At 61.9% G+C, this 42,453-nt stretch carries 43 protein-coding genes; 7 read left to right on the top strand and 36 right to left on the bottom strand.

All coding sequences use genetic code 11. The features are described 5' to 3' along the window. Positions 1-662: 662 nt before the first annotated feature. From OKA05_RS28710 to OKA05_RS28685, 6 genes are all read right to left on the bottom strand, one after another. Positions 663-1,124, bottom strand: coding sequence for a RidA family protein (locus tag OKA05_RS28710; protein WP_264490671.1), 462 nt, complete (start codon positions 1,122-1,124; stop codon positions 663-665). Positions 1,125-1,549: 425 nt separating this feature from the next. Then, on the bottom strand, positions 1,550-1,933 hold the full coding sequence (locus OKA05_RS28705; RefSeq protein WP_264490670.1) for a hypothetical protein: 384 nt from the start codon (positions 1,931-1,933) through the stop codon (positions 1,550-1,552). Between the two features lie 162 nt (positions 1,934-2,095). Continuing rightward, a complete protein-coding gene (locus OKA05_RS28700; RefSeq protein ID WP_264490669.1) occupies positions 2,096-2,530 on the bottom strand; it encodes a hypothetical protein in 435 nt (144 codons plus the stop codon). Positions 2,531-2,575: 45 nt separating this feature from the next. Then, positions 2,576-3,058, bottom strand: a complete 483-nt coding sequence (locus OKA05_RS28695) for a hypothetical protein (RefSeq protein ID WP_264490668.1) — start codon at positions 3,056-3,058, stop codon at positions 2,576-2,578. Between the two features lie 375 nt (positions 3,059-3,433). Beyond that, positions 3,434-3,991 (bottom strand): hypothetical protein, encoded by a 558-nt coding sequence (locus OKA05_RS28690; RefSeq protein ID WP_264490667.1) that lies wholly within the window; start codon positions 3,989-3,991, stop codon positions 3,434-3,436. Between the two features lie 1,045 nt (positions 3,992-5,036). Further along, positions 5,037-5,543 carry an SMI1/KNR4 family protein gene (locus OKA05_RS28685; RefSeq protein ID WP_264490666.1) on the bottom strand — a complete coding sequence of 169 codons (507 nt, stop codon included), beginning with the start codon at positions 5,541-5,543 and terminating at the stop codon, positions 5,037-5,039. Between the two features lie 494 nt (positions 5,544-6,037). Between OKA05_RS28685 and OKA05_RS28680 the strand changes: the two genes are divergently transcribed. Continuing rightward, entirely contained in the window at positions 6,038-6,583 is a 546-nt protein-coding gene (locus tag OKA05_RS28680; RefSeq protein WP_264490665.1) for a GNAT family N-acetyltransferase, read from the top strand. A gap of 764 nt (positions 6,584-7,347) precedes the next feature. Here the strand turns inward: OKA05_RS28680 and OKA05_RS28675 are convergent. The 8 genes from OKA05_RS28675 to OKA05_RS28640 all read right to left on the bottom strand — a co-directional run bounded on the left by OKA05_RS28675 (position 7,348) and on the right by OKA05_RS28640 (position 15,204). After that, the gene (locus OKA05_RS28675) at positions 7,348-7,920 is read right to left on the bottom strand and encodes an ankyrin repeat domain-containing protein (RefSeq protein WP_264490664.1); all 573 of its coding nucleotides are present in this window, start codon (positions 7,918-7,920) and stop codon (positions 7,348-7,350) included. A 226-nt stretch (positions 7,921-8,146) separates the two neighbouring features. Then, positions 8,147-8,584, bottom strand: coding sequence for a hypothetical protein (locus tag OKA05_RS28670; RefSeq protein ID WP_264490663.1), 438 nt, complete (start codon positions 8,582-8,584; stop codon positions 8,147-8,149). A gap of 434 nt (positions 8,585-9,018) precedes the next feature. Then, positions 9,019-9,582: a hypothetical protein gene (locus tag OKA05_RS28665; protein ID WP_264490662.1), complete on the bottom strand. Its 564-nt coding sequence runs from the start codon at positions 9,580-9,582 to the stop codon at positions 9,019-9,021. 184 nt (positions 9,583-9,766) lie between these two features. Next, positions 9,767-10,066, bottom strand: coding sequence for a hypothetical protein (locus tag OKA05_RS28660; protein WP_264490661.1), 300 nt, complete (start codon positions 10,064-10,066; stop codon positions 9,767-9,769). A gap of 102 nt (positions 10,067-10,168) precedes the next feature. Next, positions 10,169-12,844 (bottom strand): MBL fold metallo-hydrolase, encoded by a 2,676-nt coding sequence (locus tag OKA05_RS28655; RefSeq protein WP_264490660.1) that lies wholly within the window; start codon positions 12,842-12,844, stop codon positions 10,169-10,171. A 136-nt stretch (positions 12,845-12,980) separates the two neighbouring features. Then, positions 12,981-14,096 carry a hypothetical protein gene (locus tag OKA05_RS28650; RefSeq protein ID WP_264490659.1) on the bottom strand — a complete coding sequence of 372 codons (1,116 nt, stop codon included), beginning with the start codon at positions 14,094-14,096 and terminating at the stop codon, positions 12,981-12,983. Next, complete coding sequence (locus OKA05_RS28645) at positions 14,093-14,602, bottom strand: hypothetical protein (protein ID WP_264490658.1); 510 nt, start codon at positions 14,600-14,602, stop codon at positions 14,093-14,095. The genes OKA05_RS28650 and OKA05_RS28645 overlap by 4 nt, the downstream gene beginning before the upstream one ends. Positions 14,603-14,724: 122 nt before the next feature. Next, complete coding sequence (locus tag OKA05_RS28640) at positions 14,725-15,204, bottom strand: hypothetical protein (protein WP_264490657.1); 480 nt, start codon at positions 15,202-15,204, stop codon at positions 14,725-14,727. Between the two features lie 106 nt (positions 15,205-15,310). Here OKA05_RS28640 and OKA05_RS28635 point away from each other — a divergent pair, with 106 nt between their 5' ends. Beyond that, a complete protein-coding gene (locus OKA05_RS28635; RefSeq protein ID WP_264490656.1) occupies positions 15,311-15,625 on the top strand; it encodes a hypothetical protein in 315 nt (104 codons plus the stop codon). Between the two features lie 372 nt (positions 15,626-15,997). Here the strand turns inward: OKA05_RS28635 and OKA05_RS28630 are convergent, their stop codons facing one another. After that, positions 15,998-17,032 carry a metallophosphoesterase gene (locus tag OKA05_RS28630; protein WP_264490655.1) on the bottom strand — a complete coding sequence of 345 codons (1,035 nt, stop codon included), beginning with the start codon at positions 17,030-17,032 and terminating at the stop codon, positions 15,998-16,000. A gap of 318 nt (positions 17,033-17,350) precedes the next feature. Between OKA05_RS28630 and OKA05_RS29555 the strand changes: the two genes are divergently transcribed. After that, on the top strand, positions 17,351-17,494 hold the full coding sequence (locus OKA05_RS29555; protein ID WP_439331387.1) for a DarT1-associated NADAR antitoxin family protein: 144 nt from the start codon (positions 17,351-17,353) through the stop codon (positions 17,492-17,494). A 3-nt stretch (positions 17,495-17,497) separates the two neighbouring features. On the opposite strand, the gene OKA05_RS28625 is transcribed toward OKA05_RS29555, so the two are convergent. From OKA05_RS28625 to OKA05_RS28565, 13 genes are all read right to left on the bottom strand, one after another. After that, positions 17,498-18,208: a hypothetical protein gene (locus tag OKA05_RS28625; protein WP_264490654.1), complete on the bottom strand. Its 711-nt coding sequence runs from the start codon at positions 18,206-18,208 to the stop codon at positions 17,498-17,500. Beyond that, positions 18,208-18,873, bottom strand: a complete 666-nt coding sequence (locus OKA05_RS28620) for a hypothetical protein (RefSeq protein ID WP_264490653.1) — start codon at positions 18,871-18,873, stop codon at positions 18,208-18,210. The genes OKA05_RS28625 and OKA05_RS28620 overlap by 1 nt, the downstream gene beginning before the upstream one ends. Then, a complete protein-coding gene (locus tag OKA05_RS28615; RefSeq protein ID WP_264490652.1) occupies positions 18,870-21,170 on the bottom strand; it encodes an ATP-binding protein in 2,301 nt (766 codons plus the stop codon). Before OKA05_RS28615 ends, OKA05_RS28620 begins: the two co-directional genes overlap by 4 nt. Further along, positions 21,163-22,365: a DNA cytosine methyltransferase gene (locus OKA05_RS28610; RefSeq protein WP_264490651.1), complete on the bottom strand. Its 1,203-nt coding sequence runs from the start codon at positions 22,363-22,365 to the stop codon at positions 21,163-21,165. The genes OKA05_RS28615 and OKA05_RS28610 overlap by 8 nt, the downstream gene beginning before the upstream one ends. Before the next feature lie 141 nt (positions 22,366-22,506). Beyond that, the gene (locus tag OKA05_RS28605) at positions 22,507-22,890 is read right to left on the bottom strand and encodes a hypothetical protein (protein ID WP_264490650.1); all 384 of its coding nucleotides are present in this window, start codon (positions 22,888-22,890) and stop codon (positions 22,507-22,509) included. Then, positions 22,844-23,167: a hypothetical protein gene (locus tag OKA05_RS28600; RefSeq protein ID WP_264490649.1), complete on the bottom strand. Its 324-nt coding sequence runs from the start codon at positions 23,165-23,167 to the stop codon at positions 22,844-22,846. Before OKA05_RS28600 ends, OKA05_RS28605 begins: the two co-directional genes overlap by 47 nt. 335 nt (positions 23,168-23,502) lie before the next feature. Beyond that, positions 23,503-24,321 (bottom strand): ATP-binding protein, encoded by an 819-nt coding sequence (locus OKA05_RS28595; RefSeq protein WP_264490648.1) that lies wholly within the window; start codon positions 24,319-24,321, stop codon positions 23,503-23,505. A 288-nt stretch (positions 24,322-24,609) separates the two neighbouring features. After that, positions 24,610-25,680 (bottom strand): hypothetical protein, encoded by a 1,071-nt coding sequence (locus tag OKA05_RS28590; RefSeq protein ID WP_264490647.1) that lies wholly within the window; start codon positions 25,678-25,680, stop codon positions 24,610-24,612. A gap of 111 nt (positions 25,681-25,791) precedes the next feature. After that, positions 25,792-26,427 (bottom strand): hypothetical protein, encoded by a 636-nt coding sequence (locus tag OKA05_RS28585; RefSeq protein ID WP_264490646.1) that lies wholly within the window; start codon positions 26,425-26,427, stop codon positions 25,792-25,794. Between the two features lie 350 nt (positions 26,428-26,777). Further along, positions 26,778-27,059: a hypothetical protein gene (locus OKA05_RS28580; protein WP_264490645.1), complete on the bottom strand. Its 282-nt coding sequence runs from the start codon at positions 27,057-27,059 to the stop codon at positions 26,778-26,780. Between the two features lie 687 nt (positions 27,060-27,746). Continuing rightward, complete coding sequence (locus tag OKA05_RS28575) at positions 27,747-27,944, bottom strand: hypothetical protein (RefSeq protein WP_264490644.1); 198 nt, start codon at positions 27,942-27,944, stop codon at positions 27,747-27,749. Continuing rightward, positions 27,941-28,333 carry a hypothetical protein gene (locus OKA05_RS28570; RefSeq protein WP_264490643.1) on the bottom strand — a complete coding sequence of 131 codons (393 nt, stop codon included), beginning with the start codon at positions 28,331-28,333 and terminating at the stop codon, positions 27,941-27,943. Before OKA05_RS28570 ends, OKA05_RS28575 begins: the two co-directional genes overlap by 4 nt. Before the next feature lie 203 nt (positions 28,334-28,536). Further along, complete coding sequence (locus OKA05_RS28565; protein WP_264490642.1) at positions 28,537-28,953, bottom strand: hypothetical protein; 417 nt, start codon at positions 28,951-28,953, stop codon at positions 28,537-28,539. Between the two features lie 515 nt (positions 28,954-29,468). On the opposite strand from OKA05_RS28565, the gene OKA05_RS28560 reads away from it, so the two are divergent. After that, positions 29,469-30,614 carry a S24 family peptidase gene (locus OKA05_RS28560; RefSeq protein WP_264490641.1) on the top strand — a complete coding sequence of 382 codons (1,146 nt, stop codon included), beginning with the start codon at positions 29,469-29,471 and terminating at the stop codon, positions 30,612-30,614. 54 nt (positions 30,615-30,668) lie between these two features. Here OKA05_RS28560 and OKA05_RS28555 read toward each other — a convergent pair whose 3' ends face one another. Together OKA05_RS28555 and OKA05_RS28550 are read right to left on the bottom strand one after the other, a co-directional pair. Beyond that, positions 30,669-31,490 carry a DUF8758 domain-containing protein gene (locus OKA05_RS28555; RefSeq protein ID WP_264490640.1) on the bottom strand — a complete coding sequence of 274 codons (822 nt, stop codon included), beginning with the start codon at positions 31,488-31,490 and terminating at the stop codon, positions 30,669-30,671. 130 nt (positions 31,491-31,620) lie between these two features. Then, complete coding sequence (locus tag OKA05_RS28550; RefSeq protein ID WP_264490639.1) at positions 31,621-32,571, bottom strand: DUF488 domain-containing protein; 951 nt, start codon at positions 32,569-32,571, stop codon at positions 31,621-31,623. Positions 32,572-32,781: 210 nt separating this feature from the next. Here OKA05_RS28550 and OKA05_RS28545 point away from each other — a divergent pair, with 210 nt between their 5' ends. Further along, positions 32,782-33,369, top strand: coding sequence for a MarR family transcriptional regulator (locus OKA05_RS28545; protein WP_264490638.1), 588 nt, complete (start codon positions 32,782-32,784; stop codon positions 33,367-33,369). Then, complete coding sequence (locus tag OKA05_RS28540; protein WP_264490637.1) at positions 33,344-33,796, top strand: hypothetical protein; 453 nt, start codon at positions 33,344-33,346, stop codon at positions 33,794-33,796. Before OKA05_RS28545 ends, OKA05_RS28540 begins: the two co-directional genes overlap by 26 nt. Before the next feature lie 98 nt (positions 33,797-33,894). On the opposite strand, the gene OKA05_RS28535 is transcribed toward OKA05_RS28540, so the two are convergent. After that, entirely contained in the window at positions 33,895-36,894 is a 3,000-nt protein-coding gene (locus tag OKA05_RS28535) for a YesL family protein (protein ID WP_264490636.1), read from the bottom strand. A 203-nt stretch (positions 36,895-37,097) separates the two neighbouring features. Then, entirely contained in the window at positions 37,098-37,835 is a 738-nt protein-coding gene (locus OKA05_RS28530) for a hypothetical protein (protein WP_264490635.1), read from the bottom strand. Between the two features lie 225 nt (positions 37,836-38,060). On the opposite strand from OKA05_RS28530, the gene OKA05_RS28525 reads away from it, so the two are divergent. Further along, the gene (locus OKA05_RS28525; RefSeq protein WP_264490634.1) at positions 38,061-38,273 is read left to right on the top strand and encodes a hypothetical protein; all 213 of its coding nucleotides are present in this window, start codon (positions 38,061-38,063) and stop codon (positions 38,271-38,273) included. Between the two features lie 321 nt (positions 38,274-38,594). Here OKA05_RS28525 and OKA05_RS28520 read toward each other — a convergent pair whose 3' ends face one another. The 4 genes from OKA05_RS28520 to OKA05_RS28505 form a co-directional block, all read right to left on the bottom strand. Beyond that, positions 38,595-39,101: a YciE/YciF ferroxidase family protein gene (locus tag OKA05_RS28520; RefSeq protein WP_264490633.1), complete on the bottom strand. Its 507-nt coding sequence runs from the start codon at positions 39,099-39,101 to the stop codon at positions 38,595-38,597. Positions 39,102-39,552: 451 nt separating this feature from the next. Next, entirely contained in the window at positions 39,553-39,879 is a 327-nt protein-coding gene (locus tag OKA05_RS28515; protein ID WP_264490632.1) for a hypothetical protein, read from the bottom strand. A 485-nt stretch (positions 39,880-40,364) separates the two neighbouring features. Further along, positions 40,365-40,877: a glycine zipper domain-containing protein gene (locus OKA05_RS28510; protein ID WP_264490631.1), complete on the bottom strand. Its 513-nt coding sequence runs from the start codon at positions 40,875-40,877 to the stop codon at positions 40,365-40,367. A 398-nt stretch (positions 40,878-41,275) separates the two neighbouring features. After that, on the bottom strand, positions 41,276-41,962 hold the full coding sequence (locus OKA05_RS28505) for a hypothetical protein (RefSeq protein WP_264490630.1): 687 nt from the start codon (positions 41,960-41,962) through the stop codon (positions 41,276-41,278). Between the last annotated feature and the right edge of the window lie 491 nt (positions 41,963-42,453).

Raw genomic sequence — 42,453 nt, 5'->3', positions numbered from 1 at the left:
CACACTTTCAAACCCTGCCAGGACCGGCTTTCCGTCTCTAATTTTCAACGAAATCGGCCTTAAGTAAGTGCCATTCGAGCAGCGACCTTACTGTCGCTTTGGACAGACCGGCCTCCCACCTCGAAACCAACACCCAGAACCCCAAAGTCTGTTAGATCCAAAAACAAACAAGCCCATCTCCCCACCTTTCAACCTCCACGTCCATTCCCGGTTCACTCCACACCCCGCCGTTCCTCCACTCTCCTTGGCGACCTTCGCCTCTTGGCGGTTCAAAAACTCCCCATCCCCGACCTCCTCCGCGACCTCCGCGCCTCCGCGGTTCGTTCCATCCAAATCCCCGATGCCTTTCACTGATCACTGATCACCGATCACCCCGCACAATGTCTTCCCTTGGCGACCTTCGCGCCTTGGCGGTTCAACTTCCCCCCATCCCCGACCTCCTCCGCGATCTCTCCGCGCCTCCGCGGTTCGTTCCCTCCCCATCCCCGATGCCTTTCACTGATCACTGATCACCGATCACTGATCACCCGGCACAATGTCTTCCCTTCGCGCCCTCTCCGTCTTGGCGGTTCAACTTCCCCCCATCCCCGACCTCCTCCGCGACCTCCGCGCCTCCGCGGTTCGTTCCCTCCCCATCCCCGATGCCTTTCACCGATCACCGATCACTGATCACCCGGCACAATGTCTTCTCTCGACGACCTTTGCGTCTTGGCGGTCCAACTTCCCCCCATCCCCGCCACCCGCGCGATCACCTTGATCTCCACCTGAAACCCCGCCAACCAGTTCACCCCCACCGCCGTCACATTCGGCATCGGCTCCCGGGGAAACGCCTTCTTCATCCCCTCCAACAACAGCCCCACACTCGCCTCCGGATCGATCATGTAGAACGTCAGATCCACCACATCATCGAAGCTCCCGCCAGCCCCCGCCAGCACCCCCTCCAGATTCTCGAACGCCAGCTCCACCTGCGCCTTCAAGTCCGGCTCCGCCGTCCCATCCTCCCGCGCCCCCACCATCCCCGAAACAAACAACAGATCGCCCGAAGCGATCGCAGGTGAATACCCGTGCTCCCTGTAGAGCGCATGCGGCTTCGCCGGAAAGATAGCCTTGCGAGTAGTGCTCATAAGATCGTCGCCCTCAGTCGCACCGGATCCCCTCAAGTCAAGAAAGCTGACACGAAAGAGCACCCATCTCGCACCATCCCCCCAAGCCAACACCTCACCCACGCATCCCGCGCCAACCTCCCCAGCGCCAACGGCGCGACATCCCTCAGCCCGGGGCAAGCGCAGCGTCGCCCCGGGTAGCCCGCCTAACACACGGCGCCCTGTAGGGGCGCGATAAGATCGAGCCCGCAATACCTCTCGACCCACCCCGGAACAAACACCAATAATCACTAATTCTGTTAGATCTAAAAAGCGAGCGAGCCCTCTCTTGCCTCCTAAACTTCGCGTCCATTCGAGGTTCACTCTTCACCCCACCAACCAACTTCCCCCGCGATTCCCCCGCGACCTCTGCACCTCCGCGGTAGACTCCACCGGTCCGGAGCTGGTCAGACCACTTGCCGCCTCGCCGATTCCCACGCTGCTCCCGCCACCATCCCGCTCACCCACGCCGCTCCGAACGCAAGGAGCACGTAGGGCTGCTGATAACGCGCCGAAGTGAACGCCATCCATCCGCCGAGAAAGAAGGCCACCGCCGCCACCGCGGCAAACACCGCGATCCGTAAGGCGGCACGACTACCCCCAGGCAACCCTTCCCGCCTCACCCGCTCCATCGCCACCACCGAGCCAATTCCCGCCACCGCGAGTTGCCCTGCATACAGCCCCATCGAGATCCATCCGCCCGGCCGCCGCCCCCAGCAATCCCACCCATGCAAAAGGTGATTCACCACCAGAGCCACCGCGAGAAGAAGTGATGCACGAACGATCCACATCACCGCTACGGGATCACAGAATCGTCCCGTTGAAACAGGAAAGACACACGGCATTCAAAACAACGCGCGGCCCGGGTCACCACTACTCCCCCGCGTTTCCTCCGCAATCTCTGCGTCTCCGGCTCCTTCTCCTCCGGACCACGGAGAGAAACTACCAAATCCTCACCCTCTCAAGTAGGGTCCGGACTCGACCGGAATCATCTCCCCGAACTGCACGTCCAGCGGCTTCCCGCCCAGCCGCGCGAGCAGCCCCCGCTTCCCGAGCCGGTAGGGCAGATAGATGTTCCGCGCGTAGCCCTCGCACTCCAGCTTCACGCGAATCCCGTCCGGATACTCCGCCTCGTATTGCGCCGGGATATCCACATTCGCGGCCAGCGCCGCCGCAATGATCGAGGAGACAAGAATCTCGACCAGTTCACGGCCTCTCGGTTGCTCCTCTCCATTCCACGCACCCACCGCAGTCACCTTGCCATCGGGGGAAAGCGTCGCCCCGAAAGGATGGAACTCCCCATGGCTGCGCAACATCTGCCCGGCGAAGTCCGAGCAATACGTCAGCAGCTCCTCAAGCTTCCCGGGATCCACGGTCATCTCGCTCATCGGTTTCGTCTATCATACCAACCGACAGCCCCGCCATCAACAACCTCACCCCGCTCTCCCATCGTCATCGGCACATTCTCCGAGAGCCAACCGGTAGACCATCTCATCCATCGCCTCGGCACTCTTGAACAACCTGCCGCCCACCGGCATGAGCCACATCCGGGTTCCGGTCGGCACGTGCTCCGCGACCTGCGAGTCCCCCTCCGGACCACGCATGCAGTGGACAAGGACGCTCTTCGGATCCAGCGGCAGGAACTCACACGTCAGGAACTTCCGCGCCACCTCGCAGGCCATTTCCAAATTGTAGCGGCGTGAGTAGTGCGTCTCCACCAGCAGGCCCGGCGCGCAGATGCCCCATTCATCATCCGTGATCGGGAAGAGGTAGATCAGCTTCGAAAAGCGCTCCATCCCGGACTCGTCCACCCCGTCCGGAATGCCCACGCCCACGGTCTCGCCCATCATCCAGTCCCGCGTGAAAGCGCGGAACCCCTCCGACTCCAACCGTCTGACTGAATCCTCCCGCGTCATGCCATCTTTTGTCAGGCTTGCGACCGGCATTTCAACTCTCTTGTTCCGTCCCGGAAAACCGCCGCACATCATCCGCCGCACCCTGCACGGTGCCGCCGACGATTCGATCCACATCTCCTTCTCCCCCGCTTCCTCCCCGCCTCACATCCCTTCCTCCTTGGCGAACTTCGCGTCTTGGCGGTTCAAAAACCTACCCATCCCCGACCTCCGCGCGCTCTCTCTGCGACCTCCGCGCCTCCGCGGTTCGTTCCATCCCCATCCCCGATGCCTTTCACTGATCACCGATCACTGATCACCCGGCACTTCTCCCCAATCTCCCCAATCTCCCAATAACCCAATCTCCCAATCTCCCAATCTCCCAATAACCCAATCTCCTCACCCCCCACCCTTCCGCACGATCCGCACCACCTCCGGCCGCTTCGCATCCATGAAAAAGTAGCACCGGCCGAAGAGCGCCTTCATCAGGTGCTCGTCGAATTGATTCTCCCCCGCCGGCGTCATCAGCACCTCCGCCCGCGCCAGCGCCTGCAGATGATTCGTCCGGATCGTCTCCATGTGCTCCCTCGTCACCTCGTCCAGCACCACGCTGTAGGCCGGGTGATTGTAGAAGATCAGGATATTCCCGTCGTCCATGTTCCGCGGGTTCATGTCCGGGTGATAGTTGAAGACCTTCGACACCGTCTCCAGCGCCGCCTTCCGCGCCTCCTCATCCGACAGCCCGTCGTCCACCATCACACACGTCCCGTGCTTCAGCACCACGAAGTCCTTCCCGCCATCCGTGTAGTAGTGGAAGCGGTCGATGATCTTCTCCAGCGGCAGCTCGATCTCCGGCTCCCATGCCGGCACCGGCACCGGCGGGAAATCGTTCCTCTCCTCCCCCTTGTTCTTCTTCTCCGGCCTGTCGCCGCCGAATAGTCCCGAGAAGATTCCCATGATGATCGATATAAGTGAGGGTGATCCCGCGCCGCCTCAAATGCGCTCGCGAAATCGGGGGTAGAGTTCAAGCAAACCCGCTCCCGCAGAGCGGACGAATTCCCCCCGACTATTCAACTCCCGATGATCTTGGGAAAGCAAAATCCAGCCACCACTCCACCCGAGCGCGCCTGCCTCACACGCCCCGCCAAAAGAGAGACTAGCATGGATAGCATGGATAGCATGGATAGCATGGACAGCATGGACAGGATCGAAATCCCCTGAAAGCCCCCAGCCCAAACACCCGGCCTCCGACCGCAGTTTCCCCATCTTCTTAATCTGCGTTCATCTGCGTCATCTGCGGTTGAATTCCATCAGCAAACCCGACGCAGGACCCATCAATCCAGTGAGTCGCATCCAGAGCCTCACTGCTCTGCGGTTCACTCCATCAGGTACCGGGGATGACGAGACCGCCCCTCCGAAGAAGCACCTAATCCCCGCCACCCGATCTTAAACATCCTATCCATCCTATCCATCCCAGTCCTTCTCCATTGGATCCACGTTCATATGCTCCCGAGCAGCGCCTGATTGGGATAGCCAGGATCGAAATCCCCGCGAAGACCCCAGCCCAAACACCCCGGCCTCCATCCGCAGTTTCCCCATCTTCTTAATCTGCGTTCATCTGCGTCATCTGCGGTTGAATTCCATCAGCAAATCTCACGCAGGGCCCATCAATCCAGTGAGTGGCATCCAGAGCCTCTCTTGCTCTGCGGTTCACTCCATCAGCTCCCGGGGATGAAGACTGCCCCTCCGAACAGGCACCTAATCCCCGCCACCCGATCTTAAACATCCCATCCATCCCAGTCCTTCTCCATTGATTCAACGTTCATATCCTCCCGAGCAGCGCTTGGTTGGGATAGCCAGGATCGAAATCCCCGCGAAGCCCTCCGCTCCTTCAATCCCATCCTATCGATCCCATCCATCCCATCCATCCCATCCATCCTATCCATCCTATCCATCCTTATCCATCCCAGTCCTCCTCGATTGGATCCGCGTCCCTCGCCCCTCACTTGAAAAACCACCCCATCAGCACCGAGATCCCATACGCGCACAGCGGCACCACCACGAACATCAGCACCAGCGCCACCGTCACCGGCGTATAAAAGCGCACCGCATCCCGCCACCTCGACGGCACCTCCATCGCCGCCGCCCCCGCCTTGATCTCGCGCCGCGTGTTCTGCCGGTAGGCCGCGAAGCTCTCATGCTGCCCCAGCGGCTCCTGCCCCGCATCGCCCTTGTGAAGTTGCGCCACCCTCCCCGTCGCGCAGTCCAGGCAATACGGGCACGCATCTGCCTCATCTCCCAGATAGACCCATGACTCCGGCCACGGCGGCATTCCTGCAAACCCGCGCCGATACTCCAGCGTCCTCTCGATCATCGCCTCCGCATCGTCCAGCACCGCCACCTCATCCGGATCGAAATCATCCCTCGTCCCCGCCAGAAATCTCCGCAAGTCCGCCGGCAGCTCCACCGCGAGCTCCCGTTCGATCCGCACGATGTCGTCCGCTTTCATTCATCCTCGCTCGTCTAGCCTCGCCCACCGCGTCCCATCTGCTCCCGTCCTCCACCCCATCACAAGCAGAGCACGATTGATTCCATTCAATTCCATCCGCCTCCCCCTGTCCAGCCCGCCCCCACGACACGATAGGCCAACCGCATTCAGAAGACGTCATGCGTCGATGGCCCGGGGAATCACCGCCCCAGCGCCAACCGCGCGAAATCCCTCAGCCCGCGGCAAGCAACGCCTCGCCCCGGATAGCGCACCGCACACCCGGTGCCCATAAGGAGCAGCGACCTTACTGTCGCTTTGGACAGACCGGTCTCCCCACCCCAACACCTCATGCGGCGATGGCCCGGGAATCACCGCCCCAGCGCCAACCGCACGAAATCCCTCAGCCCGCGGCAAGCAACGCCTCGCCCCGGGTCACCCCACCCAATCACCCGCAGTCGCCCCTCCACCCCGGAAATAGATTGTCTCCTCCCGCCCCCCATGAAGGCTCGCCCGCCATGGACCTGCGACTGCTTCACCCGGCCGATGCCCTCGCCTACCGCCAGCTACGGCTCCAGGCACTTCGCGAGTCGCCCCCTGCCTTCGGCACCCCGCCGGAGGAAGAAGAAAACCTTCCCTTGGATCACTTCGCCCGCCGGCTCGAGCCCACCGCGGATCGCCGCTTTCTCGGCGCCTTTGAAGAAGAAACAGGCCTCCTCATCGGCAGCCTCCGCCTCTCCCGCTACGATGGCAGCAATGAGTCCCACAAGGCCTACCTCGCCGGCCTCTATGTCCACCCCGCGCACCGCGGCCGGGGCCATGGCCGCGCACTCATCGGCCACGCCCTCGCCCTCGCGAAATCCGATCCCTCGCTACGCCGCCTCAATCTCACTGTCGTCTCTGGCCAGCAAGCAGCCAGAGCCCTCTACCTCTCCGCCGGCTTCACCGAATCCGGCATCGAGTGGGAAGCCTTCGAACATCACGGCTCCTACTACGATGAGATCCTCATGACCTGCGACCTCAGAGCCAGCCATCCACCCGGCCGCCCTCGCGATCCCGGCTGAATCCATCGCCGCCATCCAAGTCCGCCATCCACCCTCGCTCCCCATTCGCAGCGGAGCGAAGTCAGCAGTCGGAGACCCGATCTGCGGCAGCCCTGCTGCCGCTCGAAGCCAGCAGCCCTGCTGCGGGGAAGCACCCGTGTGCACCATCCCCCCGCGGAACGTCCGCCCTTCCGACACGCTGGCAAGCTGACACCACCACTTCGCTTCGCTTCCGACCCCTCATTCCTCATCCACCTCCGCGATCCCTCCGCGACCTCCGCGCCCCCGCGGTTCGTTCTTCACCGGCCCCACGCCTTTCATCCATCACCGATCACCCGCACCTCGCCACCGCCGCCTTTCATCCACCATCCAGCGCCTCCCCTTCGCGAACTTCGCCTCGTGGCGGTTCACCCCCTTACCCATCCCCGCCTCCGCGATCCCTCCGCGCCTCCTCGGATCGTTCCATTCCCATCCCCGATGCCTTTCCACTGATCACTGATCACCGATCACCCGGCACTCCCCCTGCCTTTCCTTTCGTCAATTTCGCCAATTTCGTTGTCGATCCATCTCCCCCCAAACGACACCACCGCACGCTCCACCATCAGCCTCAAAAACTTCGCGTCCTTCGCGTCTTGGCGGTTCAATCACCTACCTATCCCCGACCTCCGCGCTCACTCCGCGACCTCTGCGCCCCCGCGGTTCGTTCCATCGCCATCCCCGATGCCTTTCACTGATCACTGATCACTGATCACCGATCACCGATCACCCGGCACTTTCCTCCACCCTCAGCCCCGGCCCTCCCTATCGCGCAGGAAGCTCGGATACCCCGCCAGCATCGCCCGGATCTCCCGTGTCGTTTCCCGGCTATCACGGATCTCGTACCACGCCTGATCCACCGCCGAGATCGCCATCCATCCCGGGATGGTCGGGTCCGCCCCCGCCCGCAGCAGCAGCGACACGATCTCCGTGTGGCCACCGCGCACCGCCTCCCGGATCGCCGTGTTTCCCGCCCGGGCCTCGTGATGCGCATTCGGATTCACACCCGCTTCGAGCAACCGGATCACCATCGCCGTCTGCCCATGATCTGCCGCACGAATCAGCGGCGTCGCATCCACATAGTCGAATTGCTCCCGAGTCACCGGGCAATCATGCGCGAGGAAGAAATCCATCATCTCCAGATCCCCGAGCTGCGCCGCATCATGCAGCAAGGTATTCCCATCCCGCTCGATTAGATCATCCAGCTCCGCGCCCTCCGCGATCAGCGCCGCCGCCGCCGCGAAGTCCCGTTCGTTCAGCGCCCGCCACAGCGGCGGCCACTCCTCGCAATCCATGTCATACGGGTCGAATGCCATCGTCATCCCCTGACTTTCCTTTCGTCAATTTCGCCAATTTCGTTGTCGACCCATCTCCCTCCAACAACACCGCCCCGCGCTCCACGATCACCTTCAAAAACTTTGCGTCCTTGGCGTCTTGGCGGTGACAATATCCACCATCCCCGCGCCCGCGCCTTCGGCTGTTCCACTGTTCCCGCCCATCCCCGATGCCTTTCACTGATCACCGATCACCGATCACCCGGCACTTTCCTCACGGCAGCAACTTCTCCACCTTCACCCCCCGAGTGAAGCGGTTCGACTCGATCCGATACAGCCGGTCCGCCACCTTGCTCAAGCGCCGCGGCCGATCAATCTCCTTCACCCCCTTGAAGGGCACATAGTGATAGCCGATCGCCGACTGCACATAGAAGATCACCGCCACCGGCTTCTCCCGAGGCCCCATCAAGGACGCCTCCACGCCCTCCGCGAAAGCCTTGTCACTGGCGAGGAATGCCTTGTCGATCTTGATCGCCGGCTCGTCATCGCCCCCGTCCCCGATCGGCTGCGGCCCGCCCAGCAGCTTCGGATCCACCGGCACCTTCAGCGCATCCACCCACGCCACCAGCTTCGCCCCCGCCGCCGCATCCAGCTCGCGCGCAAAGCCTGTTAGAGCCGAAATCCCCAGCAGGCCGGTCACAAGCAGCTTCATCATCATCCCGCACCACTAGCCCCGAATCCCCCACCGATCCAGCCCGGATTCCCCGCCGCGGCGAAGCCAATGCACTCACCTCCACCCACCACGCTTCCTCGCCTCTACCCACCACGCTTCCCCGCCTCCACCGACGACGCTCCCTCGCCCCAACCCACCACGCTTCCTCGCTCGAAAAACACACCACGCCTCTTCGTCCCAAAGGGACGTCTCATAAAAGCCCGGCACGTGGTGCCGGGAAAACGGCGCTGCCCCACCCGTCCTGAAGGGACGGCTCATGCGTCTCCCGCCCCGCCATCCCTGCCCCTCATGAAGCATCCCCTCAGGATGCCACCCTCTTCCGCTCATTACCGGCCCTCCGTGCCGGGCTCCTATGAGTGGTCCACTTCGGGACGAAAGACCACTTCTCTGCCGCAGTCCCGTGATCACACCTGTTAGAGCCCGCGATCCCGCGGCACATCATCCTCAGTATCCCCCATACCATCCGGCCCCGCCGACCACACCCTCATCCCCTTTCCCTCCGTCACCACCATAAGATAAGCCCGGCCCCACGGATCGATCGCCGACCCATCCGGCGAGAGCCTCAGCCTCGCGCGATTCAGATAAGGATCCTTCCCATCCTCGCGAGCCTTCGTGAGCGTCGCGATCACCTCGCGATTGCCACCCGCCGGCCACCTCTCGGATTCGGACTCGGACTCGAATTCCTCGTCAATCGAATACAATCGCGCAGCGCTTTCCAGAGCCCTTGTCTCCGCCCTGACCATCCTCGTCTTGTCATTCAGCTCCACCCGCACCGTCCTCCGCCACGCCAGTACACTGAGAAGCGCGGCGACGCACGCCACCAGCAGAATCACCGGCCTCCAACTCCGCAAGCTCGCTCGCGGATCATCCGCATTCGAGCACCGCCAGATGAATCCCAACACCCCCACCCAAGCCATCAACGGCACCAGGATCACCGCGTAGTCCCAAAGGGTGATCACCGTGGCCAGCACGCTCATGGAAGTCCCAGCATCGATCCCTGACCCTAGCCGCGCCCCCACAATCATCAATATTCAATCGCCAATCTCCAATCCTCAATCCCCACCCCTCACGCCCCCAGCCACCCCACCACGAAGCACACCATGTAATTCGCCATCGCGACAAACATCACCGCCACCAGCAGCACCACCAATTGCCGCCCGCTCACCCTTGCCGCCCGATGATCTTCCCCTTGCTGAAGATCACCGCCTGAGGCGAGCCCTTCTTCCCCGCGGCGGGCTTCACCACCACGATCCCGGAGTCCGGGGCGTCCGGCACCACCCGCGGGACCATCGGTGCGTTGTCCGAGAAATACCGTTGCTTCAGCGCCTTCAGGCTCGGACTGATGACCTCGATCACCGGCTTTGGTGCCGCAGCATCACGCAGCGGCGCCGTGCCACCTTCCGCCACGGTGTAGTGCGGGAGCTCCTTGGCGACCAATTCGCGGGCTTTTTCCGGGGACATGGCTTGCGATAAAAAAGGTTGATTCCATAGGCTGACGGGCAATCCGCCCTCAGACACCTGTTGACATACTCTCCGTGATCCGGGGTGGCATTGCAAGGGGGTTTACCAGCCCAGCCCCAGGCAAGTGAACTGGTGAAAGGTCTTGTACTCCGCCGCCTGGAAGGAGAGTTCCGTCTTCCCGTGCGGCAGCCCATTCAGGTAGAGGAGCCGCGCCTGGTGCAGGGCCAGCGCAGGCCACATCCGTGCTTCATTCATGGCCTCCCAGAAGGCCGAATGCATCGGTCCGCCCAAGAACCCATAAGGCTCCGCATCCGGTGAATAGTGCACCCCCGTGCAGCCGATGTATGCCCGAGCCCCGCGCCGTAGGAATGCCAGCGCCAGCGAATCCTCGCTGGACCGCACCTTGGCCGGCCCCGGCAAGGCGGACCACGCGGCGGGACGATCCAGCGTGAGCGCGCCCCAACAGCAACCGGTGAAGACCACCGCACCTGCGCACCGCTCCGGCAGACATCGCAGGTCGAATGCCGGGATCTGGCTGTCGTCCTCCTCCGACTCCTCGCCCCAGAAAACCGAGGCGTCTTCAAATGCACCGTGAAGCATCAGGTAGATCCGGCCCGCATCCACGGACTCGACCGGCACACTGCCCGGCCCGGTCGTGGCGGAGGTCAGGCAGGTCCCCTCCCCCACCTTCTTGAAGACCCCCTCGGCGAAGGGCCTGTTCAAATTCCGAAGCCCGAAGGTCCCGGCCGCCGGCGCGGGTCGCTCGGGCGCGCTCAGGGCGGCCAGCAGCAGATCCGCCGAATGCCCGTCCGGCACCCGGCTCACCGGCACCTCGTTGGCACCCGCCCCATCCACATCGCCATACGGATGATCACTCCAGACGATGAAGTCATCCTGATCCTGCTGGGAGAGAGGCAGGGGATTCGCTTTGAAATGATCTCGCAGCTCCTTTGGCAGCGCATCCACCACCACATGCGGCACCACATCATGCCCGCCCACCAGCAGCACGCCCACATAGTCCGCACCGGTGGCCGCCGCCTCTGCCAGCACTTGGCGGACCACCTCCCTCGCCGGCAGCGACCCGCTGCCGGTGGAAGGCAGTTCTCCCAGGACATCCAGACCCGCACCCTGCAGCATCCGGATCGCACGGTCCGCCGCTTCCTGACCCACATTCGCGGCCAGGCGCGCGCGATCCGTCACCGCCAGCAAGCGCGGGAAACTCCGCCCCCCGCCCAGCTTCATCGTCTCGACGGGCTGATCGGGGGGCTGCTTAAAATCCCGCGGCTGCCCGGTCACCGCCGCCTCCGTCTTCGAGGCTTCCGTATCCGCTTCCGGGTCCACATCGATCGTTACGGTCACCCGCGTCTTCTGGTGGGGCACCTTCACATTTACCTCCACAAAGCCCGTTGCACCCGGCGGCGGATCCGGGCGTCTTAATCCCATGCCGCCGCCTGCCACCGTACCGGGACCGGGCGACGGACCCTGCGGAATCACGACCCTCACCGGCGCTTCCGTCTCCGGCCGGTTCACCACTGCCGGAGCAGCCGCAGCATCGTGATCCAGGTTCGGCGTGAAGTCATCGTAGTAACCGCGTTCCCCGTGGGCAGTCACTTCACCATTCGCGACCACGCAGGTGATCATCCCGTTGCGGTCATTGCGCAGCCACTTGTCCGGCACCTCCGCCGCTCGATCGCTCAGCTCCCGCAGGCGTCCCGCGTGAGGATGATCGTCCTTCTCGCCGCCGCTGTGGATCACCAGCGCATCCCACCCCATGTCCCTCAGCCACGGCAGATCCACTCCGTTGTCGCTCGTGTGGTGGCAGGTTTTGATCAGCACATACTTGCCGTGGTTTTTCACCTTCTCCCGCAGCACCGCCATGTCCTCATTGATCGCCCGCATGCCCGGCTTGATGAATTGCATGTCTCCGGCCAGTAGCACCCGCTCGCCCGCGCCGCCGAAGGACAGAATAATGCTCTGGTTGTTCAGAGCGTGGCCGGGCCGCGACTTCGACGCGTCCATCAGGCTCACCCCATCCGCCAGCGGCTCCTGGCTCACCAGCCAGCGATAGAGATCCACCCGCGAAGCCTCCGCATCCGTGAATCCCGCCACCTCCACCCGCCCCCGGATCGCCGCCGCCGCATCCGACAGCGACTTGTGAACCGCATCCGCACAGGCCACCAGATGCCCCTTCGACGGTCCCAGAATGGCCAACTCCCAGTGGCTGAATGCCTCGAGCAGCTCCGTAGTACGACTCCTGCCGTACCTCACCATGCGGGTCCCGTCATCCTTCAGCTTCTCCAGCATCTCGCCATACTCGTCCTCCTGCAGCACCGCATCTGCCAGGAATCTGGCTACCGCGGCGGGATCCGAGAGATCCGGCACCGTATCCTCCCGCAGCGCAGCCAGCACCGCCCGCACTCCCTCCGGCAGATCATCCCCATCGCGCGCTCCGTCGGTATCCCGATGGCGGCCCCAGCCGTATTTCTCATCCGCCACCAGCGCCCACTCCGCGGTCAGGATCTCGTCCTTCACCAGCCTCGGCAGGCAGCCGATATGATCCTTGTGAGCATGCGTCACCACCAGCAGCTTCAGGTGAAAGGGCGGCTCCGTCTCCAGCGCCTTTGCCATCTGGTCCTGCAGCGCGGGGCGCGCTCCATCTTGCCGTGACTCCCAGTCCCGCGGATGCCCGCCATCGATGAGGATCAGCTCGCCGTCCTTCCGGCACAGGATGCAGTCCCCGTACTCCTCGGGACCCACGTCCAAAAAGAAAAATTCCATGCTCATAGATCAGAAAGGGAGGGAATCAAGCGGCGCGACGGATTTCCCGCCGTCGCTCTGGATGGATTGAATCGAATCGAATCGAATTGAATTGGATTGGATTGAATTGGATTGGATGGCATTGCTTTCCCGCAGGTCAGTACTTCACGGAGATCCCCAGCGTCATCGTATCAGTATCCTGTTGTCCTTCCTCGGGATTGTCGCCCCATTTCAAGCCGGCGCTCAGGCCGATGTGCTGCTCATCGGGCTGGAGGATATCGGTCTTGTTCTTGGAGCTGCGGGTATCAAACCAATAGGTCAGCGTGGAATTCAGGAACCACTGCTGCTCATCGTATCTGCCATAGTCGCCCGAGGTATCGAAGTGCTCCCAGAAGGTCAGCTTGTTATCCAGCGTCAGCCGGTTCCCCAGGTGCTCCGGCAGCAGGATGAGGCCCAGGTTCAGCGAGGCCTTCGCGGAGATCCTGTCGCCATCCCGGAATCCCTTTGCACCATTTCCCTCCTCATACTGAAGCCCGAATACCGGCTCCACAACGGCCGTCACCACTCGCGGGATCAAGGTGAACTCGTTCCCGATGCAATACTGCGGCAGGGCCGGATAGAGTGACACGTCAGTGATCAGACCTTCACCCGTATAGATCTTGTCCCGCTTGTAGGCCAGCGTCCCGCGGATCCGCTGCGTCTCCTCCCCGATGAAGAAAGCATTCCAGTCCAAGCTCCCGCCGAGGAAGAGGCTGTCCACTCCGCGGTCATCCGTCTTCGTCCGCGACTTGGTCAGATGATGATACTCGCCCAGCAGCCCCCAGGCGAAGTCCGTCTCGCAGATGTCCTGCTCGAACGAGACTCCCAGATCCGCGCTCCTGACATCCTTGCCATCCTTCGTTCGCGTGAAGGAGAAGGTCGCGGGATTCGCCGTCTTCAAGCTATCCCTCACCGACTGCCTCACCTGGAACTTCACCTTCTTCTCCTCCGTGAGATACTGCGAGATCCGCGTGATCGCCTTCTCGTCCTTCTCCGGCTCTCCCATGGTGGGCTTGTCGTCGGGATCCTCTTCCGTTCCCACCTTCGAGAGCCTGTCATACTCCTCCTTTGCCGCTTTCAGCTCGTTCTCAGCCTTCGTCACCCGCGCCTCGGCCTCCCTCAGCTTCTTCGTTGCAGCATTGTCTTCCGCCGCTCTCGAGCCCGATGGAATTACGGCACAGGCCAATCCCACCATGCAACTCAAGGCCCGGTTCACGCTCATGTTCATGCTCATGAAGTTTTGCTATTGGCTGCCACGTGGGTCAGATGGATGGCGTCCTTCACAGTCGTCGCATTCTCCGCGGAAACGGGAGGCACCTTCGCCCCCCCGAAGCTCGCGCTGATCTTGCCGTAGTTCTTTCCCAGTCCCCTCCGGACCGGGTCCTTCAGCTTGAGCTCCTTCTTGAGTTCCAGTCTCTCGTCCTCAATCGCCAGCTTGTTCAGCTTGTCCGGCGCCGCACCATACATCGTCGCCTTGGCATGAAGAAGCTTGCAGACCAAGGGAACGATCGCCTCCCGTGGCGGATCGTCGAGTTTCTCCGGCCCGTCTGGCTTGAAGCCGACAGTTGCTATAATGGGTTTCGCGACCTTGTTGGTTCTCGCCGCCGCGGCAGGCGTCTCGGCCTTGACAGGCCTGGCAGCTTTCGCCGCCTTGGCAGGCTTCGCGACCTTGGCGGCGGCAGCCTTCGGGCCGTCTTTCAAGGCCGCAATTTTCCCGGCCGGTTTCTTTTTGGAGGACATGGGGAGTGATCCAGACTGATTACATCAGGCAATGCATGTTAGTAAGACACGTCAACACAAAACACGAATCATCGGACCCCCAAATCCAGAACAACCGCGATCAATAAAACGGACGCATCATATCATGCTCCCGTCTCAGCAGGATGTTGCTGCTGCTGGCGTCTCACCACCCGCGCCTTCCGCCGCTGCCACCAGGCGACCACCCCCAGCCACGCCACCGCATAAGATCCCGCGATCACCCACAGCGCCACGTGCGCCTCCTCAACTGCGACACCTATCCAAGCGAACTCGCCGTCATCCAGTGATCGAGAAAAGGCGGGAGGAACATCGAACTGCCGTCCCCTCGCCCCCCCACCGAAATTAGCGAGCGGGTTTCGACGAGTTGAAAAGTTGACCCCGGCGCTGCGCTCCTGATGCGTGGTGCATTGCCAAGTAACGTCTCCCACCGCCACCCACACCAGATGCTCCCGCTTTCCTCCATTCCAGTTCCACTCCACGGTGGACATGTACCCACCCGAGTCCCACCACGCCCACAGCAAGAACACCAGCCCCGGCACCCCGAGCCAGAAATGCCGTGATCGATGGAAAGCACGCGCAGCCACTCGCCCCACTCCAACAGAAACACCGCGCCCCCGCAATCACCGCCGCCCCGCCTCACTCTCAAACGTCTGGCAATCCCTCGCCAGCCAGCCGAGAAAGAAAACACCGATGGCCCGATACCAGCTCAGATCCCCTCGCCTCCACGCCGACTTCAATGGCTACTTCGGCGACCTGCTCTGCCTTTCCCATGGCGACACCTGCCAGACCGAGCACGGCGAAGCCGTCGAGTTGAGAGAAGGCATGATCGTCACTGCCTACGATCCCGATGCGAATGAAGCCGGCGAACGCGACGACCTCATCGCCACCGGCATCGTCGAGCCCTCACCCGAGTGGCTCCGCTGCCGCGGATCCCGCTGGTGCCTCCGCATCGACGAGAACGGCCTCCGCAGCGAGTCCGACATCCCGCCCTCCGAAAAAGCCTGACCCACCCGCGCCCCGCCCCGCCCCGGGACCGCCGGTCTTCAGACCGGCCTCACCCTCCCCGCACCTTTGGCTTTGTCGAAAAAGCGATTCACCGCCAAGACGCCAAGATCGCCAAGCCAAGAGGAAGCAAGAGAAGACATCCAGTTTCCAGACTTGGCGTCCTTCGCGTCTTGGCGGTTCAATCACCTCCCCATCCCCGCCCTCCGCGCTCTCTCTGCGACCTCTGCGTCTCCGCGTCTCCGCGTCTCCGCGGTTCGTTCCACTGTACCATCCCCATCCCCGATGCCTTTCACTGATCACTGATCACTGATCACCCGGCACTTTTCCCAGCTCCCCAATCTCCCAATAACCCAATAACCCAATCTCCAATCCTCACCCCACCACCTTCACCTTACCCGACACATCCCGCTCGTACCCGTGGATCCTCTTCCCCTCCGGATTGATGAATTGCACCGTCATCTTCTCCTCCGTCACGTGGATGTGATTGAAGCCCCGCGTCTGCATCGAGAACCCGCGCTCCTTCCCGATCACCTCATAGCGGCTAGCCCCGCCGCCGCCCGACACCACGAAGTCCGGCGAAAACCCATCCACCCGCAAGTGCTGCAAATTATGATCGTGCCCCGACAGATACAGCGACACCCGCTTGTCCCGCAGATACGGCTCCCACTGCGCCAATAGCTTCGCGCCCGCCGCATCCCCGCGATCCTTCGTCTCCGAAAAAATCGGATAGTGCGATACCATCCACAGCCACTTCGCCTGCGTCGGCTTCGCCATCTCCGCCTCCAGCCAGCGCTTCTGCGCCAGCTTCTCTTGCGGCGTCAGCGCCCCCTCGAAATTGTTTCCATCCAGATAGATCACCTTCACCAGCGGCCGCTTGTTCGCACCCGCCAGCTCGAAGGCATACCACTTCCCCGGCATCTTCCACCGCGACCCCGGATTCTCCCGCGACCGCGCAAGCTGGTAGTCCGCCTTCGTCCGCCCCTGCTTCGAATCGTACTGCGGACCGTAATCGTGATTCCCTAACAGCGCGTAAAACGGGCAATCGAAATCCTTCTGCGGATACATCCCCGAAAACCGCGCCCCGAACTGCTCCGGCATGAAGTGCCCGTAGAAATTATCCCCCAGCGCCAGCACGCACGACAGCGGACTGCCCAGCGCCTTCGTGAAGCCCGCCATCGCCCTCGCCACCTCCCGCTGCTTGTCATTGTTCGTCCCGTAATCCCCCACCGCCAGCAGATCGATCCCGCCCGGCGCGAACCGCACCTGCGGCGCCCCACCCGGAATCGCCACGCCCACATCCGCAGCCGCCACCGCCTCCTTCGCCCCCAACCGCCCCGCCAGTCCACCCGCCAAAAAGCTCGAGCTAAACAGCAGCGTCGTCCTCCTCAACGCCTCCCGCCGCGTCATCGGCACGTCCGCGGAAGTCGGAGCATCAGAGTGAGAGTGAGAAAGGGAGGGAGAGTCCGTGTGACTATGGGAATGCCGCTTCATGAGTTTCTGTCGCTGACGATCGATGCGACCCAAGCCGATCCAATTCAACCCGAGCCGCTCCGATTCACTACCACACCCTACGTCGCCCCGGGAGCCACTTTTTCCTAACAATCCTGCGCCCCCTCACTTCCCGCCCCCGGGACCAGCCATAAGGAGCAGCGACCTTACTGTCGCTTTGGACAGACCGGCCTCCTCACCCCAAGATATCATCCGCGGAAACCCCGCGAACCAACAATCCACCGCGAGTTCAATCCCGCCCGCTCCCTCAATTGCCAGGCCCGCTCCTGCGCCATCCTCTTCACCCTCCACCGCCGCGGCCTCCTCCAAACCGCCGCCCAATCCCCCGCCTCCCTCATCCACCTCCTCGCCGAGACCTAGACCTCATTCCTCAGTCGGCTCCAACTGAAAGCGGATTCCCAGCGGACCGTGATACCGGATTCCGCTCCTCACCTTGAGGAACAGCGCAGCCACCTCACGCCTTTCCTTTACCTTCGTGTATTTTCTTACGTAAGCCACAGCACTCTTGGCGATCCACAACTTAAGAAATTCCACAGCCTCATCCAGTGTAGCCCGTCCCGAAAAAAAGCGCTCGAGTGCAGCAATGATGGCCGGTGCAATCAACTTCTCCTGACAGTGCTTCACCAGAACATGACCTCCGATAGCCTCTCCAGCCGCATCAAAGCGATCGAAAGGAATCTCATCAAATCCAACAAAAGCAATCGCGCCGGCTTCGAGAGCAGCCTCAGCCAGCTCGTTTGAGTCACAGCTCATGCAGAATATGACCTTGCCACTGAGCACATCCATCTGATCTCTTTTTATAAATCTCTCAACTTCGTAAGACTGCCCCGTTTCCCTATTACTATACTCACCACCACGAAGATAGTCAGCGCCACCGTGAGCCATGATAACAACAACGCCTTCCACCGAGCTTTTCAACGCACCCATGGCATAGGAGTTCGATTCGTGAGTATCTAAACGAAAGGACCTCACCTGAGATCGAAGAACCTTTTCGATCCGATTCCTAACACGATTAAGAAATTTCAAATCGGCGCTTTGCGCATGAATGCATATCGCTGTCTTGAGCGGATCCATTACGAATTCAAGTCCGTGAAGGCCGCAACTCCATAGTCCACTGCCAGTTGGGTAATTTTCTGGCCTTCGTCGTTTTGGCGTCTCACCAACTTCGCGAGCTCAGCAAAAGTCCGACCAACAAACTCTGCCTCCTCAGGACCAACCACAAGAGCCGGAGTCGTCATCAGGAGACGGTCCACTCTCAGAAGCCAAGTCGGATTGTCCACAGCAGACCTGACTTCGCGCGCTATTCGACTCCTCTGGACGAAATTGGCAACCTCGGCATGAAATATTCTTCGTAGCTGTGTATCAGAAGCCCCTCCTCCGAGCAATTCATTCACATATTTCGAAAGCGTCCCCGAATAGAGGAGCATCGTTGCGGATCTGTTCGCTTCACGCGCCGCCTCGGCAACGCGCAGACAAACTTCAAGATTCCGATGCCCATCAAATCCGAAATCGCCAAGATACAGATCAATTATAATGACATCCCAAAACTCGGTCGCAGCTTCCGCAACTCTGGCGAGCAATTTTGCCAGCGTTTGATCTGGAGTTCTTCCATCCGAAAAGAAATCTGACGGATTAATGTGCATTAATTCAGGAGCATTACCGCTCTCGTCCCGAATTTCCGTTTCAAGCTCGCCAGCAAAAGCTGGATCTTGATCATCCACAATCAGCACTCGTCTCATCGGTAAAAGACGATTCTGAATTGAGCACCGCCCATCATGGGATCATTGCCGACGAAACTGATTTCACCTCCCATCCCCGTTACTATCTCTTTGCACGTATAGAGACCTATTCCCGACCCCCCTCTTCCGCTTATCCCCAACTCAAACATCGAACTCAACATGCTCTTCGGGACCTTCTCTCCGTCGTTAGCAACGTCGATCGTTAGGTTCTTCCCAGAGGTTTCAATCGCGAATCGCATGTGCCTCGCGCGTGCTTTCTCAGCATTTGAAATCAGATTGTCGAAAAGTATTGTTGCCTCAATCGGACGCATCATGACCTCAAACGGATTCGCGTTCATATTCACATCGATCTTCAAGCGGTCTGTCTTCTCTACAACATCGCTTGTAAGGTACTCGAAAATATAGCGAGCTAAATCCATCCGGCGGGTCGGATACTGGAGGCTAAAATCAGCCCGCGTCGCGATTCGGCTCGCTCCCACAAGTTGATCCACCCATTTCTGAATTGCCGTTAGCCCCTTCAGGAGTTGATCCTGATCTGCTTTGCCACTCTTGACCACCGCGATCAGCTTTCTCACGTTCTCGCGGAGTTCTGGGGCTGCGATTCCAATCCAATGTTCGAGGTGAAGGCGCTGCAATTCCGGATCGGCAGTCGTGGCCAATAGGAAGACGTTCTTCTGCCTCTCATCAGCGAGTTGCTTCTCGCTCAGAGCTTTTTCTTTCCGCGCTTGGCGTGCTTCCGTTTCGGCCTCCTCCTTTGCGGTGGCCAAGGCCTTCACCCGCCTTTCAGTGCGGGCTACCTCTCGTCGCAATTTTTGGTTGCCTGTCTTCTCAGCAATCCGCTTAAAGTTGCTCAAGGCCGTGGTAACACTCGCTGACTGCCGCTCTTCAAGAATATCCAGCAAGTGAGGATCGTATTGGACGTCGAGGACGTCAGGATCATTCGTGAGCTTGTTAATTACTTCTAATATCTGCGCTTTAACATCGCTCGGGAGCAATTCCTCGTCGGATCCTTTTACAGGATTCCCCCACTTGATGACATCTACCGCATAAATCTCGAGGCGCCTCAAAACATACTCTTTGAAAAACTGAAGCAACTCTCGCCATTCTGGCGATTCGATGAATCCCGAGTTTCTACTAGAAGTCTCCTTGAATCTATTATTGCCGCCAAAAATCTCCACTCTCCCAGACAAGTCACGGGTTCCAAGATATCTCGACTGACCTTGCTGCTTGCGCCGCTCAATACCAAAACCATCATCTCCTTCTTCCCCCAAAGGATGAACCCGAAATCCATTCTTATAAAGAAATACAGAGCCATAGCTTACGTTCCTGACTCCCATGACTTTGAGGAAATGGATCTTCGCCGACCGGTTCAAGGCGAACAAGTGAACCCGAATATTTTGAAGGTGATAGAACGGGCAGCGCTCAACGAGGCGGTAAATTAGGGTGCCGCGATCTGTGAGGGTAGTCGTGATCTTTTCTCCATCCTCATCCACCTCGCAATGGATTTCGGTTGTTCTCACCCCAAGCTCCTCGAAGAGGAAATTCTTAATTCGTCCATTTACTCTATCTCGACTTTCCGATTCTTCCTTGTCAGCGCTCCCCTCATCCGGGGCACTCAACGTAACAGCGAACCGCTTGGCATCGTTCTCTTGATTGGGATTAATTAGCTTTCGAAGTGAGTCGCGCAGTTTCTTGAGTTGCTCCCGGTCCCATTTCTCTCGCAGTCCCGAGATCTCCAGAATAGTTCCACTTTTCAATTCATGCGGGATCTTGATCGGGGAGTTCCGCTTTATCTTCACCTCTACGAATTCCGTTTCGCTGTCCTCTTCGAAGTCTTGCCAATCGATCTCCAAATGCTCATATGGGCCCGACGCTCTCGTTCTGGTATAAAGGTTCAAGTAACGCCCAAGACGGTCACAGGAGAAGCGACCTACGCCTTTCGCTCCGGCAAATGTGCGTTCGGTATTGATCTTATCGCGGTAGTCCTTGGGCTTGCCCGTCACATCGTCTTCGATGCCTTCACGCTTGGCGGAATACGCCACGAAAAGCCACTTGCTGTCGATGTCGGAGCCGGTCATTCCCTTGCCGTCGTCCTTGATGATTAGCTTCGGATTTTCGGTCGTTAGGCCTTCAAATCTGATCTCCACATTCCGTGCATGCGCATCGAAGGCATTCTTCACCAATTCAAAGACAGCCACGAAGTCGTCGGTGATCAGCTCACGACCGATAATGGTCTTCAGCGCGGAGCTAATCCGAAACGTGTCCTTCGGGTTTTCTTTTCCTTTGGCTCTAGGCATTGGTGAGGATCTGCTTGAGTACAAGGCCCGCCATCTCTGCGAAGAGAGGAGGGACGGCATTGCCTACCTGAGTGTAGCGAGGTGTCTGCAGCACCCGCTGTTTCCCTCCCGTGGTGTATGGTCCTTTGAATTCAAACCAGTCGGGAAAAGTCTGCAAGCGCGCACACTCCCGCACTGTCATGACGCGAGGTTCAGAGTAGTGGACGAAGTCGTCAGGAATCGTCGTCACGGTAGGTGCGGGACCACTTCCATCCAGCACAGTTACGCTCCGCTTCTTCAGGCCAAAGGGTTCTCGCTCCCGACCCAGAATGCAGCGATTGCGGGGGGCTCCACCAAGTAGCCGTTCAAACACGGTTTGAACGTCGGCGGTATGATTCACGAAGCGATGGCTATCCGGAACATACTTGGCATTCCCCAAGCGGAGGTAGCGCTGGAGACCCGACCTTGCCCGCGACACGCGCCCTGACTCAAATCCGTTTGAATCCGGACACTCGACGGTTCCGTATTCCCGATGAAGGTCGGAGAGCGCGGCCCCAGCACCATTGCTGCGGGCGATCCCTCTCTCGGCGAGGAATCCACTCATGCCAGACCTGAGGGCCTCGAAAAAATCACCTGCTCCTCCATTTCTGGTACCAACGACAATGAACCGTTGACGTCGTTGGGGAAGCCCGAAGTCCGACAGGTCGAGGATCTGCCCAACTGCATCCTCGTAGCCCAGCGCTCTCAGCTTCTCGATCACCAGCTCGGAGTAGCTGATACCACGAGCTCGATTCGCCCTGAATCGCATGGTGAATCCGCGGACATTCTCGAAGAAGACCGCGCGGGGTTGCACCAACCTCACGAACTCCAGATAGGAATGCATCAGATCATTCCGCTCGTCGTCCTCCACCCGCCGCCCGGCAGTCGAGAAACCCTGGCATGGTGGACCACCGACCACGAGATCGACTGTGCCGCGGAGCTTCCGCAGTTCACGCGCCTTCTCGCGCAGCAGGTCGGTGATGTTCCAATTCTTAACCTCCAACCAGTCGGGCCATGAGAAGTGACTCTTCTTCCCCATGAGGTTGTAGGAAAGCGTTGCGAATGCATCTCGATTCTTTTCCACCGCGAAGCTGCCTTCCCATCCTGCAAGGTGTAGGCCGACGCTCAGGCCTCCGCATCCCGCGAAAAGGTCGATATATTTCAATGCACTGTCCATTGATGGAGTTGAAAATACGCAGAGGCTGAATACTTGTCCAGGTTAGACATTTCCCCGATGGTTTGGCGATGGTTTTCCGAGCCGTCCGGCGCACTTCGCGATTTGAGACTTCGAAGTCCTTTCCCTTGATCCCTAGCGACATCAAGGATCCCGCCTTCCGGGAGCCATCCAATCTCCAATCTTCACCGGCCTCTGCATCCTCACCCTCACGGTCAGCCCCAGGCGTCTCAAGACGCCAATGACCAGCTCGCGGGCTTTCTGGGCTTCCGCCAGGTCGTGGGTGCGGAGGCGGAATTTCAGCCGCTTGCCGATGACCTTCGTCCCCACCTGCACTGTCACCCGCAGGATCCAGCCCTTGTAGCGATCGTAGTGGAGGTGGTGCTGGCTCGTGGAGGAATCCGCCCGGCTCCCAGCTCCCTCCCCCGTAGCGGAACGGCTATGCCGTTCCGGCTGGGAGGCGTCCGCACCAGCGACACCCTCACTCCCCGCCAATTCGTCCCGCATCTCCGCTTCCTCCTTCGGCACGGGTGCCGATGGCGATTCGCGTTGGCTTTGTCGCTCCCGGGCACCGTTGCGCTTCGGCGGCGACGTAGCCGTCCGGCTTCCCGTCCTCGTTCGCGTGCGAGTCCGGGTCCGCGCCGGCGATGATGCCGGAACCGGGGCCGCGCTCGGCTCCTGATCCGGCGGCGACGGCAACGCCGGCGAGGGCAAAGGTGAAGATGAAGGCGTGGGCCTCACCGCCGGCATCGGGCTTCGCTTCGAGGTCGGCTGCCGCTTCGACTTGGACCTCACCGGCGCGCACTCGTCGTTCATCGAATGGCTACGGCTGCCGGTGGTCGAAGCAGCCATCGCAACCGCCGCCCCGCCAGCCGCCCCGCCAGCCTCGCCAATCTCGCCCCTGTTAGAGGGCAACGTAGTAGCAGCACGCCCCGCCCTCCGTTTCCGCGTGGGAATGGGACTAGCTGTGGGGACAGGAGGAATCATAGGGATCTCGTCAGGCTTCATGGGTATGTTTGTTTGGCTGGTTAAGGGCTTAGGGTTCGCTCCGGTTTCATTCTCTGATCTCTGACCTCCGATCTCCGATCTCTGATCTCTGATCTCTGATCTCCGATCTCTGGCTACTCGCTACTCGCTACGTCAAAAATCCGGTGCCTCCACATTCCACCCGCGGCTCGCCTCCAGTATCCGCCCGATGATCGGGCCGCCGCGCTCCAGGCCGATTTGCTTCGTCCGCAGCAGCTCCGGCAGCGGCGTATTCGCCGTCACGATCGTCGGCAGCAGCCGCGTCTTGCGGAAATCGATCAGCTCGAACAACCGGGCCTCCAGCGATGGCGTCCACGTGTTCTTCCCCAGGTCATCCAGCACCAGCACCGCCGCGTGCTTCCACTCGCGCAAGCTCGTGCGCGCCGCCTCGGCGATGCCGTTATTGTGGCTTCGCAGGTCCTCCACCGCCGCCTGCAGCTCGATCGCCGTGGTCCACACCACGCGCACGCCATCCTCCACGATCAAGTGCCGCGCCAGCAGCGCCACCACCCGCGTCTTGCAACGCCCCGGCAGGCCCGTGATCAGCAGCCATCGCCCGCACGACGGCCGCCAATCGCGCACCCGCTCCCACAGCGCCGCATTGAAGGCCACATGCGTCGTGCTCGTCGCCAGCATCTCCGGCGGCACGATCGCCTCCAGCCTCGCCAACCGCTGCCGCTGCTCCACCCGCGCCGCCTCCCCCCGCACCCGCTCCGCCGACGCCTGCTCCGCCGCCTCGTAGCACCCCGTGCAAAGATCCGCCGGCAGCGAGGGAAACCACTGCCGCAACTCTAACAACGTCGCATCCACCGGTCCGCCGCACGAGCAACGTGGTACGACCTTCATCGTAGTAGGTAAAGCCGCGAGCATGGCCACCGCCGCCCCCGGAATAGTCCGCCGGCGTTCTCTCTCGATGTCTTGTTGAAGGCTCATGGGGTGGTGGGTTAGAGGTTATTTGTTAGAGGGCATGGGTTGGCAGTGGGATGACTCCCACTGGGAACGCGGAAGTGGAGCGCAGCGGAAGTGGCCCGGGCCAGATCCCCTCCTCCGGGCAATTCATTCCGCCTGGCAGACCCGGTGAACCCACTACCCAGGCGGAATAAATTCCGCGCTCCCAGTGGGCAGTGGCACTTCATGCGCGAGTCGCAAGTCAAGGTGGTGTTCATCGTGAAGGGTCCTTCCGTCCAATCCTCAATCCACATTCCCCAATCGAAAATCGCATCAGTAGTTCCTCCCTCGTCCGCCGAGTTGCAGCGCGAGTTCCTCCGCGGTCAGCTCGCCGCGCGAGTAGCGGCCGACGCCATGGCCGCCACCCGATCCACCACCATTTCCCGCACTCGGCGGGCGGATCAAGGTCGCGGGGTCATCCATCCAACGCTTCGCCTCGAAGAATCGCAGCGCGCTCGGCGCATACTTGTTCGCCGCACCGGAGGGAGCCTTCGCCAGCGCATCCGCCGCGGCCTTCGTCCCCGAGAGCATTACCTCGAAATCATGCCCCGCCGCGAGATGACCGCGCACCATCGCCAGCGCCTCCGCGAAACGCTCCTGCCGCGGATAGCTGCGAACGATCGTCTCCGCCTGCCGGGAAAGCTCGGCATCACCGGCCATCGAGTCCGCAATAGCATGGGTGATGGCTGCCAAACCATTGGGCGAAATCGAAGCCGAATTCAAACGCGAACCCGACGTCGAAGGCCTGCGAGCAAGTTCACCCGCAAGTTCACCCGCAAGATCACGATCACGATCACCTGCACGTGCTCGCTCGCTCGCGCTCACTCTCTCTATGGGTTCCCTTTCATTTCCTTCCCTTCCCTTTCCTTCCCTTACGCTTTCGGAGATCGGTTCGGAGATTGGTTCCGATGTCGGTTCCGATACGGAAACCGATCCCGGAACCAACGTCGGAACCAACGCCGGAACCAATCCCGGTTTCGCGTCGGTTTCCGGTTCGTAACCCACACCGGTTCGCCGCGGGCGACCACCACGGATGCCATTCGTCCTGGCCAGCTCGCGCTTTGCGATGACCTTTGCCTCTTGATCGGCCGGGTAGTGCCGCAGGTGCAGGTCATCGCCCTCCCACGACCACAGCTCGGTATCGCGCATCGCCATGGCATGGGCCACGCGCACGACCGTCTGCCACTTGCGATCCGTCCACGCGCGGCAGCCGGCGATGACGCCGCCATTCTCCTGGCCGGCACAATAGCGCGCCAGCATCAGCCAGGTGCCCAGCTCTGCCGGATCCGCGCCAGCCATCTCGGGCGAGTCCAGCGCGCTTGAATGAAGATTGAGGAATTCCATGGGGTAGGGAGAAAGTTGAGAGTTGATGGTTGAGAGTTGAGAGTTTGGAAGAGGGTCGGCTGCGGGTTTTTTTCTCTCAACCATCAACTCTCAACCCTCAACTTCCCGCTGCTAGACAAACGCCCCCGGCAGAAGCGCAGCAGGCGGGGTGAACAAAGTGAGCGAGTGCGCCGGCATGTCCGCACCGCGGGTCTTTCGCCAGCGGTTCGCGACGATGCCCTCGCCGCCGGAGAAGCGGAGCAGCATGAAGTCCGTGGCGCCATCCAGCCGCAGCTCCACCCGCGGCAGGCGGGCGATGAGCTGCAGCACGGCCAGCGGCACCAGCACCGACTCGGCGATCCACACCGGTCGCGCGAGGGTCATGCGATCATTCGGCCACAGGTCATCCAGCCCCAGCGCGTGGAGATCCCCGCGCACCGGCTCGAGCGCACGCCATGGTGCCGGGGCGATGCGCCGGGCATCGCTGCCGAAGCGGTCCCACGGCAGCGCCCCCACGCGCGCGATGAAATGCGGGCACGCCTGCGGCAAGGCATCATCGTAGGTCACCGGCCCACGCGTCACGCGCAGCGCCACGCAACCATTCGCCGCCATCACCGCGCCCGACTCCGGATGCCGCACCACCCGGGAAAACACCCGGCACCGCGGGTGGCAAAAGCTCTCCAATGCCCCGGCCGCAAGCGGATACGGGAACGGATGCGCGCTCGCCAGCGGCCGGCGCGAGAGTGCGGGAGAAGTGAGAGTGATCATGACAACGAATGCTTGTTAGGTGAGTGGGAAGGCTTGGGGCGATGCGGGGAAAGGTGCCGGGTGATCGGTCATCAGTGGGCCGGGGCGGTGGTAGGCGACACCGGGTGCCAAGGTGGTCCGCACACTCCGTGTGCGGAAACGAAGGACCGGGTGGCAGGAAGATATCGGGTGCCACCCGAGGCTGCAGATAGAGCGTGGGGAATGCCTGGCGGGGATGGTGGAGGCCGGAGAGTTTTCCCGAGCCGGAATAGCTGCTTCGACCGCACGCGGAGCGTGCGGACCACTTTGGCTGTGCCGATGGCGGCTCGCGACGCGTCCGGTTCTTCCCATCAACTCTCGACCCTCAACTCTCAACTCCTGGAAAGCAGTCCCTCCAGTTGGGCCTCGATCTCGCCGAGCATTTCGCCGCGGACTTGCATCGCCTCGTGGTCCATCCGCGGGCGATTCTCGGACCACGCCACACGCGGGCTCAGGCCATGGCGGCAGCTCGCAAGCATCCGCCGCAGCAGGGACAGCGGAACGAGGCGGGATGGCTCGGGCTCGGGATTGGATTCTTTTTCTTGTTCGGGCTCTTTCTCCCGAGCGTGGGCGGGTTGTGGGACTGGGACGGTGGCTGGTTGCTTGGAGTTCATGAGGAGAATGCAGGCTGTTAGGGTTCGGCTTTCAGGGATCAGGAAAGCCGGGAAGAAGTGGGAGTGATCTCTTCGTCCCAACGGGACGGCTCATAAGAGCCCGGCACGCAGTGCCGGGTAGGAGGACGCAAGCAATGGCGTCCTGAAAGCGACGCTTCATGCGTCTGGCGGCTGAGGTCTGAATGCGCTCCGAAGCGATCTGCGGACGACTCCGCGTCAAAAAGGCACCAGCCTTGCCGACATTCCGGCTCGCCCCTGCATGAGGCGTCCCGTTGGGACGCGATCGCTCCACTTGCGCTGACCCGGCACTGCGTGCCGGGCTTTTATGAATCGTCCCGTTGGGACGGGGCATGCAGGGCTGGCAAGGACGCCTCGCCCGTTGAAGTACGTCGTTCATGGTATCTCCATCCTTTCGTGACGCGCTTCGCCTTCGTTGCCTTTCCTCTCGTAGCGGAAGGACTTCGTCCTTCCGGCGGGGTGCGGACGAAAACGGGCGGATAGCAATCGACTCGCCGGTGCGGCCCGTCCCCAGCCGGAACGACGCAGTCGTCCCGCTACGAAGAAGGAGTCCTGGAGTGTGAAATACTACGTTCATGGTAGTCGTCCTTGGCTTGCTTCCTTTTGCCTTTCACTGATCACCGATTACCGATCACCCGGCACTTTCCCCGCCTCACCCGACGCGACTCTTCACCTCACTGTCACCACCCCACCCGGCACCGCATTCTTCTCCGCATCCTTCAATCCCTCCACACACCCGCGGAACCATGCCTCGCCGGCGCGGGAGCCGCCGCCGGGGTGGCCGGGCGGGATTTCGTGGCGACCATCGGGACGCCAGGCAGCGAGCCCGGCACGATAGCCGTCCTGCCAGTATTCGCGCATCGTCATGGCTCGGGATCGGTGTGGGGATTGGGATTGGGGTGAGTGGTGCTTGCGACCGTGCCTGTGGCTGCGACTGCACCTGCGCTTTCGTTTGCAATCCCGCCGGGCTTCGGCGCGGCGGGCACGGTGGCGAGTCGGGCGATGCGTTCCTTCAGATAGCCGAAGGCGCGGCCGAGTTCATTGGAGGCGGCGCGGAGTTCGATGGCTTCGGCGGGGCGCATCTCATTCCAGAGCCACATGCGCTCGGCGAGCTGGTCGAGGACGGTCAGCTTGCCGAGCAGCACGGCATCCGGGACTTCGCGGCCGCGGCCGGCGACATCGTAGGCGGTGGCGGATTTCTCGCGCATCAGCCGGGCAAGGCCGGACACATCGAGCACGGGTGTAGTCATATTCATGGGGAAGAGGGACATGGCGGGTCCATGGCAGGTGTTAGGAGCGGGCGGCGGTGATTTCGTGATGGGCCGGTGTTCATGTTAGATAAGGAATTCGGGAAAGGATTCGGCCCGGCCGGCAGCAACCGATTCCACTCCGCTTTCCTCCCCCTGGAAGCGTGGGCGCCGGCCGGGCGCGAAAGGTGTGTGCGTGTGTGTGCGAGATGTTAGATGGGCAGGAGCTCGCTGGCCGACCGGCGCGATCGGCTACTGGGAACGCGGGATTGATCCCGCCCGACAGGTCCAGCGACCCGGCCGTCCCTCCTTCGCCAAGGCTTCGGAGGGCAAGCCAGGCGGAATGAATTCCGCGTTCCCAGTGGGCGGACTCTTGGCGCGGGCGTGGTGATTGCTTCATCCACATGCCGCGCGAGCACCTCCATCGCCCCGCGATACGCCGCAGCCTTTTCCATGGAGGCGGTGAAGCCGGCATGTTGACGGAGCTGGCGCAGCACCCGCGGCGCGGACCGGAAGAGCCGCACGATCCGCGCGGCGTGGAGCCATGCATTCGCGGCGTCCCGGGTGGCGGCGGCGCGGGCCTGACCATCCATGGAATCGGTCGCGGCGATGAGAGAGTCGGGATTCATGGCTGAAGTTAGAAGTCGGAGGTCTAAGGTCTGAGAAAGGGAGCAGGGAGGGCTGGTGGCTGGTTGGGAGTCGGCTGGCTGGTTGGGAGTTGGTTGGGCTTGTCCTGGCTGGGGTGGGGACTTGGCACAGCGGCTAGGGCTTCGGCGGTTCGGGTGGCGGCGGCGGAGACGGGGGCGGGTGCTTCGGGTGCGAATCCGGCTCGGGTGCCGGATCCGCTTTCGCTTTCGATTGGGACTGCGATGGCGATTGCCGATCCGCCCCCGGACTCACGAATCCCGCCGTGCGGGCCCGCTCCTCCAGGATGCGCGTCTCAGCCTCGCCAGGCGTGCACTGCCACCGCTCCGCCGCCGCCAGCAGGAGCCGCAGAACCTCCTCGCTGTATCGGGCGGGTTGGGATTCGAGCGTCGCTTGCATCGGGGACTGGTTGTTACTGACGACGGAATTTTATTACCGAAAGGGGAAATCGGCAACGATTTTGTTTGAGAACTTTTCCCGAATCGGTAACTTCTTGGCCGTGAGCAGCAACGACGACCCGAATTTCTTCAAGGAGTGGATGGACCGGAACCGGCTGCGGGCGGAGGACGTCACCGGCCCGCTCCAGGTCAGCGAACAGACCATCCACAATTGGCGGTCGGCCGGCGTCCCGGCCCGGCGAGTCCCTCACGTGCAGGCCTTTATGGAATCCTGGGCAGACCCCCGCGAGGCCGCCGCCGCACCATCCGCCGCGCCCCTCCCCGCCCTGGAAGACCTGCGGCTGGAGACCTTCATCATGCGGCCGAGCGAGGAGGAATTCGACACGTGGAACCGCGCCGCAAATGCCGCCGGCCTGACGATCCGCGAGTGGATCAGCGAGACGCTCGAACGCGCCGCGGAGGATTTCCGGAAGACCGGCGAGCTGCCCGGCGACCCGCGCCACGGCGGCACATTCACCGGCGGCCAAGCCGGCACCCCCGGGATCGCCGCCCGCTCCGGCGGCAGCAGCAGTGGCGGTGGCCGCGGTCGCGGTCGCAGCGGCGTGATCCCCTTCCCCGCGGTGGCTACGGCAGCCACGGCGACCACCGCTTCGGTCGCGGAAGACGCGGCACCTTATAACATCAACACGAAGTCCACCACCCCAGCCCCCGCGCTCTTCAGCGGAGCCGGCGCAGTCGGCGGCGGCGGGAAGGCCAGCGAAGACAGCAGCGGCACCCTCGTCGGTGGCGGCGGAGGCGGCGGCGGCAGCAGCCACCACGACCCCGACCGCAGCGGCGGCACCATCCACTGGATCGATCTCCGCGGCGGGGTCGCCGCCGGCGCGCCGATCAGCAGCCACGTGATCGAGGAACCGGTGGCCACGAGGAAGTCATGGCCGGACGATCACTACGCGCTGCAAGTCTTCGGCCGCTCGATGGAGCCGAAGATCCCCGACGGCGCGCAGATCATCGTGAAGCGCTGGCCCACGGAAAGGGGCATCCCGCGCAAGGGCACCATCGTCGTTTACTCGGACGGCACCGGCTCCAGCCTGAAGGAATTCGGCTACCGCAAGGCCCGCCCCGGCGAAGACACCGAAGCCGACGCCATGGGCAACATCCCGGTCCTCCGCTCCCTCAACACCGCCTTCCCCGAGGTCCAAACCCTCGAAGGCGGCAAGATCGACGCCGTGCTGGTGGAGGTGGGGTGATGGGGAAGATTCAGCCCAATGGGCCTTTCCGTGGCCCGGGTTTGGGCGACCACTTCAGAAAAGCTGCGGCTGGATCTCATGTGGAATCGGCAATACTCCGATGATGACCCAGGGATTTGGAGCCACCGCATGCCACTGCTGGGTCGTCCCCAAATAGAAGTGCAGATCTGTGGCAAGAAAGTCGTTGAAATACTTCTGCTTCACTTTCTCCAAGGCCACTGCCTCATCCCCATCTGCTCTCCCTAGACACTTCCAAAATAGAGCCCCCACTTCCCAATCCAGTACTTGGAGTTCACTCGGTTTCCCGGTCTCGTCCTCGAAGCGGTAGCTGAAGCTGTAGGGGAGATTGGGAATGACTCTGAAATTCCGCCGCCATTGCTCTTCCTCGAAAAGCTCGCCTTGTGAGGCGAGCTGTCTCATTTCCTCCACCTTCCCAGGATCCCACTCCCGCTCTTCTGCTTCCCACACGAAATCCACCACCCGGGCAGGCTTGAATAGAGACAGGGACATATTATTCGCTTTCGCCGCGGCGATGACCTCCGCGAGGTTGCGAAAGACATGGCATTTCCCAAGCAGCAGTCGCCGACGCTCCCGCCACTTGTCGCTTGTATCCATGTGTCCGGCAGGCACCAGCGACTTCACGTCCGCGGGATGGTGGGTCTCGGGCCGGATGTCCTTGCGACTCGGGATCAGGTCGCACTCGATCCAATCGTATTTCTTGTACTGCTCCGCCTCTTCCAAACGACGGAAGGGCACCGGATAGATCCTTACCCAAGTGCCGTCCTCTCGCACTCCCGCAGTGCACACCGTCTCGCCATACTTCCGAGACAGTGTCGGATACGTCTTCACGGTGATGAGAATTCGCTCTCGGGCCATCCTGGGGGGAGTGTTAGAACATGAGTTTCCTAAACACTCGTTCGCTCTCCTGCCAGCCTGATTTGCGAGATCACGGCACTCGTCTTGCGCGAGGCGGCGGTTGCCAGGTGCAAGAAAGTCGCCTCCCTTGTCAAAGATGCCTCGCCGAAAACGCCGGCCCCAGCTCTCGCTCGACCGCTTCTGCCACGCAATGCCGGTGGCACTGCTGCGGATGGAGTTCGTAGCAGGTCAGCGCCACCCGCTCGCCCTGGCGAATCCAGCCGGCAATCTCTGACACCGCGTTACCCTGCTTCGGCAGCTCCCGGGCCTCGTAGCGGTCGAAGAGCGCGTCATAGTCCGCCTGCGTCTTCAGTTCCTGCCGCTCCCCGGAAGCAATTCCCAGCTCCGGCAGATGCTCATAACGCAGGCCGAGCGCTTCCACTGCCGTGCGCAGGGACGTTTTTGAGAAGCCATACTTCCGGCTGAGTGGATTTCGCCGCACGTCGCACAGGATCGTCACCCCGTCATTCAGCAAGGCATTCAGGTAAGCTTCGAGCGACTTACCCTCGTAGCCGATCGTCCCCAGCCCGGCTACGCCCGGGGATGGCCGTCGGTCATCAATGGCACGTAGCGCGTCCGGTTGGCTGCCTAACACCCGCTCCTTGATCTCGCTCCGCCACGCGGTCTGCGGGTAGCGGTTGTAAGTGTCCCGTACCAAGTCATCGCCTCGCAGCCCGGTGTTCCGTTTCGCAAAGCGATGCAGCCGCAGGTTCAGCTCGTGAGGCAAGCCGCTCACCGGCTTCGCCAACCGCCAAGTCTTCTCACAAGCTTCCAGCCAACCCTTCTCTTGCAGCTTCCGCCGGTCGGCGACGGAGGTGAATGAGTAGCAACCGTAGCGGTGTGGTACGAATTCGTAGCTCGGCTCTTCTTCCTCCTCACGACAGAAAAGGAACAGCAGCTTTTGGAAATCGATCGCCGTCGCCTCGCCGCCGAGGGCGGAGAGCAGGCCGAGCAAGACTTTCTGACGCTGGAAAAGCACGGCCTCAAGGTAGGCCATCCGGCCCACGACTCCCAAGCCGGAAAAGCCAGAAAAGAACGACAAACAGTCCCGGAAGCCTGCTACCCTCCGCTCGGAAGGAGATCGAAGACCGAATGCCTGTTGCTGCGAGCAGTTCACCCGCTCCGACTTAAGCCCTCCCGCGAACAATCCTTGCCCCCAGCCCCGCATTATGTTCACCTCAGGCAGACATTCGTTCACCTGACGTGAACAACCGTCAACCTCAGGTGGACACCCGCCCACCCTTCCCGCGCGATGCTTTCCCTCACCGATCTATTTCCCCGGACCCGGGCGGAGGTCCTGCGACTGCTCTTCGAGGCCCCGGATCAGACGCTCCACCTGCGCGATCTCGCCCGGCTTGCGGGCCTGAGCCCGGCGGCCCTGCAAAAGGAGCTCGATGCCCTGGAGCGGAAGGAACTCATCACCGCCCGGCGCGATGGGAACCGCCGCTACTTCCGCGCGAATACCGCCCACCCGCTCTACCCCGAGCTCCACGGCCTGGTCGTGAAGACCGCCGGCATCGCCTCCGAACTCCGCCGCGCCCTCGCCCCCGTCGATGGCATCGCGCTCGCCCTCATCTTCGGCTCCACCGCCGCCGGCACCGCCCGTGGCGCGAGCGATGTCGATGTGCTCGTCATCGGCAGCGCCGGCCTGCGGAAAATCGGCCCCGCCCTCCGCGGCGTCGCCGACACCCTCGCCCGCGAGATCAATCCCGTCTGCCTCACCCCCGCCGAGTGGCGCACCAAGCTCCTCGCCCGCGACGCCTTCGCCACCCGCGTCGCCAGCGAGCCGAAACTCTTGCTGAAAGGAGACCCCGATGAGCTTGCAGCAATGGGCCTCTAACGGCTGGCTCCGGCCCCACACCACCACCCGCCAACAGATCGCCGACCTCCTCGCCATCGCCGATCGCGACCTGCTGGACTCCGCCCGCGGCGACCTCTCCGCCGACTGGCAATTCGGCATCGCCTACAATGCCGCGCTCAAGCTCTGCACCATCCTCCTCTACGCCAGCGGCTACCGCCCCGAGAAGAGCCTCGCCCACTACCGCACCCTCACCGCCCTCCCCTTCACCCTCGGCCCCGGTCCCGAGCGCAGAGCCGATGCCGACTACCTCGACACCTGCCGCACCAAGCGCAACACCGCCGAGTACGACCTCGCCGGCACCGTCAGCCAATCCGAAGCCGACGAACTCCGCGACTTCGCCACCGAGCTCCGCACCGACGTCATCGCTTGGCTGAAGGCGGAGCATCCATCGTTGGTCGCACGCTGACTGTTAGATTCGTCTCGCCCCACCTCGAATCTGTTAGGCTCGATGGAACGCATCCGCAAAATGCTCGCCGCCGCAAAGACCACCAAGCAACGGCGAGCTCATCCTAGCATGCTCGTTTTCTCCCTCGCCTTCTCGAACACCGTCACCGCCTGTTTGCGCTCTTCCTTGGTCAGCTCCGTGAGAAAGGCGAACACCTCGTCCCCGGTGTGCTCGCCCAGGCGCCGGTAGGATTCCCACTGCGCCTCGGAGAAAAACTGGTCGCCCGTCGATTCGTGCGGGAATTTCTTGTTCCGCGTGCGGTACTGCTGAATGTCCGCCGGCTCATCACCTGTTAGAGACGGCTTGATGTAGATCAGCGTCCCCTTGTCATTCCCCTCCCGGCCATTGTAGTAGATGGTGCCCACCACCGCATGCTGCCCGGAGATGCGCTGCTCATCCGGCCGCAGCGGATCGAGCGAGATCTCGATCTCCACGCCGAAATCCTCCCGCACCCGGCGGATCGCATTGCCCAGGTCATCGAAGGCCACCGTCTCATCCTGTCCCGCATCGGACACGATGATGCAGGTGCAGTGCCGGCGAATCAGCTCATACAGCCCCAGATTCTCGAAGTGCGCGCCATCCGACAGATGGAGGTTCGCGTGGCGGTCCTCCGGCAGGCACTTCGACGAGCGGATCAGTTCGGCGTAGAAGGCTTGCCCCGGCCTTTGCTTAATCAAGCGCTTCAAAGCCTTCCAGAAACATTCAAGCCCGCTCAACGATTCCTCTGTCTCCAATAGCCTTCCCTTCAAAATCCACTTGTCCTCATCTGCGCGGACCCTCACGGGATTCATCACCCACAGACCCAGTCGCAGATTCAGCGCGGTCATCAGGAAGGAGCCCCCGCGACCCAGCAGGAATGACTTCTCTCCCATCTGCGGATTGAATGCCGCAGCCGATGCCGTCTGCGCGGAGGACAGCATCAGCGGCGGATCCCAGTCCGAGGGCTTCACCGTATCATCGCCCAGGGTAATGCCACGCTGGGACAGCACCGCACTGCGCGCACCGCGATAGAGATTCGGCAGATCGTCCCCGGAGAGGTGATTCGCCGCACAACAGATCAGATGAATCGGCCGCACGTCCGGATGCTCCAGCTTCGTGAGACACAAGTCATCCACCGGCCGCTCGCTGGTGAAGCGATTGTCGCGGGACGAGGGCTTGCTCCGCCGCGCCTCATTCGCCCTCGCCCTCAGTTTCGTCAGGAGATCCTTCTCTTCGCCTGTCGCATTCTTGATCGCAGTCTCGATGTCTCCCTTGATCTTCCCCTCCCTTTCGACATACCGCTCCCACTCCCTCCCCTTCACAAATGCCGCCCCCAGATACGCCCGTGCGATCCTCGCACGGTAGAAGCCGTGCAGTGAAACATAAGCCGGATCGAAGAACTTCACCGCGATGACCACAATGAGGAGCGCGGCCCAGAAGAAGTTCCCGCGCTGTGTCGCCTGGAGTCCATAGTACTTCATCAGCAGGATGGTGAAGACGATCAAGCACAGCGCCCCCGCCGTCGCCGCCGCCATCGGCAGCCACTGCTTGAAGGCGCGCTTGAAGATCTCCCACACGCTGCCGCCGACCGACTTCTTGTCGGGCTTCGTCAGCCAGTTCCGGACCAATGCAAACAGGCCGGTGAAGATCACCGTCAGGCCGCCGCTTGCCCCGATACTTACTCCCATCGCTTTCGTCGTCCCTATCGTGGTGCCTGCCTGCCCAGCCAAGAAGCCCTCCGTCCAGAAAGCCAGATTCCACACCAGGACGATCGCCGCGAAAACACACGCCCATTTCAGATAACTAGAGGTGAGTTTCTCCTGCAATTGAGCTCTCCGCAATCGCAGCTCGCCCTGCGCATCCCATGAAGGATCCTTCAGCCGAAAGAACCATTCCGCCAGGCATGCGATTCCTTCGACCAGGATCCACACCACGGCGACAGCCAGTGCCGCACTTGCCCACCCGATCGCCGGCGCGAATCCCAAGGCGTAGCCAAGTTCCTCGGGTTGCTTGCTGGCCGTCTCCAAGCCACTGCATAGATCCACCACCCACATCCCCAGCGCCGTCGTGGCGAGCGCCATGATCCAGTACGCCACTTGCCACATCAGCTCGTGCCTGCCGCGCTCGCTCCGATTGCCCTTCCACGCCAGCCTTTCGAACCAGACATGGAGGCCGATGGACGCCAAGCCGAAGACGGCCATATAAGATTCCAGCCTGATCGGCGCATGCCACCAGCAAACGCCTAACAGCATCAATCCCACCACGAAGACTCCCGCGTAGGAGGCTATCCAATTCCCGCTCCGTGGTCTCTCCGCCCCCAGCAACTGCCGGACCTTCGAAAAAAACAATGATGCTCCGAAGACAGCGACCAGCCCGCCTGCGACAACAAGATATGGCCGCTCCAATATAATCGACCAGTTTAGCTCCACCAGCCGCTCTAGCAGCGCCGGCCGATTACCAAGCGCCAGATAGCCCAGTCCCAGCCAAGCATACACCGCCAGTACGATCGCCGCCATCGTCGCCAGCAGCGTGGGGAACATCCCGCCAAGCACCGCCGCCACCGCATTCCACGTCTCCGGTTCATTGAGGCCGATCCGTGGTGCGAGGAACCGGCTGAACTCCCGCAGATGACGGATCTCCGCTCGCTCCCCCGGGCCTGCTCGGCCGCTCTTCCCGGTTTCTCTGCCGGGCTCATCCTCCGCCCCCGGGAACACCTCCTTGTTCCCCGTCCGCTGCTTCCACGCCGTCCAGAAGCCGCCCAGATAACCGCCGCCCGAAACCGTGCCCATGTAGTCCACCAGCCCCAGCACCCGCTGCCGCGACAGCGACTGCAACAAGCCCAGCCCGAAGGTCGCGCTCCGGATCCCCCCGCCGCTCAAGGCCAAGCCCACACGAGGCGTCGGGTTCTTCACCAACCACGGCTCCCCGCTCTCCGCATCCAACTCCACTTCGCCTTGAAATTGACGCGGGGTATAAGGCGCTCCGGAAAGGGAAGCTTCTGCCTTGGAAGCTCTCTCCAGTTGATCATGCTCGCTTTTGACGAGTTCCTGAAACGTGAGGAGCTTACGACGGGAGGACATCCCTACCCTCTAGCAGCTTGGGAGAGTTGTTGTCATCATGGGATTCCATCATCATGGGATCCACGACGCCATGATCGCGGACTCCGGCCTCTTTTCCGCCGTATCTTCATCTCCTGCCGTCCGTGATCATCCTTAGCTCCGGAGGAGATGCGGACTCAGAGCGACACCATGAAACAAAATCCCCTGAAGATGGGAGCGCCCCCTCACTTCGCCATCTCCGCCGTCGCCGGTGGGAGCGTGATCTTCCCCTTCAGCGGCGGGTAGAGCGTCCCCAGCTTCTCCTCATTGACCGTCGCGGTGTCGGCGAAGGTCCAGCTTGCGCCGTTGTTCTCGGAGACGCCGATGAGGTGCGAGTTGGCGATGACCTTCCCTTGCGGGGTGGTCATCCTCGTGGTCAGCGGGACCAAGCTGACCAGCACGCCGCCGTGGTTTTGCGGCACTTGCGCCGCGCCGACGATGGCGGAGTCGATCGTCACGCCGCGCCGCTTCAGCTCGGCATTCGCCTGGGCAAGCCTGCCCTTGAGCGCGTCCTTCCCGCCCATCAGCTCCACCAATTTCGGCGGCACAAAGGGCAGCGTCCTCGCGAAATCCATCTTGAGCTGTGCGTCCGAGCATTCCTCCGCGTGCTTCTTGATGATGGCTGCCATCGCCAGGTTCTCCGCCGCCTGAGGCGGGGCTGCCGGTGCTGGTGCCGGATCGGCGGGTGCCGGTGTTGGAGTCGGAGTTGGTGCCGGCGCTGGATCAGCGGGCGCAGCGGGTTTCGTTTCGCCTTGGGCCGGTGCCGGTGCCGGAGCCGGTGCCGGCGTTTCGGTCGGCGCCTGGGCTTGGGCATGCAAGGTGCCGGTGGCGGAGATCGCCCCACAGAGACAGAGGGATACAGACACGGACTTGGACACAGTCTTCGACACGGACATCGGCAGGATGGAGCGGATTGCTTTCACGGTGCGTTTCAAATCAGGAAAAAAATCGGTCGGGATCGGAGTGCGCAGACAGGCGGGCAGTCGGGGCGGGACCCAGCCTCGCGACCGGGAAGGGATAGCGCAGCACGGCCCGTTTACAAGGGCGCGAAATCGGTCCAGTCCGTGGTCTGACGAAACGAGGAAAGAGCCCTCCCCGGGAAGCCGCTCCTTGCATCGCGCACCTGCCTCCACTAAAAGCGGCTCTCCATGCGGATCCTCGCAAGGCTGTTTGAGATCGCCACCGTGCTGCTCATGGTGGCCACGCTCCTTTGCATGTCCCTCGGGGCGACCTCCACGGTCACGCCCACCTCGGAGGCCTTCGGAGATGGCGCCCTGATTTGTGGGGTCGCGAGCCTGCTCACCGCGGGTGCTGGCTACCTCTGCGCGGTCCGCGCGAAACGGCAAAAGCCGAACGGCTAGCGCAGTCTTCGAAATCCCGCAGCTGCTGATTCGCCACAAACTCCTCCAGCTCTCCGCCCGATCCGGAAGTTTGAATTGAACCGCGAAACCACGCTGAAATTCGCTAAATCTGTTAGAACGAAGATCCTCTCCTGCCTTTAAATTTCGCGCTCTTTTCGCGTCATTTCGCGGTTCCATTTCTTCGCCCGAAACCAGCTCGGACGGCCCCGCTCCAAAGCAAAGCGCTCTCCCATCTCCCACCAGCCGCATCGCCGGCGAAAGAGACCCGCGGCGCAACACATTTGCCACCGCCAAGCCCCTTCCGCCGGCTTTTCTCTTGGGTCAAGCATGCGCGGTTTCCCGGGCCGCTTGGGGGATGATCTGCTCCGCCAGCCCGGTCAGCGCATGGTCGGTCGCGCCTTCCTCGTCCAGCGTCGCTTGCAGAAGCTCCACCACGTTCTCCAGTGATAGTGCCTCGGCCAAGGCGCGCGCGGCCCCATAGCCGGCGATCTCGTAGTGCTCCACCCGCTGGGCGGCACCGATCAGCGCGAGATCCTTCACCGCCGGATCGCCTTCTTCTTCGATCGCTTCGCCGCCTTCTTCCACCAGGCCCTTCATCGCCTTGCAGACCTTGCCCTTCGGCGACACGCCGAGCATCTCGGCGACCTTCTCCAGGCGTTCCACATGGCCCTTCGTTTCCTCCAGGTGTTTCTTGAAGCCATCGCGGAGGCCTTCATCCGTAGCAGCCTTCGCCATCTTCGGCAGCGCCTTCACCAGTTGGGTCTCGGCGTTGTAGAGGTCCTTTACTTCCTGCACCAGCAGGCTTTGGAGTGTCGGTAGTTTTGACATGGTTGTAGTCGGTTTGGAATTCGTAATCGTTGGTTCGTTCGTTGGCTCATGGGCTCGCGGTTCGACGGCCGGCCGATGCCCAGCCGCCCATCGCCGCGTCCCACTTAGCTCTTTCGCAAAACCCGTACCGCCGTCCCCCGCACGCCTCACCCACGACGCTGCAAGGACCGCCGCCTCTCCGCTTCCCAACCTCGACTCGCCGACTGCACGACCCCTTCGCAAAATGCGATGAGTGCCAGTGCTGGCTGCTCCATCCTCTCCGCAGGGCAAGCAGCCAGTAGCCGGGATGAGCTAAGCACGAGCGCCACCGAAATTAAGGAGCCGGGACGAATGGCACTCACGTAAGGCCGATTCGGGGAATCTTGGCGGTCAAAGGATTTGGGCTAGGATGGATAGGATGGATGGAATCTCCCGCATCATATCTCGAGCCGAAGAACCGGTCTGTCCCACCCTACTTCACCACCTTGCCCATCTCCGCAGCCGCCTGCTTTCCCTCCGCCTTGCCACGGTCGCGCGCCGCGTTGAGCACCTCGGAGGGCACGCGAGCCTTGCGCCCCGCCTGCATCGCAGACTGGAGCAGGGCCAGCGCCGCATGGTAGTCCACGTCCTCTTCGTGCACACCCGCCTCCACGGTCCGCGCGCGAACCACCTCGGCATGGAACGCCGCGTCACGGACTTCCGTCGTAGCCTGGTCGATCCGCTCCTTGCTCGGCGACGAGTCGCAGCCCAAGGCGCCGAGGGCAATGATTACCGAGAAGACGTGCGTGTGGACTTTCATGGATGGCGCTTGGGGGTGAGATGTCCGGCTGCGATCCCGAGGACGTCCGGGCAAGACGACAGGCGCGCCTTCATGCATCGATCGCTTCCAGCGTGTCGCTGCCGGTGGCGCTCGCCATCGGCAACCACCGGTATGACATCCCCACCGCCAAGTTTCAAGCCACCGTGCGCGAAATTAACCTTCCTGCCAGGCCTGCTGACCGGTCCGAGAAAGGCAACGAATCAACCGCAGATGAACAGGATGCACGCAGATCAGACCGATGGACGGCATGGATAGGACCGAAATCCTCCGGAAGCCCCAGACGAATTCAATCCCATCCTATCGATCCCATCCATCCTAGCCTCTCCCCTTCCACCACCGTGATCGCGGAATGCGGAGTCGGCGGCGAGCCGTCGCAAATCAGGTCTTCATCTGCGTCCATGCCGTCCATCTGCAGTTGAAATCCCTCATCAAATCCGACCGCGACCCTCAAAACTCCGCCGCAACTACCGGTTCGAAATCTGACTGCTTGTTAGACGCGGCCCCCTCGTCGCCACCCGCTCCCACGCCGCCCTCACGGCCGGCTTCGCCCGCGTCCACTCCAGCGTCGAGCCCTCCGGGTTCCGCTTCCAATCCCTCTCCAGCGACGCCTCCGCCGCCTCAAAGCCATCGGGATACCGCGCCGGGCCCTTCACCCCCATTCGGTACGCCGGGCGGAAGTCCTCGAAATCATCATTGCCCTCCGCATACGTCTGACTCGGGTGATTCTCGCTCCAGTAGAGCTCCTCCTCCGTCGGGCTGATCGTCGCCGCCACCGCATGGCCCGTCGCACCGCCCGCCACCGCACCCACCAGCGCGCCGATCGCCGTGCCCACCGGTCCTGCGATCGATCCCGCCGCAGCACCCGCCAGCGCACCTCCCGCCGCGCCCATCCCCACCCCCGCCGGGTGAGCCAGCGTCGAGTTCGTCAACACGTCCACATCCTTCTCTTCGTCTGTCGGAAATTCTTTAGCTTTCATCGTCTCAAGATTTAGGTTCGCACCATCCCTCGCAGGAACGATGCCAGCGTTCCGCACCAACCCTCTCATCCGCCCGATCACCGCCGCCCAGCAGCTCCCCGATCGGCAAAAAGTGAATGAGCAAAAAAGCGAGCCGGGCGATTTTCCAAATCGTCGTGAGGCACCAATGCAACGCGACTGGATTGACTTGGATTCGTCCGGCTCTCCATCACCAGTCGCCCCGATCCACAAAGGCGCAAATGGATTTTCCGCCAAGTCGAGATCCCCCGATTCCGCCCAAATAGCGGGAGCAGCGCCCAACCAAGCCCCCGGGAGCGCCGGTCTTCAGACCGGCCCGAATGGTCCCCCGATGCCGCTCTAAAAATCAGCACTCCCGCGACACCAAGCCCAGCCCGCCATCAGCCCGTCAGAGACCCGGACTGCTTGCGCGAAGAACGCCGCCTTCTCAACACCATTCCAGTGGTGACTCCCAGCACCATGAAAAGCCAAACGCCAGCCCACACCAACTCCGGATAACTCAAGGAGAAGCCGGACGCAAAGTGTTGAAGCCTGCCGCGGATCGGCCCCTCGTCGAAACGATAGGTATGATGCCGCGGGCGTGGCAGCGTTCCTGACCGGCACTCTTCAAGCCGCCCGAGCAATTCATCGAGGAACCCCATGCTTTCCTCCGGAGCCACCGCAAAACCGAACAAGCGCCCGAGATTCTCACGATCCAGAGGGAGACGATCCGCACCCGAGACGATCTCGTGCTTCGTCAAGTCGATGGAGCACGTTCCCCCCGTCTCGCCGACCCTCACACCTGAAAACATGGCCCACTCCAGGCTCACTTCTCTATATCGTGGCGACACGCCGCCGAACTTCATCCATCGCGGGGGTGCTCGCCCCTCGATGATCACCCGCCCCATCAGCTCGTCATCGCCGCCACCGGATGGATAGGGCTCGAGGGTGAATCGAAACCAATACGAGAAGCGACCCATCCCTGCCCCGGCTCCCGCCATCGCGGAATGAGACGTCACCACGGATACCACCCACACGCCTGCAAAGAAGAGAGCCACCCAGAACACGATCTGACGCACCACACTCATTTCTTCACGTAGACCAAGGGGAGAGGCCATTTCCTAACAGAGGCCTCCTCTCATCTCAAGCTCCAAGCGGACCTTCCCCTCCCCGATCCCAGAGGGATCCCAGCCAGTAGCCGGTGGTCGCAGCCGCGCCGCGGCAAAGACCACCGGACCCCAAGGAACGCTCAACGAATCCCGGACGGGATTCCAGCCGCGCCGGAAGCACACCGCGGCGTCTAACAATCTCACAAGATCCAATCAAGGACTCGATGCCAGCCGCGTCCACGGATCATGCGCGGCTTGAAAAAACCCCATCCCTGCCATCCCGAAGAATCATTCACCGCCAAGATCGCCATGCAAGACGAAACATCCCTTCTCCAACTTGGCGTCCTTCGCGTCTTGGCGGTTCATCACCCACTCATCCCCGACCTCCGCGCTCTCTCTCTCTGCGACCTCCGCGCCTCCGCGGTTCGTTCCCTCCCCATCCCCGATGTCTTTCACTGATCACCGATCAC

Origin of the sequence: Luteolibacter arcticus, from assembly GCF_025950235.1 — a bacterium.
Taxonomy (GTDB): Bacteria; Verrucomicrobiota; Verrucomicrobiia; order Verrucomicrobiales; family Akkermansiaceae; genus Haloferula; species Haloferula arctica.
This window is presented reverse-complemented; position numbering and strand designations above follow the sequence as displayed.

Bases quoted from the DNA above. Each gene is read 5' to 3' on its own strand.
- OKA05_RS28710 (WP_264490671.1), bottom strand. From the start codon at position 1,124: ATGAGCACTACTCGCAAGGCTATCTTTCCGGCGAAGCCGCATGCGCTC.
- OKA05_RS28685 (WP_264490666.1), bottom strand. From the start codon at position 5,543: ATGAAAGCGGACGACATCGTGCGGATCGAACGGGAGCTCGCGGTGGAG.
- OKA05_RS28635 (WP_264490656.1), top strand. From the start codon at position 15,311: ATGGCCCGATACCAGCTCAGATCCCCTCGCCTCCACGCCGACTTCAAT.
- OKA05_RS28540 (WP_264490637.1), top strand. From the start codon at position 33,344: ATGAGCTTGCAGCAATGGGCCTCTAACGGCTGGCTCCGGCCCCACACC.
- OKA05_RS28705 (WP_264490670.1), bottom strand. From the start codon at position 1,933: ATGTGGATCGTTCGTGCATCACTTCTTCTCGCGGTGGCTCTGGTGGTG.
- OKA05_RS28630 (WP_264490655.1), bottom strand. From the start codon at position 17,032: ATGACGCGGCGGGAGGCGTTGAGGAGGACGACGCTGCTGTTTAGCTCG.
- OKA05_RS28565 (WP_264490642.1), bottom strand. From the start codon at position 28,953: ATGAATCCCGACTCTCTCATCGCCGCGACCGATTCCATGGATGGTCAG.
- OKA05_RS28650 (WP_264490659.1), bottom strand. From the start codon at position 14,096: ATGAGCATGAACATGAGCGTGAACCGGGCCTTGAGTTGCATGGTGGGA.
- OKA05_RS28555 (WP_264490640.1), bottom strand. From the start codon at position 31,490: ATGGCCCGAGAGCGAATTCTCATCACCGTGAAGACGTATCCGACACTG.
- OKA05_RS28590 (WP_264490647.1), bottom strand. From the start codon at position 25,680: ATGGAATTCCTCAATCTTCATTCAAGCGCGCTGGACTCGCCCGAGATG.
- OKA05_RS28580 (WP_264490645.1), bottom strand. From the start codon at position 27,059: ATGAACTCCAAGCAACCAGCCACCGTCCCAGTCCCACAACCCGCCCAC.
- OKA05_RS28645 (WP_264490658.1), bottom strand. From the start codon at position 14,602: ATGTCCTCCAAAAAGAAACCGGCCGGGAAAATTGCGGCCTTGAAAGAC.
- OKA05_RS28690 (WP_264490667.1), bottom strand. From the start codon at position 3,991: ATGGGAATCTTCTCGGGACTATTCGGCGGCGACAGGCCGGAGAAGAAG.
- OKA05_RS28660 (WP_264490661.1), bottom strand. From the start codon at position 10,066: ATGTCCCCGGAAAAAGCCCGCGAATTGGTCGCCAAGGAGCTCCCGCAC.
- OKA05_RS28670 (WP_264490663.1), bottom strand. From the start codon at position 8,584: ATGAAGCTGCTTGTGACCGGCCTGCTGGGGATTTCGGCTCTAACAGGC.
- OKA05_RS28595 (WP_264490648.1), bottom strand. From the start codon at position 24,321: ATGAGCCTTCAACAAGACATCGAGAGAGAACGCCGGCGGACTATTCCG.
- OKA05_RS28615 (WP_264490652.1), bottom strand. From the start codon at position 21,170: ATGCCTAGAGCCAAAGGAAAAGAAAACCCGAAGGACACGTTTCGGATT.
- OKA05_RS28700 (WP_264490669.1), bottom strand. From the start codon at position 2,530: ATGAGCGAGATGACCGTGGATCCCGGGAAGCTTGAGGAGCTGCTGACG.
- OKA05_RS28570 (WP_264490643.1), bottom strand. From the start codon at position 28,333: ATGAATATGACTACACCCGTGCTCGATGTGTCCGGCCTTGCCCGGCTG.
- OKA05_RS28585 (WP_264490646.1), bottom strand. From the start codon at position 26,427: ATGATCACTCTCACTTCTCCCGCACTCTCGCGCCGGCCGCTGGCGAGC.
- OKA05_RS28675 (WP_264490664.1), bottom strand. From the start codon at position 7,920: ATGACGATGGCATTCGACCCGTATGACATGGATTGCGAGGAGTGGCCG.
- OKA05_RS28525 (WP_264490634.1), top strand. From the start codon at position 38,061: ATGCGGATCCTCGCAAGGCTGTTTGAGATCGCCACCGTGCTGCTCATG.
- OKA05_RS28680 (WP_264490665.1), top strand. From the start codon at position 6,038: ATGGACCTGCGACTGCTTCACCCGGCCGATGCCCTCGCCTACCGCCAG.
- OKA05_RS28655 (WP_264490660.1), bottom strand. From the start codon at position 12,844: ATGGAATTTTTCTTTTTGGACGTGGGTCCCGAGGAGTACGGGGACTGC.
- OKA05_RS28575 (WP_264490644.1), bottom strand. From the start codon at position 27,944: ATGACGATGCGCGAATACTGGCAGGACGGCTATCGTGCCGGGCTCGCT.
- OKA05_RS28545 (WP_264490638.1), top strand. From the start codon at position 32,782: ATGCTTTCCCTCACCGATCTATTTCCCCGGACCCGGGCGGAGGTCCTG.
- OKA05_RS28620 (WP_264490653.1), bottom strand. From the start codon at position 18,873: ATGAGACGAGTGCTGATTGTGGATGATCAAGATCCAGCTTTTGCTGGC.
- OKA05_RS28665 (WP_264490662.1), bottom strand. From the start codon at position 9,582: ATGAGCGTGCTGGCCACGGTGATCACCCTTTGGGACTACGCGGTGATC.
- OKA05_RS28510 (WP_264490631.1), bottom strand. From the start codon at position 40,877: ATGAAAGCTAAAGAATTTCCGACAGACGAAGAGAAGGATGTGGACGTG.
- OKA05_RS28505 (WP_264490630.1), bottom strand. From the start codon at position 41,962: ATGAGTGTGGTGCGTCAGATCGTGTTCTGGGTGGCTCTCTTCTTTGCA.
- OKA05_RS28625 (WP_264490654.1), bottom strand. From the start codon at position 18,208: ATGGATCCGCTCAAGACAGCGATATGCATTCATGCGCAAAGCGCCGAT.
- OKA05_RS28515 (WP_264490632.1), bottom strand. From the start codon at position 39,879: ATGAAAGTCCACACGCACGTCTTCTCGGTAATCATTGCCCTCGGCGCC.
- OKA05_RS28520 (WP_264490633.1), bottom strand. From the start codon at position 39,101: ATGTCAAAACTACCGACACTCCAAAGCCTGCTGGTGCAGGAAGTAAAG.
- OKA05_RS28535 (WP_264490636.1), bottom strand. From the start codon at position 36,894: ATGTCCTCCCGTCGTAAGCTCCTCACGTTTCAGGAACTCGTCAAAAGC.
- OKA05_RS28610 (WP_264490651.1), bottom strand. From the start codon at position 22,365: ATGGACAGTGCATTGAAATATATCGACCTTTTCGCGGGATGCGGAGGC.
- OKA05_RS28695 (WP_264490668.1), bottom strand. From the start codon at position 3,058: ATGACGCGGGAGGATTCAGTCAGACGGTTGGAGTCGGAGGGGTTCCGC.